The sequence below is a fragment of the Oceaniradius stylonematis genome, from assembly GCF_003149475.2.
Lineage (GTDB): Bacteria > Pseudomonadota > Alphaproteobacteria > Rhizobiales > Rhizobiaceae > Roseitalea > Roseitalea stylonematis.
On record NZ_QFWV02000002.1, the window covers coordinates 222 to 52,853 of the forward strand.

Below are 52,632 nucleotides of genomic sequence, written 5' to 3' on the forward strand. Positions count from 1 at the left end.
CGCCGGCCAACGACCTTCGGGGCGCGGCAGCGACATGCCGCGCTCTTTGATTTGAATGAGGAACCCGTCCCATGAACGGCCAGAACATTCGCATCCGCCTCAAGGCGTTTGACCACCGCGTGCTCGATGCGTCGACCCGCGAGATCGTGTCGACCGCCAAGCGCACTGGTGCCGGCGTCCGCGGACCCGTGCCGCTGCCGACCCGGATCGAGAAATTCACCGTCAACCGGTCGCCGCACATCGACAAGAAGAGCCGCGAGCAGTTCGAGATGCGCACGCACAAGCGTCTGCTCGACATTGTCGATCCGACGCCGCAGACGGTCGATGCGCTGATGAAGCTCGATCTGGCTGCCGGTGTCGACGTCGAGATCAAGCTGTAAGGCGCGGCAGGCGAACGTAAGAAGGAATGAACCCATGCGTTCAGGAGTGATTGCACAGAAGCTGGGCATGACGCGCGTCTACACGGACGAGGGCGTCAACCTGCCGGTGACGGTGCTGCGGCTGGAGAACTGCCAGGTGGTGGCCCAGCGCACGAACGATCAGCACGGCTATGATGCCGTGCAGCTTGGCGTCGGTTTCGCCAAGCCGAAAAACGTGTCCAAGGCGATGCGCGGCCATTTCGCCAAGGCCTCCGTCGAGCCCAAGCGCAAGCTGGCCGAATTCCGCGTCAGCGCCGACAACATGCTCGATGTGGGTGCCGAACTGGTCGCCAGCCATTTCGTGCCGGGCCAGAAGGTCGACGTGACGGGCACCAGCCAGGGCAAGGGCTTTGCCGGTGTCATGAAGCGCCACAATTTCGGTGGCGGCCGCGCCACGCACGGCAACTCGATCTCGCACCGTTCGCACGGCTCGACCGGCCAGTGCCAGGACCCCGGCAAGGTGTTCAAGGGCAAGAAGATGGCCGGCCACATGGGCGCGACCCGCGTGACCACGCAGAACCTCGAAATCGTCTCCACCGACGATGAGCGCGGCCTGATCCTGGTCAAGGGCGCGATCCCCGGCTCCAAGGGCGCATGGATCCTCGTCCGCGACGCCGTCAAGCAGCCCGTTCCGTCCGAAGCGCCGATGCCGGCCGCCCTGCGCGCCGCAGCCGCCGCTGCCGAAGCCCCCGCACAAGAGGGAGCCGAATAATGGAACTCGCAGTCACCACGCTGGCCGGCAAATCCGCCGGCAAGATCACGCTCAAGGACGATGTGTTCGGCCTCGAGCCGCGCGCCGACATCCTGCAGCGCATGGTGCAGTACCAGCTCGCCAAGAAGCGCGCCGGCACACACCAGACCAAGGGCCGCTCGGACATTGCCCGCACCGGCGCCAAGATGTACCGCCAGAAGGGCACCGGCCGCGCCCGGCACCATGCCGCGTCCGCGCCGCAGTTCCGCGGCGGCGGCAAGGCGCATGGTCCGGTCAGCCGCGATCACGCCATCGGCCTGCCCAAGAAGGTCCGTGCGCTGGCTCTGCGCCACGCACTGTCGACCAAGGCCAGGGATGGCGGTCTGATCATCGTCGACGAACTGGCGGCCAAGGACGGCAAGACCAAGGTTCTGGCCAAGCAGCTGGCCGATCTGGGCCTGTCCAACGCTCTGGTCATCGGCGGCGCTGAACTGGAAGACGGCTTCAGGAAGGCCGCAGCCAACATCGCCAATGTCGATGTGCTGCCGGTCGTGGGCATCAACGTCTATGACATTTTGCGCCGCAACACGCTGGTCCTCTCCAAGGATGCCGTTGCGGCCCTCGAGGAGCGTTTCCAATGACCGATCTCCGCCATTACGACGTGATCGTCTCGCCGGTGATCACGGAAAAATCGACGCTCGTCTCCGACAACAACCAGGTTGTCTTCAACGTGGCGCGCGATGCCTCCAAGCCCGAGATAAAGGCCGCCATCGAGGCGCTTTTCTCGGTCAAGGTCAAGGCCGTCAACACGCTGGTCCGCAAGGGCAAGCAAAAGCGGTTCCGCGGCATCAAGGGGCGTCAGTCCGATGTGAAAAAGGCGATTGTGACGCTGGCCGAAGGCCAGTCGATCGACGTCGCAACGGGCCTTTAAGCCGGTCCGGGAGTAGAAGTCATGGCACTGAAGAAGTTCAAACCCTCGACGCCCGGCCAGCGCCAGCTGGTCATTGTCGACCGGTCGGGCCTGCACAAGGGCGCGCCCGTCAAGGCGCTGACCGAGGGGCTGACAAAGTCCGGCGGACGCAACAATGCCGGCCGCATGACCTCGCGCCACATCGGCGGCGGGCACAAGCGGACCTACCGCAAGATCGATTTCAAGCGGCGCAAGCACGATGTTTCGGCGACGGTCGAGCGGATCGAGTATGATCCCAACCGCACCGCCTTCATCGCGCTGATCAAATATGACGATGGCGAACTGAGCTATATCCTCGCGCCGCAGCGCCTGCAGGCGGGCGACAAGGTGATCGCCGGCGCCAAGGCCGATGTGAAGCCGGGCAATGCGATGCCGCTGGGCGCGATGCCGGTCGGCACGATCGTCCACAATGTCGAACTCAAGCCGGGCAAGGGCGCCCAGGTGGCCCGCTCCGCCGGCGCCTATGCGCAGCTTGTCGGCCGCGACCAGGGCATGGCGATCCTGCGCCTCAATTCGGGCGAACAGCGCCTGGTGCAGCAGTCCTGCTTTGCCACCGTCGGTGCCGTGTCGAACCCCGACCACGGCAACATCAATCTGGGCAAGGCCGGCCGCAAGCGCTGGCTTGGCCGTCGCCCGCATGTGCGCGGCGTCGTCATGAACCCGGTCGACCACCCCCATGGCGGCGGTGAAGGCCGCACCTCGGGCGGCCGCCACCCGGTCACCCCGTGGGGCAAGCCGACCAAGGGCAAGCGGACGCGCTCGAACAAGCAGACCGACAAATTCATCATGCGCTCGCGTCACCAGCGCAAGAAGTAAGAAACAGGGATACGCCTCATGGCTCGTTCAGTTTGGAAAGGCCCGTTCGTTGACGGCTATCTGCTCAAGAAGGCGGAAAAAGCCCGTGAAGGCGGCCGCAATGACGTCATCAAGATCTGGAGCCGCCGCTCGACGATCATGCCGCAATTCGTCGGCCTGACCTTCGGCGTCTATAACGGCCAGAAGCACATTCCGGTCTCCGTGTCCGAGGACATGGTCGGCCACAAGTTCGGCGAATTCGCACCCACGCGCACCTATTTCGGTCACGGCGCGGACAAGAAGGCGAGAAGGAAGTAACCATGGGCAAGCCCAAGGCAGAACGGCGGCTCGCGGACAACGAGGCCCGCGCGGTGGCGCGGATGGTCCGCGTCAGCCCGCAGAAACTCAATCTGGTCGCCCAGATGATCCGCGGCAAGAAGGTCGAATCGGCGCTGGCCGATCTCGAATTCTCGCGCAAGCGCATCGCCGGCACGGTCAAGAAGACGCTGGAGTCGGCGATCGCCAACGCCGAGAACAATCATGATCTCGATGTCGACGCGCTGATCGTGTCGGAAGCCTATGTCGGCAAGTCGATCGTCATGAAGCGCTTCCATGCCCGTGGCCGCGGCCGCGCCAGCCGCATCACCAAACCGTTCTCGCATCTGACGATCGTCGTGCGCGAAGTCGAAGAGGAGGCCGCGTAATGGGCCAGAAGATCAATCCGGTCGGCTTCCGTCTGGGCATCAACCGCACCTGGGATTCGCGCTGGTATGCCAACACCGGCGAATATGGCCAGCTGCTGCACGAGGACCTGAAGATCCGCGAATATCTGGAAAAGGAGCTCAAGCAGGCTGCCGTTTCCAAGATCGTGATCGAGCGTCCGCACAAGAAGTGCCGCGTGACCATCCATTCGGCGCGTCCGGGCATCATCATCGGCAAGAAGGGCGCCGACATCGAAAAGCTGCGCCGCAAGCTCAGCCAGTTCACCGATGCCGAGACCGTTCTGAACATCGTCGAGGTGCGCAAGCCCGAGATCGATGCGACGCTGGTCGCCCAGTCGATCGCCCAGCAGCTCGAGCGCCGCGTGGCGTTCCGCCGCGCCATGAAGCGCGCCGTTCAGTCGGCCATGCGCCTTGGCGCCCAGGGCATCCGCATCAACTCGGCCGGTCGCCTTGGCGGCGCCGAGATCGCCCGCACCGAATGGTACCGTGAAGGCCGGGTGCCGCTGCACACGCTGCGCGCCGACGTCGATTACGGCACCGCCGAAGCCGAGACCGCCTATGGCATCATCGGCATCAAGGTCTGGATCTTCAAGGGCGAGATCCTCGAGCACGATCCGATGGCGTCCGAACGCCGCGCGACCGACCAGGACAACCAGGGTGGCGGTGGCCGCCGCCGCGACAACGCCTGATCGCCGGCAGGAGTGAAGTAGATGTTGCAACCCAAACGGACCAAGTTCCGCAAGCAGTTCAAGGGTAAGATCCGCGGCGTCGCCAAGGGCGGCACCGATCTGAACTTCGGTGCCTACGGCCTGAAGGCGCTTGAGCCCAACCGCGTCAACGCCCGCGAGATCGAGGCGGCCCGCCGCGCGATCACCCGTCACATGAAGCGTGCCGGCCGCGTGTGGATCCGCATCTTCCCCGACGTGCCGGTCACCTCCAAGCCGACCGAAGTGCGCATGGGCAAGGGCAAGGGTTCGGTCGATTACTGGGCCGCGCGCGTCAAGCCGGGCCGGGTGATGTTTGAAATCGATGGTGTGCCCGAAGACGTCGCGCGTGAAGCGCTGCGCCTTGGCGCTGCCAAACTGTCGGTCAAGACGCGCTTCATCCAGCGCATTGGCGAGTAGGAGTTGAGCGAGATGAAAGCCGTAGATGTCCGGGCGATGACCGCCGACGAACTGGCCGACAAGCTGGCCGAACTGAAGAAGGAACAGTTCTCGCTGCGCTTTCAGGCCGCGACGGGACAGCTCGAGAATTCGGCGCGCGTGCGCCAGGTGCGCCGCGACATTGCGCGCGTCAAGACCGTCGCCGCCGAGAAAGCAAACGCCGCCAAGGCGCAGGGATAACGATCATGCCGAAACGAATTTTGCAGGGTGTCGTGGTCAGCGACAAGAACGACAAGACCGTCGTCGTGCGCGTCGAACGCCGCTTCGCGCACCCGCTGATGAAGAAAACCGTGCGTCGCACCAAGCGCTACCAGGCGCATGACGAGAGCAACCAGGTCAAGGTCGGCGACACGGTGCGCATCCAGGAATGCGCGCCGATTTCCAGGAACAAGCGCTGGGCGGTGGTTGCCGACCAGGCGGCGGACTGAACGACGAGCGAAACAATCAGGGCCGGCGTGAAGCGCTGGCACGATAAGAACAAGGGCATCGCGTCATGATTCAGATGCAAACAAATCTCGATGTCGCCGACAATTCCGGCGCGCGCCGGGTTCAGTGCATCAAGGTGCTGGGCGGATCGAAGCGCAAATATGCGTCCGTCGGTGACATCATCGTCGTCTCCGTCAAGGAGGCGATCCCGCGCGGCCGCGTCAAGAAGGGCGACGTCATGAAGGCGGTCGTCGTGCGCACCGCCAAGGACATTCGCCGTCCCGACGGCAGCGTCATCCGGTTCGACGGCAATGCCGCCGTTCTGGTCAACAACAACAAAGAGCCGGTCGGCACCCGTATCTTCGGCCCTGTCCCGCGTGAACTGCGCGGCAAGCAGCACATGAAGATCATCTCGCTGGCCCCCGAAGTGCTGTAAGGAGCGGGTCTTATGCAGAAGATCAAGAAGGGCGACGAAGTCGTCGTGCTCACCGGCAAGGACAAGGGCCGCAAGGGCAATGTCGTCCGCGTCATGCCCAAGAACGGCAAGGCGCTGGTGTCGGGCATCAACATGGTCAAGCGCCACCAGAAGCAGACCGCTGCCCAGGAGGCCGGCATCATCAACAAGGAGGCGCCGATCGACCTGTCCAACCTGGCGATCGCCGACCCCAAGGACGGCAAGCCCACCCGCGTGGGCTTCCGCGTCGAAGACGGCAAGAAAGTGCGCTTTGCCAAGCGTTCCGGAGATTTGATCGATGGCTGACACATCCTACGAGCCGCGGCTCAAGGCCCAGTATCGCGACGCCATTCGCGGCGAAATGCGCGAGCGTTTCGAGTACGCCAACCTGATGGAAATCCCCAAGGTCACCAAGATCGTGGTGAACATGGGCGTGGGCGATGCGACCACCGATTCAAAGCGCCCCGCCACGGCCGCCGAGGACCTGTCGCTGATCACCGGCCAGAAGGCCGTGGTGACCCGCGCCCGCAACTCGATTGCCGGCTTCAAGGTGCGTGAAGAGATGCCGCTGGGCGCCAAGGTGACGCTGCGCGGCAACATCATGTACGAATTCATGGACCGGCTGATCAACATCGCGCTGCCGCGCGNACATCGTCTTCCCGGAGATCAACTACGACAAGGTCGATCAGGTCCGGGGCATGGACATCATCGTTTGCACGAGTGCGAGCACGGATGATGAAGCGCGCGAACTGTTGCGTGCCTTCAACTTCCCGTTCCAGCAGCAGCACTAACGGCGAGCGTAGAAAGGAAAGCCTGATGGCAAAAGTAAGCGCAGTCGAAAAGAACAAGCACCGGCGCAAGCTGGTCGACCGCTACGCCGAAAAGCGCGCCGGTCTCAAGGCGATCGTCATGGATCGTTCGCTGCCGATCGAGGAGCGCTTCCGCGCGACCCTCAAGCTGAGCGAGCTGCCGCGCAATTCGGCCAAGGTACGCATCCGCAACCGGTGCGAAGTGTCGGGCCGTCCGCGCGGTTACTACCGCAAACTGAAGATGTCGCGCATCGCACTGCGCGAGCTGGGCTCGCTGGGCAAGGTGCCCGGTGTCGTCAAGTCGAGCTGGTAAGGAGAGGCTGTCATGTCGGTTTCCGATCCCGTCGGCGATATGCTGACCCGCATCCGCAACGGTTTGCATCGCCACAAGAATTCGATCTCCACCCCGGCCTCCAAGCTGCGCGCGCGCGTCCTCGATGTGCTGCAGTCCGAAGGCTATATCCGCGGCTATTCCCAGGTCGAGTACGGCTCGGGCAAGTCCGAGTTCGAGATCGAGCTGAAATATCATGAAGGCGACCCGGTGATCCGCAAGATCGAGCGCGTCTCCAAGCCGGGCCGCCGGGTCTATGTCGGCGCCAAGTCGATCGAACACGTCGCCAACGGCCTTGGAATCGCGATCCTGTCGACGCCGCAGGGCGTGATGGCCGATCACGAGGCCCGCGAGAAGAATGTCGGCGGGGAGTATCTGTGCCGCGTCTTCTGACGCGCGCCGGACCAACCCAGTCGACGGAACGAACACGGACGGATTGAACAATGTCTCGTATCGGAAAAAAGCCCGTTGCCATTCCCGAAGGCGTCACCGCCTCGGTGGACGGCAACACCGTCACCGCCAAGGGCCCCAAGGGCGAATTGTCCTATGCGGTCAATGATGAGGTGCTGGTGGCGATGGAAGAGGGCGCGATCAACATCACCCCGCGCGACGATTCCAAGGATGCGCGCTCCAAATGGGGCATGTCGCGCACGATGATCGAAAACATCATGACCGGCGTCAAAACCGGGTTCGAGCGCAAGCTCGAGATCAATGGTGTGGGGTATCGCGCCGCCATGCAGGGCTCCAAGCTGCAGCTCGCTCTGGGCTTCAGCCACGACGTGATCTATGAGCTGCCGCAAGGCGTGTCGGCGGCAACGCCCAAGCCGACCGAAATCGTGCTCAACGGCATCGACAAGCAGCAGCTCGGCCAGGTCGCCGCGGAGATCCGCAAGTTCCGTCCGCCGGAGCCTTACAAGGGCAAGGGCGTCAAATATGCGGAAGAGACGATCGTCCGCAAAGAAGGCAAGAAGAAGTAAGGAACGGGAACGATGGCAGCTTCCAAACAGGCGCTGGTCAAGCGTGCGCAGCGCGTCCGCCGCCAGCTCAAGAAGGTCTCGGACGGCCGGCCGCGCCTGTCCGTCTACCGGTCTTCGAAGAACATCTATGCGCAGGTCATCGATGACAGCGCCGGCAAGACGCTTGCCGCCGCATCGACGCTCGACGCCGATCTGAAGAAGGCGCTGAAGACGGGCGCCGACACCGATGCCGCCGCCGCCGTCGGCAAGCTCGTCGCCGAGCGCGCCACCAAGGCCGGCGTCAAGGACGTTGTCTTCGACCGCGGCGCCTATATCTTCCATGGCCGCGTGAAGGCCCTGGCCGACGCTGCCCGCGAGGGCGGCCTGAACTTTTAAGCCGGAGCAGGGCCGGCGGAAGCGTGCAGCGCTTGTCGTTCGGATTTGCGACCACACCATCAACCACTGCCTGGAACCGGAAAAGAACAAAGGACAAGGACATGGCACAACAACCTCAGGATCGCGGTGGCCGCGGGCGTGACCGCCGGCGTGATCGCGAAGAAGCCGACAGCGAATTCGTCGACAAGCTGGTTCACATCAACCGCGTCGCCAAGGTCGTCAAGGGCGGCCGGCGCTTCGGTTTTGCCGCGCTCGTCGTCGTCGGCGACCAGAAGGGCCGCGTCGGCTTTGGACACGGCAAGGCACGCGAAGTGCCCGAGGCGATCCGCAAGGCCACCGAAAGCGCCAAGCGCGACATGATCTTCGTGCCGCTGCGCTCGGGCCGCACGCTGCACCATGACGTCGAAGGCCGTCACGGCGCGGGCAAGGTCCTGCTGCGCGCGGCACCGGCCGGTACGGGCATCATCGCAGGCGGCCCGATGCGCGCTGTCTTCGAGACCGTCGGCATGCAGGACGTGGTTGCCAAGTCGCTCGGGTCGTCCAACCCCTACAACATGGTCCGGGCGACGTTCGATGCGCTCAAGCATCAGATGCATCCCAAGGACATCGCCGCCCAGCGCGGTATCAAGCACTCGACGCTCCAGGCGCGCCGCCGCGAGCTGATCGGCGCCGAAGAGTAAGGCATGAGCCGCTCGCCGGAAGGCGAGGGGCCCTGGCAAGGACAATGATCATGGCTGAGAGCAAGAAGGGCGCAACGATCACCGTCGAGCAGATCGGCAGCCCCATTCGCCGCCCCGCCGAGCAGCGCCAGACGCTGATCGGGCTGGGCCTGAACAAGATGCACCGCCGCCGCACGCTGGAAGACACTCCCGCCGTGCGCGGCATGATCCGCAAAGTGCACCATCTGGTGCGCGTCGTGGACGAAAGCTGATCGGGGAGCTGACCGATGAAACTCAACGAACTGCGTGACAATGAGGGCGCGCGCAAGTCGCGCTCGCGCGTCGGCCGCGGCATCGGCTCGGGCAAGGGCAAGACCGGCGGCCGTGGCGTCAAGGGCCAGAAATCCCGTTCGGGCGTGTCTATCAACGGCTATGAAGGCGGCCAGATGCCGATCTACCGGCGTCTGCCCAAGCGCGGCTTCAACAACCCGTTCCCGACCGACTACAACATCGTGTCGATCGCCCGGCTCGAACAGGCTGTCGAGGCCAAGAAGCTCGATGCCAAGAAGCCGGTGACGGCCGAGGCACTGGTCGAGGCAGGCGTGCTGCGCCGCGCCAAGGACGGCGTCCGGGTTCTGGCCGATGGCGAAGCCAAGACCAAGTTCGCGCTGGAAGTGGCCGGCGCGTCCAAGGCTGCCGTCGCCAAGATCGAAAAGGCCGGCGGATCGGTGACGATCCTCGCGCCCAAGGCCGAAGCCGACGCCGAATAATTCGGCTGACGACAACACACCTTCTTGAGGCCGCCGCGATCCGTGCGGCCTCAAAATTGACTTGCGCCCCCAAGGGCCAGCGCCTATCTGCGACCAGACCCGCGAGCGCGGTGCCCGACCTTCGGCGAACGCGTCCCAAGACGGAGACTGTCCATGGCATCTGCTGCTGAACAGCTGGCTGCAAACCTCAACTTCGGCGCATTTGCCAAGGCCACCGAGCTCAAGAAGCGCATCTGGTTTACCCTCGGTGTTCTGCTGGTCTACCGGCTGGGCACCTACATCCCCATTCCGGGCCTCAACATGGAAGCCTATGCCCAGGCCTTCGCCAACCAGGCGGGCGGCATTCTGGGCATGTTCAACATGTTCACCGGCGGCGCCGTCGAGCGCATGGCCGTGTTCGCGCTCGGCATCATGCCCTACATCTCGGCCTCGATCGCCGTCCAGCTGATGACCTCGGTTGTCCCGACGCTCGAACAGCTCAAGAAGGAGGGCGAGCAGGGCCGCAAGGTCATCAACCAGTATACGCGCTATCTGACGGTCCTTTTGGCGACACTGCAATCCTACGGTATCGCCGTGGGCCTTGAGAGCGGCGCCAACATCGTCGCCGATCCGGGCTGGTTCTTCCGCATTTCGACCGTCATCACGCTGGTCGGCGGCACCATGTTCCTTCTGTGGCTCGGCGAGCAGATCACCGCGCGCGGCATCGGCAACGGCGTCTCGCTGATCATTTTCGCCGGCATCGTCGCGGGGCTGCCGGGCGCCGTCGCGGGCACGCTGGAACTGGGCCGCACCGGCGCCATGTCGACGGTCTTCATCATCACGATCATCCTTCTCGCCATCGCCGTGATCGCCCTGATTGTCTTTGTCGAACGCGCGCAAAGGCGGCTTTTGATCCAGTATCCCAAGCGCCAGGTCGGCAACCGCATGTTCCAGGGCGACACGTCGCACCTGCCGCTGAAGCTCAACACGGCCGGCGTCATCCCGCCGATCTTCGCCTCGTCGCTGCTGCTGCTGCCGGCGACGCTGGCCGGCTTCTCGGACACGCGCGACCTGCCCGAATGGGGCACCGCCATCCTCGCCGCGCTCGGCCACGGCCAGCCGCTCTACATGCTGTTTTACGCGGGGATGATCGCCTTCTTCGCCTTCTTCTACACCGCGATCGTCTTCAATCCGCAGGACACCGCCGACAATCTGAAGAACCATTCGGGCTTCATTCCGGGCATCCGCCCGGGCCAGCGCACGGCCGAATATATCGACTTCGTGCTTACCCGGATCACCGTGGTCGGCGCGATCTATCTCGTTCTGGTGTGCCTGTTACCCGAATTTCTAATAGCGGGCACGGGCGTGCCGTTCTATCTCGGCGGCACGTCGCTGCTGATCGTCGTCAGCGTGACGCTCGATACGGTCGCGCAGGTGCAAGGACATCTCATCGCGCACCAGTATGAAGGCTTGATCAAGAAATCCAAGCTGCGCGGGGGAAAGAAGCGTCGATGAGACTGATATTGTTGGGCCCGCCGGGAGCGGGCAAGGGGACCCAGGCACAAAGGCTCGTCGAGCGCCACGGCATTCCGCAACTGTCGACCGGCGACATGCTGCGTGCCGCCGTCGCCGCGGGCACAGAGGTCGGCCTGCGCGCCAAGGCGATCATGGAAGCGGGCGAACTGGTCTCCGACGACATCGTCAATGCGATCGTCTCCGACCGGATCGATGAGCCCGATTGCGCCGACGGTTTCATCCTCGACGGCTATCCGCGCACGCTCGCCCAGGCCGATGCGGTCGAGGCGATGATGGAGGCAAAGGGCATGGCGCTCGATGCCGTCATCGAACTGACCGTGGATGACAAGGCGCTCGTCGGCCGCATCGTCAAGCGCGCCGAGGAGGCTGCCGCCGCGGGCCAGCCGGTGCGCAAGGACGACAACCCCGAAGTGTTCGACGAGCGTCTGCGCGAGTATTACAAGAAGACCGCGCCGCTGCTCGGCTACTATTACGCCAAGGGCAAGCTGCGCCCGGTCGACGGCATGGACTCGATCGAGGGCGTGACCGAACAGATCGCCAAGGTGCTCGACAGCCTTTGAGCGGCACACGCCGGCATCCGCATAGGGCCGGCAAAAACATCGCTTCGGGGAGTTGACATTCCACTGCGATTCCCCGATATGCACGCTGATCTAGCCAGCGTATTGACAAAGGTCGGCTGCGGCATCCCGCTCCGGTCTTTTTGTTTTGAGACTGGCTCGAACCGAACACCCCGGAACCCCGGACAGGACTGAAAGACCCGGCTGCCCGGGCAACAAAGGAGAAGCCGCGTGGCTCGTATCGCTGGCGTCAACATCCCGACAGGCAAGCGCGTTGTGATCGCGCTGCAGTACATCCACGGGATCGGCTCGAAATTCGCGCAGGAAATCGTCGAGAAGAACAACATCGACCCCTCGCGCCGCGTCAATGAACTGACCGACGCCGAGGTTCTGGCGGTTCGCGAAACCATCGACCGCGACTATCGCGTCGAGGGTGACCTGCGCCGCGAGACCTCGATGAACATCAAGCGTCTGATGGACCTGGGCTGCTATCGCGGCCTGCGCCATCGCCGCAACCTGCCGGTGCGCGGTCAGCGCACGCACACCAATGCCCGCACCCGCAAGGGTCCGGCCAAGGCGATCGCCGGCAAGAAGAAGTAATTGGGCCGGCCCGCGTGGCCGGTTCCGCAGGTGGAGCCGCTGGCATTACGGCGGTGCAGAGATCGAAGGACTGAAGATGGCAAAAGAAGCCACCCGCGTTCGCCGTCGCGAGCGCAAGAACATCATGTCGGGCATCGCCCACGTGAATTCGACATTCAACAACACCATGATCACCATCACCGACGCGCAGGGCAACGCGATTGCCTGGTCGTCGGCCGGCATGCAGGGCTTCAAGGGCTCGCGCAAATCGACCCCGTTCGCGGCCCAGGTCGCCGCCGAGGATTGCGCCCGCAAGGCCCAGGAACATGGCATGAAGTCGCTTGAAGTCGAAGTGTGTGGCCCCGGTTCGGGCCGTGAATCGGCGCTGCGTGCCTTGCAGGCTGCCGGCTTCACCATCACCTCGATCAGGGATGTCACCCCCATTCCGCACAATGGCTGCCGGCCGCGCAAACGCCGCCGCGTGTAACGCATCCATTGTCCGTCCGGCTGGCGCCAATCCTCCGCTGGCCGTGGAAGAAGCTGTTGCCACGAATGGATGGTGGCAGGCTAGCTGAAGGAAGACGCCGTGATACAGAAGAATTGGCAGGAACTGATCAAGCCGAACAAGGTCGAGTTCAAGGGCTCGGGCAACAAGATTTCGCTCGTGGTCGAGCCGCTCGAGCGCGGCTTTGGCCTGACGCTCGGCAACGCGCTGCGCCGCGTGCTGCTGTCGTCGCTGCGCGGTGCCGCCGTGACCGCCGTGCAGATCGACGGTGTCCTGCATGAGTTCTCGTCGATTGCCGGTGTACGCGAAGACGTCACCGACATCATCCTGAACATCAAGGAAATCGCCATCCGTATGGAAGGCGACGGCCCCAAGCGCATGGTCGTGCGCAAGCAGGGTCCGGGCACCGTGATCGCCGGCGATATCCAGACGGTCGGCGATGTCGAGGTGCTGAACCCCGACCACGTGCTGTGCACGCTGGACGAGGGCGCCGAAATCCGCATGGAATTCACCGTCGATGCCGGCAAGGGCTATGTACCCGCAGACCGCAACCGCGCCGAAGACGCGCCGATCGGCCTGATCCCGGTCGACAGCCTCTATTCGCCGGTGCGCAAGGTTTCCTACAAGGTCGAGAACACCCGCGAGGGCCAGGTTCTGGACTATGACAAGCTGACCATGAACGTCGAGACGGACGGCACGCTGTCGGGCGAGGACGCGGTGGCTTATGCCGCGCGCATCCTGCAGGACCAGCTCGGCGTCTTCGTCAATTTCGAGGAGCCCGAGCGCGAGGCCGCCGAGGAACAGGTGCAGGAGCTGGCGTTCAACCCGGCACTGCTCAAGAAGGTCGACGAACTGGAACTGTCGGTGCGTTCGGCCAACTGCCTGAAGAACGACAACATCGTCTATATCGGCGACCTGATCCAGAAGACCGAAGGCGAAATGCTGCGCACGCCGAACTTCGGCCGCAAGTCGCTCAACGAGATCAAGGAAGTGCTCGCATCCATGGGCCTGCATCTGGGCATGGAAGTGGCCGCATGGCCGCCCGAGAACATCGAAGATCTCGCCAAACGCTACGAAGACCATTACTAACCAACGCGCCGGCACCCCAAGGCCGGAAACCCGAGGAGAAGGCTGATGCGCCACCGCAAAGCAGGCCGCAAGCTGAACCGTACATCGAGCCATCGCAAGGCGATGTTCGCAAACATGGCCGCTTCGCTCATCGAGCATGAGCAGATCGTCACGACCCTGCCCAAGGCCAAGGAACTGCGTCCGATCGTCGAAAAGCTCGTCACGCTGGGCAAGCGCGGCGATCTGCATGCGCGCCGCCAGGTCGCCTCGCAGATCCAGGACGAGACGCAGACGCGCAAGCTGTTCGCCGACATCGCGCCGCGTTACGCCGACCGCAATGGCGGCTATCTGCGGATCATGAAGGCCGGCTTCCGCCATGGCGATTCCGCGCCGATGGCCGTGATCGAGTTCGTCGACCGTGACGTCGACGCCAAGGGCGCCGCCGACCGCGCGCGCATCGAGGCCGAGGAAGCCGCCGAAGCCGAAGCGGCCGCATAAGACCGCCTTTACACCCATAAGAAGATGGCGCGGCCCGCACGCCGGGAGCGCCACATCAGTCGACTGGGCTCGGGAGCTCGCCATTATGGCGCGGCTCCCTTTCTTTTTTGGGCGAAAGTGCGTGGCAGGGTGGCGGCACACCCGGCCGGCCCGGCTTGCGGCTCCCCATTTCAGCCGCCTTTGTGGTAGCACTTGGTCCGGTGATTCAATGACCCGGCGACCAGTCAAGGCACCATGATGAACAGACCGATTGCAATCCTTCTTGCGGCATGTGCCGGGCTGACAATGCTGGCCGCTGCCGCACTTGCCCAGGACAGCGGCAGCGCGTTGCGCGATCTGCTGCGCGGGCTCGGCGGCGAGGCGCAGGCGCCCGCCGTCGAAGGTCAGACGGCCCGCCGCGTGCCGCTGGGCGAAGCCGAGATGCAGCTTTCGTTTGCGCCGCTGGTCCAGCAAACCGCGCCGTCTGTGGTCAACGTCTATGCGGCGCGCCGCGTTCAGCAGCGTTCGCCCTTTGCGGGCGATCCGTTCTTCGAGCAGTTCTTCGGCAACCAGTTCTCCGGTCCGCCGCGCGTCCAGTCATCGCTCGGTTCGGGCGTGATCGTCGACGAGGGCGGGCTTGTCGTCACCAACAACCATGTCATTTCCGGTGCGGACGAGGTGCGTGTCGCGCTGGCCGACGGGCGCGAGTTCGACTCAGAGGTCGTGCTGCGCGACGAGCGCGCCGATCTGGCCGTCTTGCGTCTGCAAACCGATGAGCGCTTCACCGCGCTGCCGTTCGGCAACTCCGATCAGCTTCTGACCGGCGATCTCGTCCTGGCGATCGGCAACCCGTTCGGTGTCGGCCAGACGATCACCTCGGGCATCGTGTCCGCGCTTGCCCGCACGCGTGTCGGCGTCGCCGATTTTGGCTTCTTCATCCAGACCGACGCGGCGATCAATCCGGGCAATTCCGGCGGCGCGCTGATCGACATGCAGGGCCGTCTCGTCGGTATCAACACGGCGATCTTCTCGCGCTCGGGCGGCTCGAACGGCATCGGCTTTGCCATCCCCTCCAACATGGTCGCCGCCGTTGTCGCACAGGCGCGCGGCGGGGCGGACGCCTTCGAGCGGCCCTATCTGGGCGCCGATTTCCAGCCCGTCACGCCCCAGATCGCCGAGAGCCTTGGCCTCGACAGGCCGCTGGGCGCGCTGATCGTCGATGTCGATCCGGACGGGCCGGCGGGCGCGGCGGGCCTGCGCGCCGGCGATGTGGTGCTCGCCATCGATGGAGCGGCCATCGAACATCCCGACGCGCTTGGCTACCGGCTGGCGACCATCGGTCCCGGCGGCACGACGGCGCTGACCGTGCTGTCGCGCGGCCGCGAACGTGCCGTCGACATCGTTCTCGCTCGTCCGCCCGAAACCCGCCCGGCCCAGGAAACGCTGATCAAGGGCGCGTCGCCCTTTGCCGGCGCGGTCGTCGCAAACCTGTCTCCGCGCTTGCGCCAGCGTCTCAACCTGCCCGGACGCGGTGACGGCGTGGTGGTGACGCAGATCGAGCGCGGCGCGCCGGCCCTGCGCGCAGGACTCCGGCCCGGCGACATCATCGTCGCCGTCAACGGTCTGCCGATCGAGACCGTCGACGATGTGATCCGCCTGGCCGACAGCGGCGGGCGCTCATGGCGTTTCACGCTGAACCGGCAGGGCCGCACGATCAACCAGTTCCTGCGTTTCTGATGGCGTCGCTCTTCGACAGCGTCGCCGAGGAGGCCGCCAACAGGCCGCTGGCCGACCGGTTGCGCCCCAAGACACTGGGCGAGATCGTCGGACAGGACCATCTGACCGGCGCCGACGGCGTCGTCACGCGCATGCTGGCTTCCGGCTCGCTCGGTAGCCTGATCCTGTGGGGGCCGCCCGGCACCGGCAAGACCACGCTCGCCCGCCTGATCGCCGCCGAGGCCGGTCAGCACTTCGAGCAGCTCTCGGCTATCTTCTCGGGCGTCGCCGATCTGAAAAAGGTGTTCGAGGCGGCGCGCGTGCGCCGGCGCGACGGCCTGCCGACGCTTCTCTTTGTCGACGAGATCCACCGCTTCAACCGCGCCCAGCAGGACAGCTTTCTGCCGGTGATGGAAGACGGCACGATCACGCTGATCGGCGCGACGACGGAAAACCCGTCCTTCGAACTCAACGCGGCGCTCCTGTCGCGGGCGCGCGTCCTGACGCTCAAGCGGCTGGAAGACGACGCGCTCGCCGCGCTGCTCGACCGGGCCGAAGGCGAAACCGGCCGGACATTGCCCATCGACGATGAGGCGCGGGCGCTGCTCGTCGGCATGGCCGACGGTGACGGTCGGGCCGTTCTGACGCTGGCCGAGGAAGTCTGGCGCGTGGCGCGCGAGGGCGATCTGTTCGACGGCGACGGGCTGCGCGCCGTGCTGCAGCGGCGCGCGCCGATCTATGACAAGGGCCAGGACGGCCACTACAATCTGATCTCCGCCCTGCACAAATCGGTGCGCGGCTCCGATCCGGACGCCGCGCTCTACTATCTTGCCCGCATGCTCGATGCTGGCGAAAACCCGCTCTATCTGGGCCGAAGGCTGGTTCGCATGGCGTCCGAGGATATCGGTTTGGCCGATCCGCAGGCACTCACCGTCGCGCTCGCCGCCAAGGACGCCTATGACTATCTCGGCTCGCCCGAGGGCGAACTGGCGCTGGCCGAAGCCTGCGTCTATCTCGCCACCGCACCCAAGTCCAACGCGCTCTATACGGCGATGAAAGGCGCGATGCGCGCCGCCAAGGAGCACGGCTCGCTGCTGCCGCCCAAACACATCCTCAATGCGCCGACCAAGCTGATGGGTGCCGAGGGCTATGGCGCGGGATACCAATACGATCACGACCAGCCCGACGCCTTTTCCGGACAGGACTATTTCCCGCCCGAGATGGGCCGCAGGCGCTTCTACGAGCCGGTCGAACGCGGCTTCGAGCGCGAGATCGGAAAGAGGCTCGACTACTGGGCCAAGCTGCGGGCGGAACGCTCCGGCGGAACCGGCGATGGCTGATCGGCGGACGGTCACCGTGGGCCGGCACGCCGTGGTGCTGATCGATTCGGTGACGCAGGTGATTGCCGACGATGCCGGCGCCATCGTCGTGACCGGCTCCCATGGCGGAGCGTCGGCAGCGGGTTATGCGCTGTCGGTCGATGCCGCGCTCTACGTCTTCAACGATGCGGGCATAGGCCGCGATGAAGCGGGCGTTGCGGGTCTGGCCATGCTGGATGAGGCGGGGATCGCCGCCTGCGCGGTCGGTCACATGTCGGCTCGAATAGGGGAGGCTGCCGATACGCTTGAACGCGGCACGATTTCCCGCGCCAACGGGTTGGCGGCCGCGGCGGGCTTTTTGCCCGGCACCGCGCTGCGGCAGGCCATTGCCGGGTTTGCCGCTTGACGAAGGTCAATCCACGGACGGCGCGGAACGTCTATTCTGCCGGTCAGGAAAAGAACGCCATAACGGGAGACAGTCATGCGCATTCTCGTCATCTATGCGACCGTTGAAGGGCAGACACGGGAAATCGCCGAGCATATCGGGCGCTATCTGAAGGACAATCAGCACGAGGCGGTCATGGTCGACACCACCCATCCGCCCGACTCGCTGTCCATCGACGAGATCGACGGCATCATATGCGCCGGTCCGGTGCATATCGGTGCTTTTCCGGCACCGTTGCGCCGTTATGTCGAACGCCACAAGCGCGAACTGATGGCGCGGCCGGGCGTGTTCGTTTCCGTGTCGCTGACGGCGGCTGGCGACGATGCCGGCGAGTGGGAAGAGCTCAATGAAATCACCGCCCATTTCAGCGAGGAAACCGGCTGGTGGCCGGTCTCGGTGCACCATGCCGCCGGCGCGCTGAAATACACCGAGTATGATTTCTTCCGCAAATGGATGCTCAAGCGCATCGCCGACAAGAAGGATGCGCCGACCGACACGACCCATGACTATGAGTTCACCGATTGGGGCGCGCTCGACCTGTTCGTCGACGGGTTCGTCAAGGACATTCCGGACGTCGCCGGCAAGATCTGATTTGCGCTTTGCCCGGCCCGCATGATCGCGTAGACGACGGGCCATGATCGTCAATCTCGTCTATGTCGCGCTGGGCGGCGGCCTCGGCGCCGCGCTGCGCTACCTGACCTTTCTGGGTGCGGGCCGCTGGCTTGGCGGCGGCTATCCGTGGGCGACGCTGACCGTCAATGTGGTCGGCTCGCTTCTGATGGGTCTGCTGGTCGGCTGGCTGATGCGCCGCGGCGGCACGGGCGAGCATCTGCGCCTGTTTCTCGGCGTCGGCCTCCTTGGCGGCTTCACCACCTTTTCCGCCTTCTCGCTCGATTTCGCGCTTTTGTGGCAGCGCGGCGACACCGGCACCGCGCTCGGCTACGCGCTGATCTCCATGGCCGCCTCGATTGCCGCCCTGTTCGCCGGCCTTGCCCTGATGCGCGCGGGTGCCTGAGCCGATGGCAGCGGTTTCGCAAAAGACGGTCGACAGCGACGAGGCGGGCATGCGGCTCGACCGCTGGTTCAAGAGCCATTTTCCGGGCCTTGGCTTCGGCGCGCTCCAAAAGCTTTTGCGCACCGGCCAGGTGCGCATCGACGGTAAGCGCGCCAAGGCGGATACGCGGCTCGAAGCCGGTCAGGCGATCCGCCTGCCGCCGCAGGTGACCGGCACCGGTGACGGGCCGGTGACGGCGGGCACGATCAAGAACACCGGCGATGCCGACGCCCTCCGGCGCATGATCCTTTACGAAGACGACAAGGTGTTCGTCTTCAACAAGCCGGCGGGCCTTGCGGTGCAGGGCGGCTCGGGCGTCGCCCGCCATGTCGACGGCATGCTCGACGCGCTGCGCAGCAAGAAGGGCGAAAAGCCGCGTCTGGTGCACCGGCTCGACCGCGACACATCCGGTGTTCTGGTGGTGGCGCGCACGCGCGGCGCCGCACAGAAGCTGACCGCCGCGTTCCGCAAGCGCGACACCGAGAAGATCTACTGGGCGCTGGTCAAGGGAGCGCCGAAAAAGCCCGAAGGCAAGATCTCCACCTGGCTTGCAAAAGAGCAAACGCCCGACGGCGACCGCATGCGCGTCGTCAAGCATGGCGAGGCCGACGCCGACCACGCCGTCTCGCGCTATCGGGTGATCGAAACGGCGGGCCAACGGCTGAGCTGGATGGAGTTCGAGCCGGAAACCGGCCGTACCCACCAGTTGCGCGTCCATGCCCTGCACATGGGTTGTCCGATCATCGGCGATCCGAAATATTTCGAAGACGATCCCAACTGGGATTTTCCCGGCGGCATCCAGAAGAAGCTGCATCTGCACGCCCGCCGCCTGCGCATTCCCCATCCCGATCGCGGCATGATCAATGTCACCGCGCCGCTACCGCCGCACATGGTGCAAAGCTGGAACCTGCTCGGTCTCGACGAGGCCGACGGCGACCGCGAGGACTGATCGCCGCCGAAAGGCGGCCCGCCGCCTTGACCTTGCCCCGTGTTCGCGCGATGGACCGACGCGGTTCATTTCAGGACGAATTCCCATGCTCGACATTCGCTGGATCAGGGACAATCCCGAAGCGCTCGATGCGGCGCTGAAAAAGCGCGGCGCGGAGCCCGAATCCGCGTCGCTGATCAAGCTGGACGAGGAGCGCCGGGCGCATATCGCGCGCGTCCAGGAGGCGCAGACCCGCCGCAACGCGGCATCGAAGGAAATCGGCGCGGCGATGGGCGCCGGCGAGACCGAAAAGGCCGAACTGCTGAAGGCCGAGGTCGGCGAGCTCAAGGCATTTCTCGCCGCCGCCGAGGATGTCGAGCGCGAACTGGATGCCAGGCTGCGCGACGCGCTGGCGCGCATCCCCAACGTGCCGCTCGACGACGTGCCGGTCGGGCCCGACGAAGACGCCAATGTCGAGCTGCGCCAGACCGGCGAGAAACGCCAGTTCAACTTCCAGCCCAAGGAGCATTTCGAGCTGGGCGAGGCGCTCGGCCAGATGGATTTCGAGACGGCGGCCAAGATGTCCGGTGCGCGCTTCACGCTGGTGTCCGGCGGGCTGGCGCGGCTCGAGCGGGCGCTCGGCCAGTTCATGCTTGACCTGCACACGACCGAGCATGGTTACACCGAGGTGAACCCGCCGCTTCTGGTCCGCGACGATGCCATGTTTGGGACGGGGCAGTTGCCGAAGTTTTCGGAGGATTTGTTCGCGACCGCAAGGTCCGGCGAACCACGTTACGCCGACGATGAACTCGCCGGCCTGGCGTTTTCCAACGTGATGAATGCCTATGGCGTGGACGATTTTCCTCAGATTGAGGTGTTCCGCGAAATGGAGCGCTTGCGCGCGGAACGACAACCATCTTCCCGACTGTGGATGGTTCCCACCGCCGAAGTGCCGCTGACCAACATCGTCCGCGAGGCGATCATCGATCACGATTATCTGCCGCGGCGCTACACGGCGCTGACACCCTGCTTCCGCTCGGAAGCGGGGTCTGCCGGCCGCGACACGCGCGGCTATCTGCGCCAGCACCAGTTCTACAAGGTCGAACTGGTCTCGGTGACCGATGCGGAGAGCTCGCTCGACGAACTGGAACGCATGACCAAGTGTGCCGAAACCGTGCTCGAGCGGCTCGGTCTTCATTTCCGGACCATGGTCCTGTCGACCGGCGATATGGGCTTTGGCGCCCGCAAGACCCATGACATCGAGGTCTGGCTGCCGGGGCAGGGCGCCTATCGCGAGATCTCGTCCTGCTCGGTCTGCGGCGACTTCCAGGCGCGCCGTATGAATGCCCGCTATCGCGTTGAAGGGGAAAAGCAGACGCGCTTCGTCCATACGCTCAACGGCTCGGGCGTCGCCATGGGCCGGGCGCTGATCGCGGTGATGGAAACCTACCAGCAGGAAGACGGTTCGATCGCCGTGCCCGACGCGCTCAAGCCCTATATGGGCGCCATCGATGTGATCACCGCCTGAACCCGGGACCAAGGACAACCAATGCGCATTCTTTTGACCAATGATGACGGCATCCATGCCGAGGGACTGGCCTCGCTCGAACGGATCGCCCGGTCGCTGTCCGACGACATCTGGGTGGTCGCGCCGGAGACAGACCAGTCGGGACTGGCGCATTCGCTGACGCTGAACGATCCGCTGCGCCTGCGCGAGATCGACGAGCGCCGCTTTGCGCTGCGCGGCACGCCGACCGACTGCGTGATCATGGCGGTGACGCATGTGATGCCCGAAAAGCCCGATCTGGTGCTGTCGGGCGTCAATTCGGGCCAGAACATCGCCGACGACATCACCTATTCGGGCACCGTCGCCGGCGCGATGGAAGGCACGCTTCTGGGCGTGCGCTCGATCGCGCTCAGCCAGGCCTACAATTTCAGCGACAATCGCCGCTTCGTGCCTTGGTCCGTCGCGGAGACCCATGCGCCGCCACTGCTTGAGAAGCTGATCGCCATGGACATGCCGGAGGGCACGTTCCTGAACGTCAATTTCCCCAATTGTGCTGCCGACGAGGTCAAGGGCGTGGCCGTCGCCGAGCAGGGCAAGCTGCTGCATGGCCTGTTCATGGAAGAGCGGCGCGACGGGCGCGGCTTTCCCTATTTCTGGATGCGGTTCGGCCGCTCGCCGGTCGAGGCCAAGGGCAACACGGACATCGCCGTCCTGCGCGAGGGCCGGATCGCGGTGACGCCGCTGAAGCTCGATTTCACCGCGCATGAGCTCAAACGGTCGCTGGAAGACGCGATCGCATGACGCCGGCGCTCGCCATCCCGACCAGCCTGGCCGCCATCGACCGCGAGGGCTTTGCCGCCTTCGTGCTGCGCATGCGGGCGGCGGGAATCGGCGACAAGGCGCTTCTGGAAGCGATCGAGGCGACGCCGCGCCGCGCCTTTGTCGACCCGCAATATCACGATGCCGCCTGGAGCAGCCGCACCATCCCGATCGATTGCGGCGAGACGATCGAGGGCCTCGACCAGCAGGCGCTGATCCTGTCGGCGCTGGGGCTCGAACCGCAGAACCGCGTGCTCGAAATCGGCACGGGCTCCGGCTACACCGCCGCCGTCATGGGCGCGATGGTCAAGCGGGTTTACACCATCGAGCGCTTTGCGCGCCTGCATCAGGCCGCCCAGGCCCGTTTCCGCGCCCTCAAGCGCGACAATGTGATCGCCAGCCAGGCCGACGGCGCGGCCGGCAGCACCGAAGGCCCGTTCGATCGCATCGTCGTCTGGCCGGCCATGGAAGCCCTGCCGCGCGGCTTTTCCGATCTGGTCGTGCCGGGCGGCATCATCGTCTGCCCGGTGGGCGAGGGCGACGGCCGTCAGGTGCTGGTCCGGCTGACCAAGGTGGGCAACCGTTTCGAGCGCGAGGATATCGGCACGGTCCGGGTTCAGCCGATGGCCTCCGGCCTTCCCAGGGCGCTCTGATCCGGTGCAGATTCGGTCGCCGACACGGCGATCTTTCCAACGCTTAACTGACGGGTAACACTAACGCGCTTTAATCGCCCCGAGTGCGAAAGAGGGGCAGGGCGAGTAATGCGTATGTTTGATGCCCGCCGGCGTTCGGCGTCATTGTTGCAAACGGTTTCGGTTCTGGTGCTGGGCGGGCTCGTGTCCGGCTGCGCCGGCGACGTGATGCGTTTCACAGACGATTTCTACACAAATTCCGTGCCGGTGCGCCCGCCGGCAGCCGTCCAGACCCCATTTCCCGAAAACGCGCCGCGCATCGTGGCGGTCGCGCCGCAGGCACCCGCCGCGCCCGCGCGCCAGGCGTTCGGCAACGGCGTCGACACGATGGCCACCGGCTCCATCGGGCAGGCTGCAAGCAGCGTGCCCGCCGCCGTCGGCCGTGCGCCGATCGCCGCGCCTTCGGTCGCCAGCCAGCCGATGCCGCCGGCCCCGTCCAATGCGGTGACCGATGTCATCAACAACAGCGCCGCCAGTCTTCCGCAGCAGGCGCGGCAGGCCGCAGCCTCGGCCGCCACGAGCGCGGCGGGTCGTGCCGCCGGCTGGACCGGCACGGGCGGTACTTATGTGACGCTCGCCCGGGGCGAAACGCTGTTCAACCTCTCCAAGCGCTACGGTGTGCCGGTCGATGCGCTCAAGAGCGTCAACAATCTCAGCGATGCGCGCGGCGTGCAGGCCGGACAGCGCATCCTGATCCCGACCTATGTTTATGGCCGCACCGTGCCGGTGTCCGCGCCCGATGCCAATTCCGGCGTGCGCTCGGCGCGCGCCAGCGTCGGCGGCCGCTCCGATGTCAGCCTCGACCGGGCACCGGTTCCGGCCGCGCGCCCGCAGGCATCCGTGCGTCCCGCCATGCCGACCCAAACGGCCGCCGCTCCGGCGGCAACGCCCTCCGCGTCGCTTCAGGGCGGCCGCTACACGGTCCAGTCCGGCGATACGCTGTCGGCAATCTCCCACCGCACCGGGGCCTCCGTTGCCGCGATCAAGCGCACCAACGGGCTGTCGTCCGACATGGTCCGCGTCGGCCAGCGCCTGACGATACCCGGCCTTTCGGGCGATGTCTCCGCAACGGCCACAGCGGCATTGCCGCCCAATGTGGACCCGATGGTCACCAGTTCGGTCACGCCGGCACAGCGCCCGGCATCATCAAGCTCCGGCAGCGTGCAGGCGATCGACGAGAGCAGCACCGCGCGGGCGCCCGATGCGACAGGCGTTGCCAACATGCGCTGGCCCGCGCGAGGCCGGGTCATTTCCGGTTTCGGCAGCAATTCGGGCGGCCGCCCCAACGACGGCATCGACATTTCCGTGCCCAAGGGCACGCCGGTCAAGGCCGCCGAGAATGGCGTCGTCATCTATGCCGGCGACGGGCTCAAGGAGTTCGGTGAGACGGTGCTGGTGCGCCATTCGGACGGCTATGTCACTGTGTACGGGCATCTCGATTCCATGTCGGTGTCGCGCGGCGACAATGTCAGCCGCGGCCAGACGCTCGGCGCTTCGGGCATGAGCGGCAACGCGCGCCAGCCGCAGCTGCATTTCGAGGTGCGCAAGGATTCGCGCCCCGTCGATCCGACCCGTTACCTGAACTGACGGTGGGGCTGCGCGTCAGCCGCCCTTTTCCCAGCCTTCACTGAGACGGCGGTTGAGTTCGCCCATGTCGGCGAGCACGATCGCCCCGCGCGTGCGTTCGATCACGCCCTCCCGTTCGAGTTTCGCGATCTCGCGGCTGACCACCTCGCGCCGACAGCCGATCCGTTCGGCCAGATCCTGCTGCACCGGCGGCGGCGTGATCGTGCGCTGGCCGTCATGGCCCTTGCGCGGTTTCGACAGGCGGATCAGCTCCGAATAGAGCCGGTATTTGGCGGCAAGGAACGAATGCTCGGCCAGCCGCGTATTGAGCCCGCGAATGCGGTCCGACATGGCGCTCATCAAGGCAAGCGCCACATCGGGCTCCTCGCGCAGGATCGTGCGGAACACCGATTGCGGGACGCGGATAAGCCGCGTGCGCACCATCGCCGTGATGTTGGCGGACCGGCGCGTGCCGTCGATGGCCGCCAGCTCGCCGAAAAACGCGCCTTCGCCGAGTTCCCCAAGGATCACCTCGCGGCCCGTCGCAATGCGCAGGATGACGCGTACGCGGCCGCTGGCGATCAGGAACACGTCATGGGTATCGTCGTCGAAATCGAGCACCAGCTCGTTCTCGTCGAAATCGCTGATCGAGCACTGGCCGGCAAAGCGGCTGTCGGCGTCTGCATCGAGCGCCGAAAACAGCGCAAAGGCGGAAAGCTGCTGCATGCGTCTGGCGGGTCCGGGTCGGGTCTTCGGCTGGCCGCGACCATGCCGCATCCCGCCATGGTCTGACAAGCCAGGGCGCCGGCGCGCGGCAGGGACGGGTCAGCGCCGCGCCAACGCCACGGCGATCTCGGCGCCGAGCCGCGCATTGCTTTCGACAAGCGCGATGTTGGTCAAAAGGCTGCGGCCGCCAGTGATTTCGACGATGCGCGCGAGCAGCCACGGCGTGACCTGCTTGCCGGAGATGCCCTGTTCGGCGGCTTCGGCCTGCGCCTGAGCGATAAAAACCGCCATCTCCGCATGCGGGATTTCCGCGTCAGCCGGCACGGGATTGGCGACGAGGATGCCGCCATGGCGATAATCGGCCAGTTCGGTGCGCATCGCGACGAACCGGGCGATCGCATCGGCATCGTCGAGTCTGAGCGGCGCGTCGAGACCCGACCCGCGCGACCAGAAGGCCGGCATCTCGTCCTGGCCAACGGCGATGACGGGCACGCCGCGCGTCTCAAGCGCCTCCAGCGTCTTTGGGATGTCGAGGATCGCCTTGGCGCCGGCCGAAACGACGGTGACCGGCGTGCGCGCCAACTCGTCCAGATCGGCGGAGATGTCGAAGCTCGTCTCGGCGCCCTGGTGCACGCCGCCAATGCCGCCGGTGGCAAAGACCGCAATCCCCGCGCCATGGGCCGCCATCATGGTTGCGGCGACGGTGGTGCCGCCGGTCAGCCCCTCGGCACAGGCAAAGGCGAGGTCCGCGCGCGACAGTTTGAGCGTTCCGCTCGCCTTTGCCAATGTTTCAGCGTCGGTCGCGGACAGGCCGATGCGGATTGTCCCGTCGATGACGGCGATGGTGGCCGGTGTCGCGCCATGATCGCGAACAGCGGTTTCGACGCGCTCGAGCATCGCCAGATTGTCCGGCCAGGGCATGCCGTGCGTGATGATGGTCGATTCCAGCGCGACGACCGGCGCACCGGTGTCAAGCGCGGTGCGGACGGCGGGGTCGAAACGGATCGGCGGCTTGGTCATGGGGTCTCGCTCGACGTGTCTGTTTCTAGGGCAATCGGTTCGCGGGCGGGCAGGGCATCTGCACGGCCTTTCAGGCCGCAGGCGGCGATATCAGCCCGGAATGGCCCCGTCACGCCGATCGTCGCGGCCGCGGCTGCCACCCCGACCCGCACGGCACTCGGGAGCGCCATTCCGGGCCAATGGGCGAGCGTCGCGCCGGCCAGTGCGTCGCCCGCGCCTGTGACGTCGACCGGATTGGCCGCTTCGCCGACCGGCTGACGCCACGCGGCATCGCCGTCCAGCACGGTCACGGGCCCGCCGCCGTCGCTGATCACGGCGCGCCGGAACCCCAGCGCCGACAGGCGGGCGAGGGTGGCGGGCGTGACCGGTTCGCCGAGCGGCGCACTGATAAGTGCGTTCATCTCGCGGCGGTTCATGAATGCGAGCGCAAAGCGGGCCGCGTGCGGCGCGATGCGCGGTGCCTTGGCCGGCGACACCGCAAGCGCGACGATCGGCGCATCGGTGGCATCGCACAGCGCGCCGATGGCATCTGACGGCAGATTGGCATCGACAAGGAGCATGCCCGCCTGCGCGATCAACGCTCTGGGCTCGGCGCGGCGCAAATGGCGCGCCAGTCCTGTCTCATAAAGGTCCATGTCGGCCAGCGCCGCCATCACCTCGCCATCCGCATCCATGATTGCCGTGTAGCTGGGCGTCGCCCGGTCGAGGAACACCGCGCTGAAATCCTCGACCCCCGCTTCCGACAGGGCCTGGGAGACCAAGCGCCCGCCTGTATCGCCGCCGCGAGCCGAGATCAGGCCGATCCGCACGCCGCCGACAGCGCTGGCCACTCGCAGCGTGTTGGCCATGCAGCCGCCCACCCATTCGGCCATGGTGCCGGGGTTGGAGGCGCCATCATGCGCCGGTCCCGACAGATGGCCGATCCGATCGACATGGGCGCCGCCGACGCCCAGGATCGCAAGACGCGCCGCCATCACCGCGCGATTCCGGCAAACGCCGGTCCCGCGCCGCCCGGCCGGGCCGAAGTCGGGATACATCCGCAGGGCACAAAAAAAGACATAATAAGAACAAAAATCATTTCCGTTTCGGTTTCAATACGTTATCGCGCTTGCAGGGTGGGAACAAAAATGGTACAAACTTGCAGGACGGTTTCCTTTGCGCCTGCCAGCGCTTTAACATAAGGGTGGACACATGGCTCAGAACAATTTGCGGTTGGTTGAGGGCAAATCGGTGGACAAGTCAAAGGCTCTGGATGCGGCGCTCGCGCAGATCGAACGATCCTTCGGCAAGGGCTCGATCATGCGGCTGGGCGTCAACGAGCAGGTCGTCGAGATCGAGACCGTGTCGACCGGCTCGCTGGGCCTTGATATCGCGCTCGGCGTGGGCGGGCTGCCCAAGGGCCGCATCATCGAGATTTACGGACCCGAAAGCTCGGGCAAGACCACCATGGCGCTGCACACGGTCGCCGAGGCGCAGAAGGAGGGCGGCATCTGCGCCTTCATCGATGCCGAACACGCGCTCGACCCGATCTATGCGCGCAAGCTGGGCGTCAATCTCGAAGACCTTCTGATCTCGCAGCCCGACACCGGCGAGCAGGCGCTGGAAATCGCCGACACTCTGGTGCGGTCGGGGGCGTGCGATGTCTTGGTGATCGATTCGGTGGCCGCGCTGACGCCGCGCGCCGAAATCGAGGGCGAGATGGGCGATTCGCTGCCGGGCCTTCAGGCGCGGCTGATGAGCCAGGCGCTGCGCAAGCTGACCGCCTCGATCTCGCGCTCGAACACGATGGTCATCTTCATCAACCAGATCCGCATGAAGATCGGCGTGATGTTCGGCTCGCCCGAGACGACGACCGGCGGCAACGCGCTGAAATTCTATGCCTCGGTCCGGCTCGACATTCGCCGCATCGGCGCGGTCAAGGATCGCGACGAGGTCGTCGGCAACCAGACCCGCGTCAAGGTGGTCAAGAACAAGCTGGCGCCGCCTTTCAAGGAGGTGCTGTTCGACATCATGTATGGCGAGGGCGTCTCCAAGACCGGCGAGCTGATCGATCTGGGCGTCAAGGCGGGCATCGTCGAAAAGTCCGGCTCCTGGTTCTCCTATGACAGCCAGCGGCTGGGGCAGGGGCGCGAGAACGCCAAGCAGTTCCTGCGCGACAATGTCGATGTCGCCGCGCGGATCGAGATGGCCCTGCGCCAGAATGCCGGCCTGATCGCCGAGCAGCTTCTGCACGACGATGAAAGCGCGTCCGCGGCCGATGCCGGCGACGTCGATTTCGACGGCGATGCAGCCGCCGAGGGCTGAGATCCGCAACAGGTCGGGCACCCCCATGGGAGTGCCGGCTCCGGCCGGCATCCGGCGGGATCGTCTCCGATTGTATCCAAGGGTCGTCGACCCCATTTGAAGGTGGCCGGCACGGGCATGGTTCCGTTCGGCCACCCTTTTCATGCGGCCTTTCTATTTGCCGCCCTGACTCCGGTTCAGCCCCGATCTGCGTCGGTGCTGCGTGCTGGACAGCGGGCCGGCTTTTGCCGTAATCACGAGCCTCTGACCGGCGCCGCGCGGCGCGGCGTTCAAGGGTGGCCGCACTCTTGTGCCCGCCGCCGGCGTTTCCGCAACCGGAAGTCTGTTCACGGGTGTTTTCATGAGTGGCGTCAATTCGATACGCACCGCTTTTCTCGACTATTTCGCCGCCAATGGCCACCGCATCGTGCCGTCGAGCCCGCTGGTGCCGCTGAACGATCCGACGCTGATGTTCACCAATGCGGGCATGGTTCAGTTCAAGAACGTATTCACCGGGCTTGAAAAGCGCGATTATGCGCGGGCCGTCACCTCGCAGAAATGCGTCCGTGCCGGCGGCAAGCACAACGATCTGGACAATGTCGGCTACACCGCGCGCCACCACACCTTTTTCGAGATGCTCGGCAATTTCTCGTTCGGCGACTATTTCAAGGACGAGGCGATTACGCTCGCCTGGAAGCTGATCACCGGCGAGTTCGGCCTCGATCCCGAGCGGCTTCTGGTCACCGTCTATCACACCGACGATCAGGCGTTCGATCTGTGGCGCAAGATCTCCGGCCTGCACGAGGACCGGATCATCCGCATCCCGACGCACGACAATTTCTGGCAGATGGGCGATACCGGCCCGTGCGGCCCGTGTTCGGAGATTTTCTACGATCATGGCGACCATATCTGGGGCGGCCCGCCCGGCTCGCCCGAGGAGGATGGCGACCGCTTCATCGAGATCTGGAATCTCGTCTTCATGCAGTTCGAGCAGACGACGGCCGATCAGCGTGTCGACCTGCCGCGTCCGTCGATCGACACCGGCATGGGGCTCGAGCGCATCGCCGCCGTCTTGCAGGGCGTGCACGACAATTACGACATCGACCTCTTCAAGGCGCTGATTTCCGCGTCCGAGCAGTTGACGCACACCAGGGCCGAGGGCGACCGGCAGGCCAGCCACCGCGTCATCGCCGACCATCTGCGCGCGACATCGTTCCTGATTGCCGACGGCGTGCTGCCCTCCAATGAGGGGCGCGGCTATGTGCTGCGCAGGATCATGCGGCGCGCCATGCGCCATGCCCATCTTCTGGGCGCCGAGGAGCCGCTGATGCACCGGCTGGTGCCGGCGCTGATCGGCGAGATGGGCGAAGCCTATCCGGAACTCGGTCGCGCTCGCGCGCTGATCACCGAAACGCTGCGGCTCGAGGAAACCCGCTTCCGCAAGACGCTGGAGCGCGGCCTGGGGCTATTGAACGAAGCGACCGACCAGCTTGGCGATGGCGATGAGCTGGCCGGCGAGACGGCCTTCAAGCTGTACGACACCTATGGCTTCCCGCTCGATCTGACGCAGGATGCGCTGCGCCAGCGCGGCATTTCGGTCGACACGGACGGTTTCAACGCGGCCATGGAGCGCCAGAAGGCCGAGGCCCGCGCCAATTGGTCCGGCTCGGGCGATGCCGCCGACGAAGCGGTTTGGTTCGGCCTGCGCGACGAACTGGGCGCCACCGAGTTCCTTGGCTACGAGACCGAAAAGGCCGAGGGCATCATCACCGCGCTCGTCCATGACGGCGCGCGCACCGAGATGGCCGATCCGGGCCAATCCGTCGTCGTGATCACCAATCAGACGCCGTTCTACGGCGAATCGGGCGGTCAGCAGGGCGACCGCGGCGTTATGCGCGGCGAGGGCTTTGTCATCGACATTGCCGATACCCAGAAGAAGGCCGACGGCCTGTTCATCCATCATGGCAAGGTGCTTGAGGGCGCCGTTGCGGTGGGCGTGGTCGTCGAAATGGAGGTCGACCATGGCCGCCGCGGCGCCATCCGCGCCAACCATTCGGCAACCCATCTGGTGCACGAGGCGCTGCGCGAGGTGCTCGGCACCCATGTCACGCAGAAGGGCTCGCTCGTCGCGCCTGACCGGCTGCGGTTCGATTTTGCCCATCCCAAGCCGGTCAGCGCCGAGGAACTGGCCGAAGTCGCCGACATCGCCAACGAGATCATCTTGCAGAACGCGCCGGTCACCACCCGGCTGATGGCCGTCGACGAGGCGATCGAAGAGGGCGCGATGGCGCTGTTCGGCGAGAAATATGGCGATGAGGTGCGCGTCGTCTCGATGGGCACGGCGCAGCGCGGCGACAAGGCCGGCAAACCCTATTCGGTGGAGCTGTGCGGCGGCACCCATGTCGGCGCCACCGGCGAGATCGGTCTCGTCCGTATCGTCGCCGAGAGCGCGGTGTCGGCCGGCGTTCGCCGCATCGAGGCGCTGACGGGCGAGGGCGCGCGCCGCTATCTGGAAGCCCAGGACGAGCGCATGCGCTCGGTCGCCGGGCTTTTGAAGACAACGCCCGACGAGGCGGTCGGCCGCATCGGCCAACTGGTCGACGAGCGGCGCAAGCTCGAACGCGAACTGGCAGAGGCGCGAAAGGCGCTGGCGCTGGCCGGCCCTGCCGCGGAAAACGGCGATGCCGGCAGCGACACGCGCCAGATCGCCGGCGTCACCTTCATGGGCCGCACCGTTGCCGGTGTGTCACCGCGCGATCTCAAGCCGATGGCTGACGATGCAAAGGCGCGGATCGGCTCCGGTGTCGTGGCGCTCGCTGCAAGTTCCGAAGACGGCAAGGGCTCGGTCGTCGTCGCGGTGACCGACGATCTGGTGGCGCGGTTCAACGCGGTCGATCTGGTGCGCGTGGCATCGGCCGCTCTTGGTGGCAAGGGTGGTGGTGGCCGGCCGGACATGGCCCAGGCCGGCGGTCCCGATGGCGCCAGCGCACAAGCGGCGATCGACGCGGTCGCCGGCGCGCTCGAACAGGTGCCGGAAAAAGCCTGACCGGTCACACCGGAATGCCCACAACAAGAAAGGGCGCCTTGCGGCGCCCTTTTGCGTAGGTCCGGCGGAGGGTCAGCCCATCGCCTTCTGCAAATTCTCGTCGATCTTGTCGAGAAAGCCCGTGGTCGTCAGCCATTTCTGGTCCGGGCCGATCAGAAGCGCCAGATCCTTGGTCATGAAGCCGCTTTCGACCGTGTCGACGCAGACTTTTTCGAGCGTCAGCGAGAAGTCGCGCAGCGCATCGTTGCCGTCGAGCTTGGCCCGGTGCGCCAGCCCGCGCGTCCAGGCGAAGATCGAGGCAATCGAGTTTGTCGAGGTGTCCTCGCCCGCCTGGTGCTGGCGGTAGTGGCGCGTCACCGTGCCGTGCGCGGCTTCGGCTTCCACGGTCTTGCCGTCCGGCGTCATCAGAACCGACGTCATCAGGCCGAGCGAGCCGAAGCCCTGCGCCACCGTGTCCGACTGCACGTCACCATCATAGTTCTTGCAGGCCCAGACATAGCCGCCCGACCATTTCAAGTTCGCGGCCACCATGTCGTCGATCAGCCGGTGCTCGTACCAGATGCCCGCTTCCTTGAAGGCGGCCTCGAACTCGCTCTCGTAGATCTCCTGGAAGATGTCCTTGAACCGGCCGTCATAGACTTTCATGATCGTGTTCTTGGTCGACAGGTAGACCGGAACCTTGCGCTGCAGCCCGTAATTGAGCGAGGCGCGGGCGAAATCGACGATCGAGGCGTCCAGATTGTACATGCCCATGGCGATGCCGGCGCCGGGCGCATCGAAAATCTCGTAATCCTGCTCCTTGCCGTCCTCGCCGACGAACTTCATGTAGAGCTTGCCCTTGCCGGGGAAGCGGAAGTCGGTCGCGCGATACTGGTCGCCGAACGCATGACGGCCGACGATCACCGGCTTGGTCCAGCCCGGCACCAGCCGCGGCACGTTCTTGCAGATGATCGGCTCGCGGAAGATCACGCCGCCCAGAATGTTGCGGATCGTGCCGTTCGGCGAACGCCACATCTTCTTGAGGCCGAACTCCTCGACGCGCTGCTCGTCCGGCGTGATGGTCGCGCATTTCACGCCGACGCCATATTCCTTGATGGCGTTGGCCGCATCGACGGTGATCTGGTCGTCCGTCTCATCGCGCGCCTCGATGCCAAGGTCGTAATATTTCAGGTCGATGTCGAGATAGGGATGGATCAGCTTGTCCTTGATGAACTGCCAGATGATGCGGGTCATCTCGTCGCCGTCCAGTTCGACAACCGGATTTTCGACCTTGATTTTCGCCATGATTGACCTCGGAAACAGGGTTGGAAAGGGGCGCGTGACGGATGGCCCGGTGGGTTTCCGCCGCTATAGCAAAGGGGTCTGACCCGCGCAAACGCTCCAATAGTCTGTCGGGCGGAAACACTTGGCTGTCAGCGGCTTGCCCTATATGGCTGCGCACAGGCGACAACGGCACGAAAAAGCAGGCAATGGCAGGCACCAACCGCAATTTCGACGGGATCGAGGAAGGCCCGGCCGTCATCCTCGTCGAGCCGCAGCTTGGCGAGAATATCGGCATGGTCGCCCGCGCCATGGCCAATTTCGGGCTGATCGATCTGCGGCTGGTGGCGCCGCGCGACGGCTGGCCGAACCAAAAGGCCAAGGCGACCGCAAGCGGCGCCGGCTACGTGCTCGAGCGCGTGCGCGTCTTCGAAACGCTCGCCGAAGCGCTGTCCGACCTGACCTATGTGGTGGCGACCACGGCGCGCCAGCGCGACGGCTTCAAGCGCGTGCTCGGCCCGGTCGAAGCCTCGGCCAACATGCGCGCCCGGACCGACGCCGGGCAGTCGGTCGGCATACTGTTCGGCCGGGAGCGGTTCGGCCTCGACAATGCGGAAATCAGCCTTGCCGACGACATCGTCACCTTTCCGGTCAATCCCGCTTACGCTTCGCTGAACATCGCCCAGGCGGTGCTGCTGATGGCCTATGAGTTCCTCAAGACGCGCGACGGCCAAGCCGAAACGCTGCCCTTTGCCGGGCCGGATTTTGCGCCGGCGCCGCGCGCCGAACTGGTCGGCATGTTCGACCAGCTTGAGACCGCGCTCGATGTGCGCGGCTATTTCCGCCCGCCCGAACGGAAGCCGGCGCAGGTCGACAATCTGCGCGCGGTCCTGTCGCGTCCCGGTTTCTCCACCGAGGAGATCCGGCTCCTGCGCGGGGTGATCTCCTCGCTCGACCGGTTCTCGCCGGCGCGGCCGCGCGGCGAGGGGTCGCCGCAGGACGATCCGCGCCGCCGGCCGGCGCCGCCTTCCGGCAAAAAGGCCGCCGGCGATGGCTGAGCTGCGCGATCCGTCGGTCCTGTTCTTCGACAGCGGCATTGGCGGCCTGTCGGTGGTCAAGGAAGCGCGCATCATCCTGCCCGGCCTGCGCCACATCTACGTCGCCGACGATGCCGCTTTTCCCTATGGCGCATGGGACGAGGCCGAACTCCTCGATCGCATGACGGGCCTGTTCGAAACGCTCATCGAGGCTTTCCGGCCCGGCCTGATCGTCATTGCCTGCAACACGGCGTCGACGCTGGCGATCGGGCATTTGCGGCGGGCGTTTCCGGACCAGGTCTTCGTCGGCACGGTGCCGGCCATCAAACCCGCCGCCGAACGCACGCGGTCGGGTCTGGTTTCCGTGCTGGCAACGCCCGGAACCGTGCGGCGGCAATATACGCGCGACCTGATCCGCCAATATGCCGGCCAGTGCCATGTCCGGCTGGTCGGCAGCGAGCATCTGGCCGAACTCGCCGAGGACTATATGCGCACCGGCTTTGTCGACGAGGAGGCGGTGCGCCGTGAGATCGCGCCATGTTTTGTCGAGGAAAATGGCCGGCGCACCGACATCGTCGTGCTCGCCTGCACCCATTACCCGTTTCTCGCCAACCGGATGCGCAAGACCGCGCCCTGGCCGGTCGACTGGATCGACACGTCCGAGGCGATCGCCCGCCGGACGCTGACGCTGGTCGAGCAGATGCAGTTCGGCCCGCGCGACTTCTCGCTGCCGGACATTGCCGTCTTCACCTCGGACGACCCGCGCACCGAGGTGATGCGGCTCGCTTCCGGGTTCGGACTTTCGACGGAGCCGTTTCCGGGCTGAAAACGGGCGGCCAGCGGCTCATCCGGTCGCCGGATCGACCAGTGCGGGCCACGCCACCGCGTTCTTGCGGGCGAACAGTCCGACATGGCCGAGCTTCCGCAGACCGAAATCATGGGGCGACAGGGTTGAATGTCGCGTCTCTACACCGGGATAATAGCGCGGCAGCCGCGAGACGCTTTTCGGCGGAATCATCCAGTCGTCCGAGAACGAGAACATGTTCAGTTGCAGGCCTTCGGGGACGGGTCCCGGATTGCCGAAAGCCTTGCCCCAATCGATCTCGTAAAACCCGCGTGACGTACACCAGCGCCGCCATTGCCAAAACGCCGGAGCCGGCAAGTCTGCCCCCAAGCCGCTCGACCGGCCCGGAAGATATCCGAATGTGCCTGTCAGTGCGGGTCCGCCGGCGAACCAGAACCAGAAAACGCTGGGCCATGATGAAACCGGATGGGACAGGTAATGCGCCGGCCCGGAGGCAACGGTCAGCAATCGGGACACACGGTGCGCATTGTCGTGCCACCGCAGAAACAGACCGCCCAGCGAGTGCCCGATGACCCAGACCGGCAGGTTGGGAAACCGCTCGCAAAGATGGTTCAAGGCGCCGTTCTGGTCGTGAATGCCCCAGTCCGACAGACGCGCTTGAAGTCTCTGGACCGGTTCGGCCCCTCGGCTCAGGCCGGTTTCCCGATAGTCATAGGTCAGAACCGCCGCATTCAACTGGGCCGATAGCCAGCGTGCAAAAGGCTCATAATAGTCTTGGGTGACACCGGTTGCCGCGTGTACGACGACCGCCAGATCCGGTTTGTCCGTCGACAGATAAAGTTTGCCGGTCAGGATTCGCCTGCCGGCGACGATGTCGACGAATTGGAAGCCCGCATGATCTTGTGCAACAGGGGGTCGGTTTCCGCTCATGACATCCTCACTATGGCAATTGCCATAGAATGGGAAACTAGACCAACCGACATACAATGTCTATAAGGTCGTCATGCCACGATCATCGGATGCCAAGGAACGCTTTATCAGGACCGCGGCCAGCCTTTTCCGCCAAGGCGGCTACCACGGTGTCGGTCTGAACGAGATCATCGCGGAGGCGAATGCGCCGAAGGGTTCCTTCTATCACCATTTCCCGGGGGGCAAGGACGAGCTGGCCTGCCACGCCATGGCCTATGCTGCCGGTTTCATGAGCCGGAAGATGGCAGGGGCATTCGAGGAGGCGGACAGTTTCGACGCCGGAGCGCAGGCCTTGATTGCAAGACTGGCGGACTGGTTCGAGCAATCGGGTTGGCAGCTAGGATGTCCGATCACGACAATCGCTCTGGAAACGGCTCCGTCGAACACGCGCTTGACCAATGCGGCTCGCGGGTCTTTCGATCTTTGGACGGACGAGATCGCGGAACATGCCATCCGCCTGGGCGCGGCCGGCGATCCGCGGACCGAGGCCGAGCGGTTGCTGACAATGATCGAGGGCGCCTGGATCATGGCGCGGGTACGGCAATCGCGCGCGCCGTTCGAACAGATCGCATCGCTCTACGATCGGACTCCGACCGGCGAACGTACCGCACGCTGATTGACAAGATACGGCTTTGGCGCTATCGACCGCCATCCCGCTCTCGAGCGGGTTTTTTACGTGTCCCGTGGACCCAACCGCAAAGCGTGCGTGGACGGTCCTGTCAGTCGGCGAAAAAGTCCGGCAGAGGAGGGCGCGTTTCCTTGATCCGGTTTGTTAAAAACCGGGCGCAACACGTTGAAAGGAAATGCGATGAGCAAGCGCAGTTCAGTCAAACACAAACTCGATCGCCGTATGGGCGAGAACATTTGGGGCCGCCCCAAATCGCCGGTCAACAGCCGCGAATACGGCCCCGGCCAGCATGGCCAGCGCCGCAAGGGCAAGCTGTCGGACTTCGGTGTCCAGCTTCGCGCAAAGCAGAAGCTCAAGGGCTATTACGGCGACATCTCGGAAAAGCAGTTCCGCAAGACCTATGACGAGGCTGCACGCCGCAAGGGCGACACGCCCGAGACGCTGATCGGCCTTTTGGAAAGCCGGCTCGATGCGCTGGTCTACCGCGCCAAGTTCGTGCCGACCATCTTCGCCGCGCGCCAGTTCGTCAATCATGGCCACGTCAAGGTCAACGGCCAGCGCGTCAACATCCCGTCCTACCGCTGCCAGGCGGGCGACGTGATCGAAGTGCGTGAGAAGTCCAAGCAGATGGCGCTGGTTCTCGAAGCCACGCAGCTCGCCGAGCGAGACGTGCCCGACTATGTAGATGCCGATCACAACAAGATGACAGCCACGTTCACCCGCGTTCCGGCTCTGGCCGACGTGCCCTATCCGGTGATTATGGAACCGAACCTGGTCGTCGAATTCTATTCGCGCTGACGTTCGGACGGCATTGCGTCTTTCAAAGGCCGTCCGGACCGCGGGCGGCCTTTTGTTTTGGTCTTTTCCGGCCGTCACTGGCGCTCGCGGCCCGGAACACTATACGGTTCGGCCATGGCGGGCGGTTCAAGCGTCCGCGGCGCAGTCGGAGCAGCACCAGTGAACGAAACCGCGCCGGTTGACGAAGGCCTTGCCCGGGCGGCTCACCCGCTGTTTGCGGACACGCCGTCTTCGGTCGGCTTCAACCGTCTCAGAAAGCGGCTGCTGCGTCAGGTGCGGCAGGCGCTGAGCGATTTTTCCATGGTCGGGGCGGGCGGGCGCTGGCTGGTGGCGATCTCCGGCGGCAAGGACTCCTATGGCCTGCTCGCCTGTCTGATCGACTTGCAATGGCGCGGCCTTCTGCCGGTCGAGCTTCTGGCCTGCAATCTCGACCAGGGCCAGCCGGACTTTCCCAAGCAGGTCCTGCCCGAGTGGCTAGAACGGAACGGCATCGCCCACCGCATCGAATATCGCGACACCTATTCGATCGTCACAGACAAGGTGCCGGAAAACCGGACCTATTGCGCTTTGTGCTCGCGGCTCAGGCGCGGCCATCTCTACCGGGTTGCGCGCGAAGAGGGCTGTTCGGCGCTGGTGCTCGGCCATCACCGCGAAGACATGCTCGAAACCTTCTTCATGAACCTGTTCCACGGCGGGCGCCTCGCCGCCATGGCGCCGAGGCTGCTCAACGATGAGGGCGATATCGAGGTGCTGCGCCCGCTGGTCTGGTGCGCGGAGGCCGATCTGCAAAAGTTCGCCGAGGCGATGAAGTTCCCGATCATTCCCTGCGATCTGTGCGGGTCCCAGGACGGGCTGCAGCGCAACGCGATGAAAAAGATGCTTGCCGAGATGGAAGCGGCGATGCCCGGCCGCAAGGACATGATGATCCGGGCGCTCGCCAATGTCCGGCCCAGCCATCTGCTCGATCCGGCCCTGTTCGATTTCGCCGCGCTGTCTGACGCTCAGTCCGCCGGATCGTGATGGACGGCGAACAGTTCGCCCTTCTCGGTGATCAGGACAATCGCCAGACCCAAGAGCCCGAACAGGAAATAGGCGGTAGCCAGCGGCACGATCGTGCCGTTGAACGCCTGGCCGGTCAGCGTGCCGAGCAGCGCGCCGCCGGTGAACGAGATCGTGCCCAGCACCGATGAGGCCGAACCGGCCACATGGCCCAGCGGCTCCATTGCGAGTGCATTGAAATTGCCGGCGACGAAGCCGAACGACATCATGATCAGGCTGATCAGGCCGATCGTCACCAGAAACGGCGGCACCGTCAAAAGACCGGCGATCAGCAGGACGCCGCCGAGCACGGTGAAGCTGACCAGCGCTGCGTGCGAGATGCGGCGCATGCCGAGCCGCCGCACCAGCGACGCATTGCCCAGGCTCGCGACCGCCATGGCCGACGCGCTGGTGGCGAACACCGCCGCAAACCAGTCCTGCATGCCGTAGATCACCTCGATGATCTGCTGGATCGAGACGATAAAGGCGAACAGGCCGCCGAAGAAAAGGGTGACGGCCAGCGTGTAGCCAAGCGCGATCCGGTTGGTCAGGATCTCGCGGAAAGCGTGGAAGATGCTGCCGGGGTCGAGCGGCCGCCGTGCGGCAACCGGCAATGTCTCACGCATCCGGACCCAGCTCCACAGCCCCAGCGCGGCACCCGATGCGCCGAGCACCGCAAACAGCCAGTGCCAGTCGGTGACGGCGACGATGGCCTGTCCCATGGCCGGCGCGACGATCGGGATCAGCATGAAGATGGTGAAGACGTAGGACATGATCCGCGCCATGTCGCGGCCGGCAAAGCAGTCGCGCACGATCGCCAGTGTCGTGATGCGCACCGCCGCGGCGCCGACGCCCTGTGCAGCCCGGCACGACAGAAGCGCGGCCCAGCTTTCGGTGACGGCGGCGCCGAACGAGGCCAGAACGAAGAAGACAAGGCCGCCAAGCAGCACGGGCCGCCGGCCGAACCGGTCTGACAGGGGCCCGAAGACGATCTGTGCCGGCCCGAAGGCGAGCACGAACGCGATCAGAACGAACTGCCGGTCGTTCTGGTCGGCAAGCGCGAAATCGGCGCCGATCACCGGCAGCGCCGGCAGCATCGAATCGATCGAAAAGGCGACGATCGAGGTGAGCGCAGCGATCAGGACGATGAATTCGCGTCCTCCGATGCCGGCCTTTGCCGGCTGCTCAGGGCGTGCGGGCTGTGCGGGTGCGCTCATGATGCCGGCTCGTCGCGCAGCGGATCGATGGCGCGCCAGCCGAAATCGAGGAAGGGCACCGAGAGGCTGCCAAGCCGCACCATGCGATCGGCAAGTTCGGGGGTCGGCACGATCCCATTGTCGATTTCGTCGATGAAGGTGAAATGCTTGAGCCGCAGCCAGGCAATGACATCGTCGTCGTCAATGTCATCGAAGCCGCGTGGCGTGCGCTTGAGCGATTCGGACATGTCGAGCGTGAAGCCATGTTTCTCCATAGCCTTGACGAGCCGCCGCATCGCATCGCTCTCGCGCACGATCAGATCGCGAAAGGCGCGCAATTGCGGCCCGTCCAGACCATAAAAGCCCGAAGCGATGAAGCTGCGCTCGTTGGAGATGTGGACATAGACGAACCCATTGTCCTTCTTGGTGCCGGTCCGCGTCATCAGCGCGCTGGCATGGGTGTTGTAGGGGTCCTTGTTCCTGGAAAAGCGCACGTCGCGATAGACACGATAGAGCGAGGTCTTGCGGCTGCCGCGCAGGGGCACGCCCTCGGCTTGGAACCGGCCGGACACGGCTTCGACCAGATCGCCGAGCGGACCCTTCACCTCGCTTTCATACAGCGCCTTGTTTTCGGCGAACCAGTCGCGGTCCTGATGAAAGCCGAGCGCCTTGAGAAAGGGCAGGGCCTTGTCGCCAAAGCCGTTGAACGCGGTCATGGAATGCAGGTCCTGAACGAAAAAACGCGCCGGTCGTCGGCGCGCCTTCCGTCATATCGTCTGGCGGGCGAATTGGAAAGCGCCCGCCACCTGTTCCTGACACTACTCGGCGGCTTCGGCGCGGTCCGTATAGCCGGACAGGTTGCCGTTGATGACATAGTCGAGAATGGCANTCCTGATGCATGACGATCAGCGGTTTGCCGAGCGCGCTGGCATAACCGGCGTCGAAGGCGGCGTTCCATTGCTTGTATTTCTCGCCGAAGCGCACCACCACGATGTCGGCCTTTTCCATCAGCGTGCGCGTGCGGATGGCGTTCATCTGCGCGCCCTTGTGATCGTGCCAGAACTTGTCGGCCTCGGCGCCCAAAATGGCGACGCCGCAATCGTCCGACGCTTCGTGATGCGTCACCGGCGCGCTGAAGGTGACGGGAAGTCCCGCGGCGGCAACGCCGCTCTCGATCTGTTCGCGCCAGTCGGTGTGGATTTCTCCGGAAAGATAGACGGTCCAGCTCATCGTTTCTCCTCCATGGTCGTTGCCCTGGCATATGGCCACGGCGCCCTGCCTGTCCATGGCATAACAGTTTTTCAGACGATCGGTTCAACCCAGCGGCCATGATAATCGCCGCGCGCGACCAGCCTGCTGATGCCGTCATCGGCTGCACCCGACCAGTGCGTGACGCGCACGCCGCCGCCGGGCTTGTCGCCGTCCGCCTCGAACCGCACCCAGGAGAGCGGCGCGTCGGGCGTTGCCTGCCGTCCGGCGTTGCGAATTGCCGCTTCCGCGCGGGCGCGTTCGGCACCGGGCATATATTGCCACATGATGGCGTGCAGCACGATCGTATGCCTGCCTTCCGGGAGAGGCGCCAACCGCGCTTCGAGCCAGTCGGCGGCGCCCGCTTCATCAATCGTTGGCGGATGCTCCAGCGCCATGGCGATGGCGGCCGTCAGGCGCTGCAAGCGGTGCGGCTGGTCGGGCCAGACATAGGATTGTAGGCGCTTGCGGTCGTCTTCGGCGGTGATCGGCACGGGCGCGATGTCGCAGCCACCGCGCTCGACAATCGGCGGCAGGTCGCCGGCGGGGAAATGCGCGTCGCCCCGCCATTCGCACCTCAAAGTCACCGGCGAAGCCGGATCGCCCCAGAAATGGCGGCCATAGTCGTATCGGAACTTCTCGAAATTCTGCAAAAGGCCGGCCGAAGCGCCCAGTTCCATCACCCGGATCGGCAGAGCCATGGGGGCTGCGACGGCCAAAAGCGCCGGCAGCAAATGCGCGGCGCGCGCCACTTCGTTGGTTTGCGGCGCCGAGCCCAGATAGTCGGCGATGAAACCGTCATTGCTGCCAACGGCCCCGATCATAGCAGCATGCAGCGCGTCGGTGTCGAGCGCGTGGGGCGGATAGGCGGCCGCAAGCGCCGGTTCGGCGCCGTCGAGCACCAGCCGATGCAGCGCGCCGGTGAAACGCAGTGGCACGACATCGCCCCTGGACGTTTCAAGGCCGGGCCATGTGGCGATCCGGCGGCGGGTTTCGCTGTCCGGCAGCCCGTGTTCTGCGACCAGCGCGCAGACCGTCGCCGTCAGCGGCGATCCCAGATCGCGGCACGCCGCGGCCTGATGGGCGAACGCGTCGGCGACATGGGCAGGGAGCTTGTGCAGGGTCATCACGCCGGTGTGCCATGCCGAAACCGCGCCGGCAATCAAAGGCTTGTCACTGGGACAATTGCCGCCGCCGGCAAGGCGTCAGCCGGGCAGCATGAACAGGTCGGTGTCCGACGGCTTGGCGCCGGCCGCCGTCAGCATGGCGTGGATCTGCCCGCGATGGTGCGTCTGATGGTTGAAGAAGTGCATCACCAGCGCCGGTCTGGGCCGCGTGACCTCGCGGCCGGCCGCGCCGGACCACCATGTCAGATCGGTGGCGAACCATTCATCGTCCAGCCCGTCGGCCCAATCGGCGATCACATCGTCGAAGCGCCGCCGCTCCGCGCCGAAGGCGCCCCAGTCGGCGACCATGGATGTCGACTCGGCGATGCCGCCTCCCGGCCTGGGCGTGCCGGCGAACCGGTGCATCCATATGCTGTCGCCCCACAAAAGGTGCGAGAAGGTTTCGTGGATCGAGCCGAAGAACGCGCCGCGATCGGCGCGGCGCTCCTCGTCGGTCAGCGTGCCGGCAGCGGCCAGCAGATTGGCGTTCTGCCAGCGGTTGTAGCGCGCCATGGTGGCCGCATAGGCGGGGGTGATCACGGCAGGGGGCGGTCAGCTCGCCTGCTTGACTGCGACGCCCTTGCCTTCGAAATGGCTCTGCAGTTCTCCCGCCTGGAACATCTCGCGGACGATGTCGCAGCCGCCCACGAATTCGCCCTTGACGTAGAGCTGCGGGATCGTCGGCCAGTTCGAATAGGTCTTGATGCCCTCGCGCAGATCGTCGTCGGCGAGCACGTTCACGCCCTTGTAGTCGACGCCCAGATAGTCGAGGATCTGCACCACCTGACCCGAAAAGCCGCATTGGGGAAAGCCCGGCGTGCCTTTCATGAAGAGCACGACTTCGTTGGTCTTGACCTCGTTGTCGATGAACTCACCGATCCCTGCCATCGTCTCGTCCTTTCTCATCCGGGTTCAAGGCCCGGCGGTTGGAAAACAGGCTGGCCAGCCTGTCGCGAATGCGTTCATTAGTAAGAAGCAGCGCGCTCAAGCACAAGACCATGAGCGCGCCGAGCACGGCGGCTTAACCCGGCGCCGACGTTTGCAAGGCGAGCGCGTGCAGGACGCCGCCCATATTGCCCTGCAGCGCCTCATAGACCATCTGGTGCTGCTGCACGCGGCTCTTGCCGCGAAAGCTCTCCGAGACCACCTCGGCCGCATAATGATCGCCATCGCCGGCCAGATCGCGGATCGTGACCTGCGCATCGGGGATGGCGTCCTTGATCATGCGTTCGATGTCGGCGGCGTTCATCGGCATTACGGCATCTCCTGTTCGGCGGCCGCGCGGGCCGGGCCGGCCATGTAGCCGGGCAGCCAGCCCTCATGCGCGCGCTCCATCTGTGCCAAAGATATGGAAGCGGAGATCGCGCCGGTCAACAAAAACCGGTCGCCCGCCACCGTGCCGATGCGCCGGAATGGCACGCCTGCGCCCTCGGCGTTGAGCGAAAGGAAATTGGCGTCGGGCGCGCCGACCGTGACCACGTAGCGGCCCTGATCCTCGCCGAACAGCAGCGCGTGGGCGGCCTGGGTCTCGCCGACCTCGATTGTCATGCCCCGCTTCGCCGTCATGCACATTTCGGCCAGCGCGATCGCAAGACCGCCGTCGGAAACGTCGTGACAGGCGGTCACCTGGCCGTTCTGGATCGCCGAACGGACGAAATCGCCATTGCGCTTTTCCTGGTAGAGATCGACGGGCGGCGGCGGGCCGTCCGCGCGGCCATGGACAACGCGGCCATAGGCGGACTGGCCCAGATGCGTGCCGTCGCCGCCAAGGACGAACACCGCATCGCCCTCATTCATCGTGCCGATGCGCGCCATGTGCGCCCAGTCGTGAATCAGTCCGACGCCGGCGATGGTCGGCGTCGGCAGGATCGCCTCGCCATGGGTCTCGTTGTAAAGCGACACGTTGCCGGAAACGATGGGAAAGCCGAGCGCCGAGCAGGCTTCGCCGATCCCCTCGATGGCCTTGACGAACTGGCCCATGATCTCGGGACGCTCGGGATTGCCGAAATTGAGATTGTCGGTCGCCGCCAGCGGCTCGGCCCCCGTTGCGGTGATGTTGCGCCAGCACTCGGCGACGGCCTGCTTTCCGCCCTCATAGGGGTCGGCCTCGACATAGCGCGGCGTGACGTCTGACGAAAAGGCGAGCGCCTTGGTCGCATGGCCATCGACGCGCACGACGCCCGCATCGCCGCCGGGAATGGCAAGCGTGTTGGCGCCGATCAGCGTGTCATACTGCTCCCAGACCCAGCGGCGCGACGACAGGTTCGGCGAGCCGAGCATGGCGAGGAGCGCGTCCGCATAATCGTCCGGAGCGGGCACGGAGGCCGGGTCCCAGTCGTGATAGATGCCCGGTTCCACCCAGGGCCGGTCATATTCCGGCGCCTCGTCGCCCAGTTCCTTGATCGGCAGATTGGCGACCTCTTCGCCCTGGTGAAGCACGCGGAAGCGCAGGTCGTCGGTCGTCTTGCCGACGATCGCGAAATCGAGCCCCCATTTTTCGAAGATCGCCTCGGCCTCGGCTTCCCTGGCCGGATCGAGCACCATCAGCATGCGCTCCTGGCTTTCCGACAGCATCATCTCATAGGCGCTCATGCGCTCTTCGCGCACCGGCACGCGGTCGAGATCGAGTTCGACGCCAAGATCGCCCTTGGCGCCCATTTCGACGGCCGAGCAGGTAAGCCCCGCCGCGCCCATGTCCTGAATGGCGATCACCGCGCCGGTCGCCATCAACTCGAGGCACGCTTCAAGCAGGCATTTTTCCGTGAACGGATCGCCGACCTGAACGGTGGGTCGCTTTTCCTCGATCGTGTCGTCGAACTCCGCCGAGGCCATCGTCGCGCCGCCGACGCCGTCGCGGCCGGTCTTGGCGCCCAGATAGACGATCGGCAGGCCGACCCCTTCGGCCTTGGACAGGAAGATCTTGTCGGTGTCGGCGATCCCTGCCGCAAAGGCGTTGACCAGGCAATTGCCGTTGTAGCGCGCATCGAACTCCACCTCGCCGCCGACGGTCGGCACGCCGAAAGCATTGCCATAGCCGCCGACACCCGAGACGACGCCCGCGACCAGATGCCGTGTCTTGGGATGGTCCGGTTCGCCGAACCGCAGCGCGTTCATCGCCGCAACGGGCCGCGCGCCCATGGTGAAGACGTCGCGCAATATGCCGCCGACGCCCGTCGCCGCGCCCTGATAGGGCTCGATGTAGGAGGGGTGGTTGTGGCTCTCCATCTTGAAGACGACGCACTGGCCGTCGCCGATATCGACGACGCCGGCGTTCTCGCCGGGGCCGTGGATCACCTGCGGCCCTTCGGTCGGCAGGGTGCGCAGCCATTTCTTGGAGCTCTTGTACGAACAGTGCTCGTTCCACATGGCCGAGAAGATGCCCAGCTCCGTGAAGCTCGGCTCCCGGCCGATCAGCTCGAGAATGCGGTCATATTCGTCGGGTTTGAGCCCATGCGCCTCGATCAGTTCGGGCGTGATGGCGATCGTGTTGGAAATGGTCATGCAACAGTCGGTTCTGGTGGCTGTTGGCGCCCGCATAGCCCATGCAGAACGGCAAATACAGGGGGCGCGGGAACCCGATCACAGCTATCGCCGGCGCATCGGCAGGTTCAGTTGTAGCTGTGATGGGCGCCGGGGCCGGCATCGAGTATGCGGCGCAGCCTGCGCGCACCCGTCTCCAGCTGGTGGATGTCCTTGATGGTGGCCGAAAAGGCGATGCGCACCCCGTGGAACCGGTGGTCGCCGCGTCCGGCCTTGAACTCGTCTTCGTCGTCGATGCGGACCTTTTCCTCGTATGCGGCGGCCTTGAATGTGCCCGAAAGCCAGGGTTCGGGCAGTTTCAGCCAGGCAAAGGGCGTATGGTCGCGCAGATTGATGTCGCATCCGTCGAAGATGGTCCGCATCAATGCGACCCGCCGGCCGATTTCGGCACGCACGCGGTTGCGCACGGCCATCGCCTTGCCCGAATCGACCATGCGGGCGGCCAGTTCGCACAGAAGGTAGCTGGCGCCGCCGGTCAGCATCTTCTGGGCCGACCAGACGCGGGCCGTCAGGTGCGGCGGCGTGGCCACCCAGCCGGCGCGCAGGCCCGCCGCCACGGCCTTCGACAGGCCGGTGATATGGAAAGTGATGTCCGGCGCCATCGCCGCGATCGGCGTGTGCGGGTCGCCGGCGATCGTCGCGTAGAGATTGTCCTCGATCAGCCAGACATTGTGGCGCCGGGCAATGTCGATGATCGCCTTTCGGCGTTCGGGCGGCAGCGCGCGGGTGAGCGGATTGTGCACGCCGGGCATCAGGAACAGCACCTTGGGATGCTGCTGGGCGCAGACCGTTTCGAACGCTTCCGGCAGGATGCCGTTCTCGTCGATGGCGACGCTGACCGAACCGCGCCCGATCAGATGTGCGGCGCGCGGCATGCCCGCATAGGTCAGCGCTTCGCAGGCGNACGGTATCCGGGTCGGGGCCCCAGCCGCTGCCGACCTTCATCCAGTCGGCGCCGGCCGTCTGCCAATGCGGTTCTATCTTTCGGACATAGTCGGCCATCTCGCAGGGCAGGTCATTTGCCGCCTCGGCAAGAAGCGCGCGCACTTCGTTTGCGCCGGCGGTGCTGAAGGCGGCCGATGAATCGAGCCGGATCACATCGGCGCGGTTTTCCTCGTACCCGCCGGGAACACGCAGCGGCAGGGGGAGCGGCGTGTGGCTGCCATTGTGCTCTGTATCGGCCACGAAGGTGCCGCGGCCCACTTCGCCCGTCACAAGTCCGCGCTCGCGCACCAGCGCGTAGGCGCGGCTGACAGTGCCGACGGTGACGCCGATGTCGAATGCGAGATTGCGCTGCGGCGGCAGCTTGGCGCCGGCGGGCAGGGTGCCCGATTCAATGTCCTGCTGGATGCGATTGGCAAGCCGCACATAAAGCGGCCCCTGCATGCTGGACAGGTTGGGAATCCAAGTTGTCATGGTGACAATTCTGTATATTGATCCCCTCTATATGTCAATGTATCCATCGACCCATGGCGTCCAGCCAAGAGGATTCGAAATTATGGGTACAATTGATACAATCCCGCTCCGGGCCAAGCCGATCACCATTGCCGGCATCGTCTACAAGTCCGCCAATTCGGTGCCGTTCCGCGTATGGGCCCGGGTTCTGGTGGCGATGATCGTGGCGAAACTGGACAGGCGCCGCACGCGTATCCAATTGAGCAAGCTCACAGAATCCGAACTTCGGGATATCGGCATAACGCCGGCGGAGGCGGATCGCGAAATACGCCGCTCGCTGCCGTTTTACGAGCGTCACCGGATCGAGCCCGATCCGCTTGCCTTCATCGATGCGCGCCGCCGCCGCTCGTAAGGCGGTCAGGCGCAGCCCTGCCGCCCGGCGCTCCATGCCAGTACGTCGGCATTGATGCGCGCCGAAAGGCGATCGCCGGTCAGCGGCCCGAAGGTGACAATCCGCACCGGATCGCCCGATGCGGAGATCACCAATTCGGGCAAGCCCTGCGCATTGCCTTGGCGCACCACCAGAATGCGCGGATCGCCGCTGCGCGTGTCGAGTTCGGGCACCAGCGCATAGCCGCGAAAGGCGCGGTCGCCCGAGCGGATCCAGCACGCCAGTCCGCGTTCATTGACCCTTTGGAGGGCTTGGACGGGCCCCGGCGCGTCGACCTCGGCCGTCAGCGAGCCGCCCGGCGCTTCGAAGCTCTGACACGCCGTCAGCAACATCAGGGTTGCGCCGAGTGCAGCAATCGCAACGCTTTTTTGCCTGTTTTGGGATTTGGCGCTTAACCATTCGCGCATAGGCTGTTCCGATCGGGATCAAGGCGACGGACGAATCGCCACGCCAAAAACAAGGAGATGCAGACCGCAACAGTCATCAAGATCGGGGGACATGCCAATGTCAATCATATCCGCACGCGCGGCGGCGATCGCCGTGTTTGTGGCGCTGGGCACAGCGCCGGCCATGGCCGGCGAAGAGGTGCTGATGCGTCAGGCCGCGCCGTTCGATGCCTGTCCGCAGATGGTCGAAGCCATGCTGGACGGGCTGGGCGCCGACCGAAACCATGTGCGCCAGGTTGCGGACACAGGCGCGCATTACTCGGTCAAGTTGGTCTCGTCGGCCGCCAACCTCGTGTTCCTGTGCAATGCGGTGACCGAGGACATCACGATCATGCGCACGACGCCCGGCGAACTGGTGACAGCGGCCCGATAGACCGTCAGGCGGCGACCAGATCGAGCGCGCCTTCGAACAGCGGCCGCCCGTCGGTGCCGCCATGGGCGTCCTCGATCAGGTTTTCGGGATGCGGCATCATGCCCAGCACATTGCCTTCGGCATTGACGATGCCGGCAATGTCGTCGGCCGAGCCGTTCGGATTGGTGCCATCCGCATAGCGGAAGACCACCCGGTTCTCGCCTTTGAGGCGCGCCAGCGTCTCGGCGTCGGCGAAATAGTTGCCGTCATGATGGGCGACCGGGCAGTCGATCATTTGGCCTTGCCGGTAGCGGCGCGTGAACACCGTGTCCGCATTGGTCACTTCCAGCTTGACGCTTCTGCAGACGAAATTGAGCGAAGCGTTGCGCATCAGCACGCCGGGCAGCAGGCCGGCCTCGAGCAGCATCTGGAACCCGTTGCAGACGCCGAGCACCCGGACGCCGCGCCCGGCGGCATCGGCCACCGCGCGCATCACCGGCATGCGCGCGCCGATCGCGCCGCAGCGCAGGTAATCGCCGAACGAGAAGCCGCCCGGCACGATGACGAGATCGACGCCGGCGGGAATTTCGGTTTCGGTCTGCCAAACGGTCAGCGGCTCCTGGCCGGAGATCGTCCGGATCGCCGAGATCATGTCGCGGTCGCGGTTCAGCCCGGGCAGGAGGACAATGGCGGTTTTCATTTCAGACGATCTCCACGGCATAGTCCTCGATCACCGTGTTGGCGAGCAGCTTTTCGCACATGGCGGCAAGATCGGTCTCGGCGCGCCTGCGGTCGTCATGGCCGAGCTCTATGTCGAACACCTTGCCCTGGCGGACGCCATCGACGCCGTCAAAGCCGAGCGTGGCGAGCGCGCCTTCGATCGCCTTGCCCTGGGGGTCGAGAACGCCGGTTTTCAGCGTGACGGTGACACGTGCGGTGATCATGAGCGGTGAGGCGTCCTTGTCAGAGAGTGATCGCGTTGACGAAGTGCCGCGCGGCGGCGCGGGCGTCGGTCTTGCTGCCGGCAAATGCATAGACCATGTGAAACCGCCCATCCTTCGGAACGATGATGGCATGACCAGGATCGGCGGGGGTTCCGTCGTTCTGCGTGCCGGCGATTGCAAAGGTCAGGCCCTCGGTCGCGCCGACCATCGTCCGTGTGACCGCACCGTCGATGCTCAGCGCGACATCCTCGCCGGCGGCGGCGCGGGCCGAGCCGTTTCTCAGCGCCCGTTCGAACGCCCGCCGGGTTTCATCATCATTGCGTTCGACGGCCGCCCGGCCGTCGGGCCCGAGCGAAATCGCGTCATGGCCGGCGCGCTGGACCAGGGCGCAGACCGGCGGCGCGCACACATAGGTGCCACCGGGGAGTGGCCGCCAGCCCGAGACCGTGTCCGTGGCCACCGGCGTATCGGCGGCGCTGCATCCGGACAGGGCAACAGAGGCCAGCCAGAAAAAGCCCATCGAACGCAAGGCCGGTGCGTGCATCGCCGGATCCTAGTGCAGCTTGTCCTTGGAGGCGACGAGCACCGGGCCTGACGGGCGGGGACGCTCGTTCTCGTTCATGATGCCCAGGCGCCGCGCCACTTCCGTATAGGCTTCCACCAGCCCGCCCATGTCGCGTCGGAACCGGTCCTTGTCGAGCTTCTCATTGGTGCCGATGTCCCACAGCCGGCACGNTGAAGTCGACAAGCTGGATGCCGATGCCCAGAAACAGGCCCGACAGGAAGTCGTTGACGCGGATGGCCAGCGCCATCATGTCGTCGATCTCCTGCGGATTGGCCCAGCCGAACGCGGTGACATGTTCCTCCGAGACCAGCGGATCTCCGAGCGGATCGGACTTGTAATAGAATTCGATGATCGAGCGGGGCAGCACCGTGCCTTCCTCGATGCCGAGCCGCTCGGCCAGCGAGCCGGCGGCGATGTTGCGCACGACGATCTCGACCGGAATGATCTCGACTTCGCGGATCAACTGCTCGCGCATGTTGATGCGCTTGACAAAGTGGGTCGGCACGCCCATCCGGTTGAGCGCCGAGAAGATGTGCTCGGAGATGCGGTTGTTGAGGACGCCCTTGCCCTCGATCACGTCGTGCTTTTGCGCGTTGAAGGCGGTCGCATCATCCTTGAAGTGCTGTACCAGCGTGCCCGGTTCGGGGCCTTCATAGAGGATTTTTGCCTTGCCCTCATAGATGCGGCGGCGCTGTTTCATGCATTGGCCTTTTGCTGCTCCGCAAGCGGGCGCGCGGGCGCCTGGCGGGTCGGACGAAACGTTCGCCCGGTTTATCCGAAACGGTGCGCCAAAACAAATGGCCATTGGCGGCTTCAACCGGAAATCGCACGGCCCCGGATATGCGGCGATCGGCTGGTTGATCTTTGACAAACCATTTGGTTTAGACCGGCGCTAGGCTTACATGTGAGCCACCACCATCAAGCCCGGCCCTGACGGCCCCGGAGGAGCGACAATGAGCATCAAGGACCGCAAGGACGCATTTGAAAACAAGTTTGCCCATGACGCCGAGCTGCGCTTCAAGGCCGAGGCGCGCCGCAACAAGCTTCTGGGCCTTTGGGCGGCGGAACTGCTGGGCAAGACGGGTGACGACGCGGAAGCCTATGCCAAGGAGGTCATCGCCGCCGACTTCGAGGAGCCGGGCGACGAGGACGTGTTCCGCAAGGTGCGCGGCGATTTCGATGCGGCCGGCGTCGAACAGTCCGATCACCAGATCCGCCGCACCATGGACGAACTGATGGTCCGCGCCGCCGAGGAAATCGAAAAGAGCTGACCGGCGCCGCGCGCGGGGAGGGCAGATGACCGCCTATGGCTATGAACTGGCCGGTGCATTGCGCGCCGGCCAAACGGTGCTGACCGCCTGGTCGGCCCTGCCGGAGACCGGTTTTGTCGGCCTTGTGGCCGGCGCGGGCTTCGATGCCGTCACCCTCGACATGCAGCATGGCGGTCACACCGAGCAGTCGGTCTGGCATGGCATCGAAGCGATCACCGCGCAACGCGTGCCCGCAATCGTTCGTGTGCCGGTCGGCCGGTTCGAGATGGCCTCGCGGGCGCTCGACTTCGGCGCCGATGCGGTGATCGCGCCGATGATCAATTCGGTCGACGATGCGCGCGCCTTTGCCGCCTTCATGAAATACCCGCCGCTCGGCGAACGGTCATGGGGGCCGACCCGTGCCATCGGCGTGCGCGGCATCGAGGGCGGCAATGCCTATCTGGGGCGCGCCAACGCCGAAACGCTCGCCTTTGCGATGATCGAAACGCGTGCTGCGCTCGATTCGCTCGATGCGATCCTCGCCGTCGAGGGCATCGACGCGGTGTTCGTCGGCCCGGCGGACTTTTCCATCGCATGGACCGGCGGCGAGCGGCTGGAGCCGACGCTCGACGACATGATGGACGCGGTCGCCGGCATCGCCACGCGCGCCAAAAAGGCCGGCAAGCTGGCCGGCATCTTCGCCGCCGATCCGGCCATGGTGCCGCGCTATGCGCAGATGGGGTACGGGCTGATCGCCGCGGGCTTCGATGCGGCCATCGTCAGGAAGGGCGCCGACGCCGTGTTGTCGGCGGCGCGCGGCGATCGCTGACTAAAGCCGCTTCATGAATTCGGCGAACACCATCAGCCCTTCCGGCCAGGGGCCGTGGCCCGATTCGGCGTTGATATGGCCCGATTGGCCCGCATCGACCAGAAACGCGCCCCAGTCGGCGGCGATCTCCTCGGCTTTTTCATAGCTCGAATAATGGTCGTTGCGGCTCGCAACCACAAAGGCCGGAAACGGCAGAGGGTCGCGCGGATAAGGGCCGAACGTCATCAGGTGCCGGGGCCGGATCGCCGGGTTGGTCACGTCCGGCGGCGCGACGAAAAACCCACCTCGCACCTTGCCGGAGAGCGCGGCGTCCTCGTCGTCCTGGATCGCATGAACGGCGCAGGCAACACCCAGCGAATGGGCGACCAGCACAACGGGAGCAGAGGCTTCCGCTATCGCATTGCGCACTTCACGCACCCAATCCTCGCGCACCGGCTTGGTCCACTCGGCCTGTTCGACGCGGCGCGCCGTCTTCATCCTGGCCTGCCAGCGGCTCTGCCAGTGCCCCGGCCCCGAATTTCGGTAGCCGGGGACGAGCACGATGTCGGCGTCACGGATCTTCATGGTCCGCGAGGTGGCCCCGCGAACCGGCGATGTCAACTCCGGACAAGGCGGCCGGCGTCCGGCGCCGGCCATCATCCGGTTCGGCTATTGCACCGGAGCCGGTGCGGTGTTGGGCACCGGCGTTTCGACCGGTGCGGGCGCCATGTCCGGCGCACCGGTGCCGTTCTCTGCCCCGCCGCCCGAAAACAGATAGAACGTGGCGATCAGCACGAAGAGCGCGAGAATCGCCAGCCCGGCCCACAGGCCGCCGCCCGAGGACGCACCCAGCTCGGCTCGCGTGCGATGATTGGAATAATAGTCGCGTTCGTCGGTCATGATGTCCTCCATGATTGGCTTGAACATCGCCACGATGCGCGCCCATCATGCCCGAACCGCGTCATCGCCGGACAAGCGGCGTTGCATCGCGTCATGAAAGCCGCCACAGTCGTGATCGTGCGGAAAGCCACCGCAAAATCAGGGGTTTGCGATGAGAAATGCCGCTTCAATTCCGGTGACAACCTGTCATCTGACGCTTGTCGCTGGCATCGGTCTGGCGCCATTTCCCGCGGCCGCCGGCGATTGGCCCGTCGACAGGATCGTCTCGGTTGCGACCGGCGATCTGGACGGGGACGGCGCCCGGGACGCGGCGCTTCTGGTCGCGCCCGACCCCGACGGCACCGACGACCACGCGCTGATCATCCTGCGCGGCACCGGCTTTGACGAAGGCGCCATGGAGCCTTGGCTGTCCTTTCCCGATGCGGCCTGGGGCGGCGCGGGCATGATGGTGGG

General features: G+C 65.2%; 66 protein-coding genes and 6 pseudogenes (1 of these 72 cut by a window edge). 51 read left to right on the plus strand and 21 right to left on the minus strand.

Translation table 11 applies throughout. The features are described 5' to 3' along the window. Positions 1-71: 71 nt before the first annotated feature. The 38 genes and pseudogenes from rpsJ to DEM25_RS01515 all read left to right on the plus strand — a co-directional run bounded on the left by rpsJ (position 72) and on the right by DEM25_RS01515 (position 24,329). Positions 72-380 carry a 30S ribosomal protein S10 gene (gene rpsJ / locus DEM25_RS01335; RefSeq protein ID WP_026481640.1) on the plus strand — a complete coding sequence of 103 codons (309 nt, stop codon included), beginning with the start codon at positions 72-74 and terminating at the stop codon, positions 378-380. A 34-nt stretch (positions 381-414) separates the two neighbouring features. Beyond that, positions 415-1,131, plus strand: coding sequence for a 50S ribosomal protein L3 (gene rplC / locus DEM25_RS01340; protein ID WP_109768023.1), 717 nt, complete (start codon positions 415-417; stop codon positions 1,129-1,131). Then, entirely contained in the window at positions 1,131-1,751 is a 621-nt protein-coding gene (rplD, locus tag DEM25_RS01345) for a 50S ribosomal protein L4 (RefSeq protein WP_109768022.1), read from the plus strand. Before rplC ends, rplD begins: the two co-directional genes overlap by 1 nt. Next, the gene (locus DEM25_RS01350; RefSeq protein WP_109768021.1) at positions 1,748-2,041 is read left to right on the plus strand and encodes a 50S ribosomal protein L23; all 294 of its coding nucleotides are present in this window, start codon (positions 1,748-1,750) and stop codon (positions 2,039-2,041) included. Before rplD ends, DEM25_RS01350 begins: the two co-directional genes overlap by 4 nt. A gap of 21 nt (positions 2,042-2,062) precedes the next feature. Beyond that, on the plus strand, positions 2,063-2,896 hold the full coding sequence (gene rplB, locus DEM25_RS01355) for a 50S ribosomal protein L2 (RefSeq protein ID WP_109768020.1): 834 nt from the start codon (positions 2,063-2,065) through the stop codon (positions 2,894-2,896). An 18-nt stretch (positions 2,897-2,914) separates the two neighbouring features. Further along, on the plus strand, positions 2,915-3,193 hold the full coding sequence (gene rpsS, locus DEM25_RS01360) for a 30S ribosomal protein S19 (protein WP_109768019.1): 279 nt from the start codon (positions 2,915-2,917) through the stop codon (positions 3,191-3,193). A 2-nt stretch (positions 3,194-3,195) separates the two neighbouring features. Further along, positions 3,196-3,579, plus strand: coding sequence for a 50S ribosomal protein L22 (gene rplV, locus DEM25_RS01365; protein ID WP_109768018.1), 384 nt, complete (start codon positions 3,196-3,198; stop codon positions 3,577-3,579). Next, positions 3,579-4,286: a 30S ribosomal protein S3 gene (rpsC, locus tag DEM25_RS01370; protein ID WP_109768017.1), complete on the plus strand. Its 708-nt coding sequence runs from the start codon at positions 3,579-3,581 to the stop codon at positions 4,284-4,286. The genes rplV and rpsC overlap by 1 nt, the downstream gene beginning before the upstream one ends. A 21-nt stretch (positions 4,287-4,307) precedes the next feature. Then, entirely contained in the window at positions 4,308-4,721 is a 414-nt protein-coding gene (rplP, locus tag DEM25_RS01375) for a 50S ribosomal protein L16 (protein WP_109768016.1), read from the plus strand. 12 nt (positions 4,722-4,733) lie between these two features. Continuing rightward, complete coding sequence (gene rpmC, locus DEM25_RS01380; protein WP_109768048.1) at positions 4,734-4,940, plus strand: 50S ribosomal protein L29; 207 nt, start codon at positions 4,734-4,736, stop codon at positions 4,938-4,940. A gap of 5 nt (positions 4,941-4,945) precedes the next feature. Further along, positions 4,946-5,188, plus strand: coding sequence for a 30S ribosomal protein S17 (rpsQ, locus tag DEM25_RS01385; RefSeq protein WP_109768015.1), 243 nt, complete (start codon positions 4,946-4,948; stop codon positions 5,186-5,188). 65 nt (positions 5,189-5,253) lie between these two features. Further along, entirely contained in the window at positions 5,254-5,622 is a 369-nt protein-coding gene (gene rplN / locus DEM25_RS01390; RefSeq protein ID WP_109768014.1) for a 50S ribosomal protein L14, read from the plus strand. Positions 5,623-5,634: 12 nt separating this feature from the next. Further along, positions 5,635-5,946: a 50S ribosomal protein L24 gene (gene rplX, locus DEM25_RS01395; protein ID WP_109768013.1), complete on the plus strand. Its 312-nt coding sequence runs from the start codon at positions 5,635-5,637 to the stop codon at positions 5,944-5,946. Continuing rightward, a pseudogene (gene rpl5, locus DEM25_RS01400) lies at positions 5,939-6,431 on the plus strand (large ribosomal subunit protein uL5). The gene rplX and the pseudogene rpl5 overlap by 8 nt, the downstream one beginning before the upstream one ends. Before the next feature lie 25 nt (positions 6,432-6,456). Next, positions 6,457-6,762, plus strand: a complete 306-nt coding sequence (gene rpsN, locus DEM25_RS01405) for a 30S ribosomal protein S14 (RefSeq protein ID WP_109768011.1) — start codon at positions 6,457-6,459, stop codon at positions 6,760-6,762. A gap of 12 nt (positions 6,763-6,774) precedes the next feature. Continuing rightward, a complete protein-coding gene (gene rpsH, locus DEM25_RS01410; protein WP_109768010.1) occupies positions 6,775-7,173 on the plus strand; it encodes a 30S ribosomal protein S8 in 399 nt (132 codons plus the stop codon). A 50-nt stretch (positions 7,174-7,223) separates the two neighbouring features. Then, positions 7,224-7,757, plus strand: a complete 534-nt coding sequence (gene rplF / locus DEM25_RS01415; RefSeq protein ID WP_109768009.1) for a 50S ribosomal protein L6 — start codon at positions 7,224-7,226, stop codon at positions 7,755-7,757. A 12-nt stretch (positions 7,758-7,769) separates the two neighbouring features. Then, positions 7,770-8,132 (plus strand): 50S ribosomal protein L18, encoded by a 363-nt coding sequence (rplR, locus tag DEM25_RS01420; RefSeq protein ID WP_109768008.1) that lies wholly within the window; start codon positions 7,770-7,772, stop codon positions 8,130-8,132. 101 nt (positions 8,133-8,233) lie between these two features. After that, complete coding sequence (rpsE, locus tag DEM25_RS01425) at positions 8,234-8,812, plus strand: 30S ribosomal protein S5 (RefSeq protein WP_109768007.1); 579 nt, start codon at positions 8,234-8,236, stop codon at positions 8,810-8,812. A 50-nt stretch (positions 8,813-8,862) separates the two neighbouring features. Next, positions 8,863-9,063 (plus strand): 50S ribosomal protein L30, encoded by a 201-nt coding sequence (gene rpmD / locus DEM25_RS01430; RefSeq protein ID WP_109768047.1) that lies wholly within the window; start codon positions 8,863-8,865, stop codon positions 9,061-9,063. Between the two features lie 15 nt (positions 9,064-9,078). Then, positions 9,079-9,561: a 50S ribosomal protein L15 gene (rplO, locus tag DEM25_RS01435; protein ID WP_109768006.1), complete on the plus strand. Its 483-nt coding sequence runs from the start codon at positions 9,079-9,081 to the stop codon at positions 9,559-9,561. A gap of 153 nt (positions 9,562-9,714) precedes the next feature. Then, positions 9,715-11,055, plus strand: a complete 1,341-nt coding sequence (gene secY, locus DEM25_RS01440; RefSeq protein ID WP_109768005.1) for a preprotein translocase subunit SecY — start codon at positions 9,715-9,717, stop codon at positions 11,053-11,055. Further along, positions 11,052-11,636, plus strand: coding sequence for an adenylate kinase (locus DEM25_RS01445; protein ID WP_109768004.1), 585 nt, complete (start codon positions 11,052-11,054; stop codon positions 11,634-11,636). Before secY ends, DEM25_RS01445 begins: the two co-directional genes overlap by 4 nt. A gap of 228 nt (positions 11,637-11,864) precedes the next feature. Next, positions 11,865-12,233 carry a 30S ribosomal protein S13 gene (rpsM, locus tag DEM25_RS01450; protein ID WP_109768003.1) on the plus strand — a complete coding sequence of 123 codons (369 nt, stop codon included), beginning with the start codon at positions 11,865-11,867 and terminating at the stop codon, positions 12,231-12,233. Between the two features lie 76 nt (positions 12,234-12,309). Continuing rightward, on the plus strand, positions 12,310-12,699 hold the full coding sequence (gene rpsK, locus DEM25_RS01455; protein ID WP_109768002.1) for a 30S ribosomal protein S11: 390 nt from the start codon (positions 12,310-12,312) through the stop codon (positions 12,697-12,699). A 99-nt stretch (positions 12,700-12,798) separates the two neighbouring features. Beyond that, the gene (locus DEM25_RS01460; protein WP_109768001.1) at positions 12,799-13,806 is read left to right on the plus strand and encodes a DNA-directed RNA polymerase subunit alpha; all 1,008 of its coding nucleotides are present in this window, start codon (positions 12,799-12,801) and stop codon (positions 13,804-13,806) included. Between the two features lie 45 nt (positions 13,807-13,851). Next, positions 13,852-14,283, plus strand: a complete 432-nt coding sequence (rplQ, locus tag DEM25_RS01465; RefSeq protein WP_109768000.1) for a 50S ribosomal protein L17 — start codon at positions 13,852-13,854, stop codon at positions 14,281-14,283. 234 nt (positions 14,284-14,517) lie between these two features. Beyond that, on the plus strand, positions 14,518-15,999 hold the full coding sequence (locus DEM25_RS01470) for a DegQ family serine endoprotease (RefSeq protein WP_109767999.1): 1,482 nt from the start codon (positions 14,518-14,520) through the stop codon (positions 15,997-15,999). After that, entirely contained in the window at positions 15,999-17,318 is a 1,320-nt protein-coding gene (locus tag DEM25_RS01475) for a replication-associated recombination protein A (protein WP_109767998.1), read from the plus strand. The genes DEM25_RS01470 and DEM25_RS01475 overlap by 1 nt, the downstream gene beginning before the upstream one ends. Further along, positions 17,311-17,703: a hypothetical protein gene (locus DEM25_RS01480; RefSeq protein ID WP_109767997.1), complete on the plus strand. Its 393-nt coding sequence runs from the start codon at positions 17,311-17,313 to the stop codon at positions 17,701-17,703. Before DEM25_RS01475 ends, DEM25_RS01480 begins: the two co-directional genes overlap by 8 nt. A 75-nt stretch (positions 17,704-17,778) precedes the next feature. Then, positions 17,779-18,333 carry a flavodoxin domain-containing protein gene (locus DEM25_RS01485; protein ID WP_109767996.1) on the plus strand — a complete coding sequence of 185 codons (555 nt, stop codon included), beginning with the start codon at positions 17,779-17,781 and terminating at the stop codon, positions 18,331-18,333. A 46-nt stretch (positions 18,334-18,379) separates the two neighbouring features. After that, positions 18,380-18,757, plus strand: a complete 378-nt coding sequence (crcB, locus tag DEM25_RS01490) for a fluoride efflux transporter CrcB (protein ID WP_109768046.1) — start codon at positions 18,380-18,382, stop codon at positions 18,755-18,757. Positions 18,758-18,761: 4 nt separating this feature from the next. Then, entirely contained in the window at positions 18,762-19,745 is a 984-nt protein-coding gene (locus DEM25_RS01495) for an RluA family pseudouridine synthase (protein ID WP_109768045.1), read from the plus strand. Positions 19,746-19,830: 85 nt separating this feature from the next. Next, positions 19,831-20,496, plus strand: a pseudogene (locus DEM25_RS18320) (serine--tRNA ligase); the annotation flags it as partial. 156 nt (positions 20,497-20,652) lie between these two features. Then, positions 20,653-21,252 (plus strand): annotated as a pseudogene (locus DEM25_RS18325) (aminoacyl--tRNA ligase-related protein); the annotation flags it as partial. A gap of 21 nt (positions 21,253-21,273) precedes the next feature. Continuing rightward, positions 21,274-22,032 carry a 5'/3'-nucleotidase SurE gene (gene surE / locus DEM25_RS01505; RefSeq protein ID WP_109767994.1) on the plus strand — a complete coding sequence of 253 codons (759 nt, stop codon included), beginning with the start codon at positions 21,274-21,276 and terminating at the stop codon, positions 22,030-22,032. Next, positions 22,029-22,703 carry a protein-L-isoaspartate(D-aspartate) O-methyltransferase gene (locus DEM25_RS01510; RefSeq protein WP_109767993.1) on the plus strand — a complete coding sequence of 225 codons (675 nt, stop codon included), beginning with the start codon at positions 22,029-22,031 and terminating at the stop codon, positions 22,701-22,703. Before surE ends, DEM25_RS01510 begins: the two co-directional genes overlap by 4 nt. A gap of 147 nt (positions 22,704-22,850) precedes the next feature. Then, the gene (locus DEM25_RS01515; RefSeq protein ID WP_196780236.1) at positions 22,851-24,329 is read left to right on the plus strand and encodes a peptidoglycan DD-metalloendopeptidase family protein; all 1,479 of its coding nucleotides are present in this window, start codon (positions 22,851-22,853) and stop codon (positions 24,327-24,329) included. Positions 24,330-24,344: 15 nt separating this feature from the next. Here the strand turns inward: DEM25_RS01515 and DEM25_RS01520 are convergent, their stop codons facing one another. The 3 genes from DEM25_RS01520 to DEM25_RS01530 all read right to left on the minus strand — a co-directional run bounded on the left by DEM25_RS01520 (position 24,345) and on the right by DEM25_RS01530 (position 27,028). Further along, positions 24,345-25,034, minus strand: coding sequence for a Crp/Fnr family transcriptional regulator (locus tag DEM25_RS01520; protein WP_158585133.1), 690 nt, complete (start codon positions 25,032-25,034; stop codon positions 24,345-24,347). A 99-nt stretch (positions 25,035-25,133) separates the two neighbouring features. After that, a complete protein-coding gene (locus DEM25_RS01525; protein ID WP_109767990.1) occupies positions 25,134-26,054 on the minus strand; it encodes a pseudouridine-5'-phosphate glycosidase in 921 nt (306 codons plus the stop codon). After that, positions 26,051-27,028 (minus strand): PfkB family carbohydrate kinase, encoded by a 978-nt coding sequence (locus DEM25_RS01530; protein WP_158585134.1) that lies wholly within the window; start codon positions 27,026-27,028, stop codon positions 26,051-26,053. Before DEM25_RS01530 ends, DEM25_RS01525 begins: the two co-directional genes overlap by 4 nt. Between DEM25_RS01530 and DEM25_RS17860 the strand changes: the two genes are divergently transcribed. The 3 genes from DEM25_RS17860 to alaS all read left to right on the plus strand — a co-directional run bounded on the left by DEM25_RS17860 (position 26,969) and on the right by alaS (position 31,383). Further along, positions 26,969-27,235: a hypothetical protein gene (locus DEM25_RS17860; RefSeq protein ID WP_196780261.1), complete on the plus strand. Its 267-nt coding sequence runs from the start codon at positions 26,969-26,971 to the stop codon at positions 27,233-27,235. The genes DEM25_RS01530 and DEM25_RS17860 overlap by 60 nt on opposite strands. A gap of 10 nt (positions 27,236-27,245) precedes the next feature. Further along, on the plus strand, positions 27,246-28,358 hold the full coding sequence (gene recA / locus DEM25_RS01535) for a recombinase RecA (protein WP_109767988.1): 1,113 nt from the start codon (positions 27,246-27,248) through the stop codon (positions 28,356-28,358). A gap of 340 nt (positions 28,359-28,698) precedes the next feature. Next, positions 28,699-31,383, plus strand: coding sequence for an alanine--tRNA ligase (alaS, locus tag DEM25_RS01540; RefSeq protein WP_109768044.1), 2,685 nt, complete (start codon positions 28,699-28,701; stop codon positions 31,381-31,383). Between the two features lie 72 nt (positions 31,384-31,455). Here the strand turns inward: alaS and DEM25_RS01545 are convergent, their stop codons facing one another. Continuing rightward, positions 31,456-32,667 carry an NADP-dependent isocitrate dehydrogenase gene (locus DEM25_RS01545; RefSeq protein ID WP_109767987.1) on the minus strand — a complete coding sequence of 404 codons (1,212 nt, stop codon included), beginning with the start codon at positions 32,665-32,667 and terminating at the stop codon, positions 31,456-31,458. Between the two features lie 185 nt (positions 32,668-32,852). On the opposite strand from DEM25_RS01545, the gene DEM25_RS01550 reads away from it, so the two are divergent. Next, complete coding sequence (locus DEM25_RS01550; protein ID WP_109767986.1) at positions 32,853-33,701, plus strand: RNA methyltransferase; 849 nt, start codon at positions 32,853-32,855, stop codon at positions 33,699-33,701. Continuing rightward, positions 33,694-34,506 carry a glutamate racemase gene (gene murI / locus DEM25_RS01555; protein ID WP_109767985.1) on the plus strand — a complete coding sequence of 271 codons (813 nt, stop codon included), beginning with the start codon at positions 33,694-33,696 and terminating at the stop codon, positions 34,504-34,506. Before DEM25_RS01550 ends, murI begins: the two co-directional genes overlap by 8 nt. Before the next feature lie 18 nt (positions 34,507-34,524). Here the strand turns inward: murI and DEM25_RS01560 are convergent, their stop codons facing one another. Further along, positions 34,525-35,415 (minus strand): alpha/beta hydrolase family protein, encoded by an 891-nt coding sequence (locus DEM25_RS01560; protein ID WP_109767984.1) that lies wholly within the window; start codon positions 35,413-35,415, stop codon positions 34,525-34,527. Positions 35,416-35,488: 73 nt separating this feature from the next. Here DEM25_RS01560 and DEM25_RS01565 point away from each other — a divergent pair, with 73 nt between their 5' ends. From DEM25_RS01565 to ttcA, 3 genes are all read left to right on the plus strand, one after another. Next, entirely contained in the window at positions 35,489-36,070 is a 582-nt protein-coding gene (locus DEM25_RS01565; protein WP_109767983.1) for a TetR/AcrR family transcriptional regulator, read from the plus strand. A 192-nt stretch (positions 36,071-36,262) separates the two neighbouring features. Beyond that, on the plus strand, positions 36,263-36,880 hold the full coding sequence (rpsD, locus tag DEM25_RS01570; RefSeq protein ID WP_109767982.1) for a 30S ribosomal protein S4: 618 nt from the start codon (positions 36,263-36,265) through the stop codon (positions 36,878-36,880). Positions 36,881-36,994: 114 nt separating this feature from the next. Continuing rightward, positions 36,995-37,900, plus strand: coding sequence for a tRNA 2-thiocytidine(32) synthetase TtcA (ttcA, locus tag DEM25_RS01575; protein WP_109768043.1), 906 nt, complete (start codon positions 36,995-36,997; stop codon positions 37,898-37,900). Here the strand turns inward: ttcA and DEM25_RS01580 are convergent. The 9 genes and pseudogenes from DEM25_RS01580 to DEM25_RS01620 form a co-directional block, all read right to left on the minus strand. Further along, entirely contained in the window at positions 37,882-39,135 is a 1,254-nt protein-coding gene (locus DEM25_RS01580) for a multidrug effflux MFS transporter (RefSeq protein ID WP_245412719.1), read from the minus strand. The genes ttcA and DEM25_RS01580 overlap by 19 nt on opposite strands. After that, positions 39,132-39,830 carry a TIGR02453 family protein gene (locus tag DEM25_RS01585; protein WP_109767981.1) on the minus strand — a complete coding sequence of 233 codons (699 nt, stop codon included), beginning with the start codon at positions 39,828-39,830 and terminating at the stop codon, positions 39,132-39,134. Before DEM25_RS01585 ends, DEM25_RS01580 begins: the two co-directional genes overlap by 4 nt. Before the next feature lie 178 nt (positions 39,831-40,008). Then, positions 40,009-40,344: pseudogene (locus tag DEM25_RS01590) on the minus strand (YtoQ family protein); the annotation flags it as partial. A 71-nt stretch (positions 40,345-40,415) separates the two neighbouring features. Beyond that, positions 40,416-41,489 carry a DUF2332 domain-containing protein gene (locus tag DEM25_RS01595; protein ID WP_147393253.1) on the minus strand — a complete coding sequence of 358 codons (1,074 nt, stop codon included), beginning with the start codon at positions 41,487-41,489 and terminating at the stop codon, positions 40,416-40,418. Positions 41,490-41,567: 78 nt separating this feature from the next. Beyond that, entirely contained in the window at positions 41,568-42,068 is a 501-nt protein-coding gene (locus DEM25_RS01600) for a DinB family protein (protein WP_196780238.1), read from the minus strand. Positions 42,069-42,080: 12 nt separating this feature from the next. Then, a complete protein-coding gene (grxD, locus tag DEM25_RS01605) occupies positions 42,081-42,416 on the minus strand; it encodes a Grx4 family monothiol glutaredoxin (RefSeq protein ID WP_109767979.1) in 336 nt (111 codons plus the stop codon). Positions 42,417-42,549: 133 nt separating this feature from the next. Next, positions 42,550-42,783, minus strand: coding sequence for a BolA family protein (locus DEM25_RS01610; RefSeq protein WP_109767978.1), 234 nt, complete (start codon positions 42,781-42,783; stop codon positions 42,550-42,552). After that, positions 42,783-45,029, minus strand: a complete 2,247-nt coding sequence (gene purL / locus DEM25_RS01615) for a phosphoribosylformylglycinamidine synthase subunit PurL (protein ID WP_109767977.1) — start codon at positions 45,027-45,029, stop codon at positions 42,783-42,785. Before purL ends, DEM25_RS01610 begins: the two co-directional genes overlap by 1 nt. A gap of 107 nt (positions 45,030-45,136) precedes the next feature. After that, a pseudogene (locus tag DEM25_RS01620) lies at positions 45,137-46,484 on the minus strand (aminotransferase-like domain-containing protein). Here DEM25_RS01620 and DEM25_RS18040 point away from each other — a divergent pair. Next, on the plus strand, positions 46,483-46,875 hold the full coding sequence (locus tag DEM25_RS18040) for a DUF1127 domain-containing protein (RefSeq protein WP_245412720.1): 393 nt from the start codon (positions 46,483-46,485) through the stop codon (positions 46,873-46,875). The pseudogene DEM25_RS01620 and the gene DEM25_RS18040 overlap by 2 nt on opposite strands. Positions 46,876-46,880: 5 nt before the next feature. On the opposite strand, the gene DEM25_RS01630 is transcribed toward DEM25_RS18040, so the two are convergent. After that, positions 46,881-47,246 carry a hypothetical protein gene (locus DEM25_RS01630; RefSeq protein WP_245412721.1) on the minus strand — a complete coding sequence of 122 codons (366 nt, stop codon included), beginning with the start codon at positions 47,244-47,246 and terminating at the stop codon, positions 46,881-46,883. A 172-nt stretch (positions 47,247-47,418) separates the two neighbouring features. Here DEM25_RS01630 and DEM25_RS01635 point away from each other — a divergent pair, with 172 nt between their 5' ends. Continuing rightward, entirely contained in the window at positions 47,419-47,733 is a 315-nt protein-coding gene (locus DEM25_RS01635; RefSeq protein WP_109767974.1) for a hypothetical protein, read from the plus strand. A gap of 4 nt (positions 47,734-47,737) precedes the next feature. Here the strand turns inward: DEM25_RS01635 and purQ are convergent, their stop codons facing one another. The 4 genes and pseudogenes from purQ to DEM25_RS01655 form a co-directional block, all read right to left on the minus strand. After that, positions 47,738-48,412, minus strand: coding sequence for a phosphoribosylformylglycinamidine synthase subunit PurQ (purQ, locus tag DEM25_RS01640; RefSeq protein ID WP_109767973.1), 675 nt, complete (start codon positions 48,410-48,412; stop codon positions 47,738-47,740). 1 nt (position 48,413) lies between these two features. Then, on the minus strand, positions 48,414-48,656 hold the full coding sequence (gene purS / locus DEM25_RS01645; RefSeq protein WP_109767972.1) for a phosphoribosylformylglycinamidine synthase subunit PurS: 243 nt from the start codon (positions 48,654-48,656) through the stop codon (positions 48,414-48,416). Between the two features lie 19 nt (positions 48,657-48,675). Further along, positions 48,676-49,200, minus strand: coding sequence for a hypothetical protein (locus tag DEM25_RS01650; protein ID WP_109767971.1), 525 nt, complete (start codon positions 49,198-49,200; stop codon positions 48,676-48,678). A 9-nt stretch (positions 49,201-49,209) separates the two neighbouring features. Beyond that, positions 49,210-49,921, minus strand: a pseudogene (locus DEM25_RS01655) (phosphoribosylaminoimidazolesuccinocarboxamide synthase). A 253-nt stretch (positions 49,922-50,174) separates the two neighbouring features. On the opposite strand from DEM25_RS01655, the gene DEM25_RS01660 reads away from it, so the two are divergent. Beyond that, entirely contained in the window at positions 50,175-50,492 is a 318-nt protein-coding gene (locus DEM25_RS01660) for a DUF1476 domain-containing protein (protein WP_109767968.1), read from the plus strand. Positions 50,493-50,517: 25 nt separating this feature from the next. Beyond that, positions 50,518-51,300 carry an HpcH/HpaI aldolase family protein gene (locus tag DEM25_RS01665; RefSeq protein WP_109767967.1) on the plus strand — a complete coding sequence of 261 codons (783 nt, stop codon included), beginning with the start codon at positions 50,518-50,520 and terminating at the stop codon, positions 51,298-51,300. Here DEM25_RS01665 and DEM25_RS01670 read toward each other — a convergent pair whose 3' ends face one another. Continuing rightward, the gene (locus DEM25_RS01670) at positions 51,301-51,864 is read right to left on the minus strand and encodes an RBBP9/YdeN family alpha/beta hydrolase (RefSeq protein WP_109768038.1); all 564 of its coding nucleotides are present in this window, start codon (positions 51,862-51,864) and stop codon (positions 51,301-51,303) included. Between the two features lie 84 nt (positions 51,865-51,948). Then, positions 51,949-52,179, minus strand: coding sequence for a hypothetical protein (locus tag DEM25_RS01675; protein WP_147393254.1), 231 nt, complete (start codon positions 52,177-52,179; stop codon positions 51,949-51,951). A gap of 151 nt (positions 52,180-52,330) precedes the next feature. On the opposite strand from DEM25_RS01675, the gene DEM25_RS01680 reads away from it, so the two are divergent. Beyond that, positions 52,331-52,632 carry the 5' end (the start) of a hypothetical protein gene (locus tag DEM25_RS01680; RefSeq protein WP_120222614.1) on the plus strand. Its footprint extends 319 nt past the window's final position, so only the first 302 of its 621 coding nucleotides appear in the window; the start codon lies at positions 52,331-52,333; its stop codon lies off the right edge, out of view.

Bases quoted from the DNA above. Each gene is read 5' to 3' on its own strand.
- DEM25_RS01675 (WP_147393254.1), bottom strand. From the start codon at position 52,179: ATGACCGACGAACGCGACTATTATTCCAATCATCGCACGCGAGCCGAG.
- DEM25_RS01650 (WP_109767971.1), bottom strand. From the start codon at position 49,200: ATGCACGCACCGGCCTTGCGTTCGATGGGCTTTTTCTGGCTGGCCTCT.
- murI (WP_109767985.1), top strand. From the start codon at position 33,694: ATGGCTGAGCTGCGCGATCCGTCGGTCCTGTTCTTCGACAGCGGCATT.
- DEM25_RS01470 (WP_109767999.1), top strand. From the start codon at position 14,518: ATGATGAACAGACCGATTGCAATCCTTCTTGCGGCATGTGCCGGGCTG.
- purQ (WP_109767973.1), bottom strand. From the start codon at position 48,412: ATGAAAACCGCCATTGTCCTCCTGCCCGGGCTGAACCGCGACCGCGAC.
- rpsQ (WP_109768015.1), top strand. From the start codon at position 4,946: ATGCCGAAACGAATTTTGCAGGGTGTCGTGGTCAGCGACAAGAACGAC.
- DEM25_RS01635 (WP_109767974.1), top strand. From the start codon at position 47,419: ATGTCAATCATATCCGCACGCGCGGCGGCGATCGCCGTGTTTGTGGCG.
- ttcA (WP_109768043.1), top strand. From the start codon at position 36,995: ATGGCGGGCGGTTCAAGCGTCCGCGGCGCAGTCGGAGCAGCACCAGTG.
- rplB (WP_109768020.1), top strand. From the start codon at position 2,063: ATGGCACTGAAGAAGTTCAAACCCTCGACGCCCGGCCAGCGCCAGCTG.
- rpsH (WP_109768010.1), top strand. From the start codon at position 6,775: ATGTCGGTTTCCGATCCCGTCGGCGATATGCTGACCCGCATCCGCAAC.
- grxD (WP_109767979.1), bottom strand. From the start codon at position 42,416: ATGGCAGGGATCGGTGAGTTCATCGACAACGAGGTCAAGACCAACGAA.
- DEM25_RS01595 (WP_147393253.1), bottom strand. From the start codon at position 41,489: ATGACCCTGCACAAGCTCCCTGCCCATGTCGCCGACGCGTTCGCCCAT.
- DEM25_RS01560 (WP_109767984.1), bottom strand. From the start codon at position 35,415: ATGAGCGGAAACCGACCCCCTGTTGCACAAGATCATGCGGGCTTCCAA.
- rplV (WP_109768018.1), top strand. From the start codon at position 3,196: ATGGGCAAGCCCAAGGCAGAACGGCGGCTCGCGGACAACGAGGCCCGC.
- purL (WP_109767977.1), bottom strand. From the start codon at position 45,029: ATGACCATTTCCAACACGATCGCCATCACGCCCGAACTGATCGAGGCG.
- recA (WP_109767988.1), top strand. From the start codon at position 27,246: ATGGCTCAGAACAATTTGCGGTTGGTTGAGGGCAAATCGGTGGACAAG.
- rplO (WP_109768006.1), top strand. From the start codon at position 9,079: ATGAAACTCAACGAACTGCGTGACAATGAGGGCGCGCGCAAGTCGCGC.
- DEM25_RS01610 (WP_109767978.1), bottom strand. From the start codon at position 42,783: ATGCCGATGAACGCCGCCGACATCGAACGCATGATCAAGGACGCCATC.
- DEM25_RS01350 (WP_109768021.1), top strand. From the start codon at position 1,748: ATGACCGATCTCCGCCATTACGACGTGATCGTCTCGCCGGTGATCACG.
- rpsS (WP_109768019.1), top strand. From the start codon at position 2,915: ATGGCTCGTTCAGTTTGGAAAGGCCCGTTCGTTGACGGCTATCTGCTC.
- DEM25_RS01495 (WP_109768045.1), top strand. From the start codon at position 18,762: ATGGCAGCGGTTTCGCAAAAGACGGTCGACAGCGACGAGGCGGGCATG.
- DEM25_RS01445 (WP_109768004.1), top strand. From the start codon at position 11,052: ATGAGACTGATATTGTTGGGCCCGCCGGGAGCGGGCAAGGGGACCCAG.
- DEM25_RS01520 (WP_158585133.1), bottom strand. From the start codon at position 25,034: ATGCAGCAGCTTTCCGCCTTTGCGCTGTTTTCGGCGCTCGATGCAGAC.
- DEM25_RS01550 (WP_109767986.1), top strand. From the start codon at position 32,853: ATGGCAGGCACCAACCGCAATTTCGACGGGATCGAGGAAGGCCCGGCC.
- surE (WP_109767994.1), top strand. From the start codon at position 21,274: ATGCGCATTCTTTTGACCAATGATGACGGCATCCATGCCGAGGGACTG.
- rpsE (WP_109768007.1), top strand. From the start codon at position 8,234: ATGGCACAACAACCTCAGGATCGCGGTGGCCGCGGGCGTGACCGCCGG.
- DEM25_RS01660 (WP_109767968.1), top strand. From the start codon at position 50,175: ATGAGCATCAAGGACCGCAAGGACGCATTTGAAAACAAGTTTGCCCAT.
- DEM25_RS01580 (WP_245412719.1), bottom strand. From the start codon at position 39,135: ATGAGCGCACCCGCACAGCCCGCACGCCCTGAGCAGCCGGCAAAGGCC.
- rplX (WP_109768013.1), top strand. From the start codon at position 5,635: ATGCAGAAGATCAAGAAGGGCGACGAAGTCGTCGTGCTCACCGGCAAG.
- rpsC (WP_109768017.1), top strand. From the start codon at position 3,579: ATGGGCCAGAAGATCAATCCGGTCGGCTTCCGTCTGGGCATCAACCGC.
- rplP (WP_109768016.1), top strand. From the start codon at position 4,308: ATGTTGCAACCCAAACGGACCAAGTTCCGCAAGCAGTTCAAGGGTAAG.
- DEM25_RS01485 (WP_109767996.1), top strand. From the start codon at position 17,779: ATGCGCATTCTCGTCATCTATGCGACCGTTGAAGGGCAGACACGGGAA.
- DEM25_RS01510 (WP_109767993.1), top strand. From the start codon at position 22,029: ATGACGCCGGCGCTCGCCATCCCGACCAGCCTGGCCGCCATCGACCGC.
- DEM25_RS01545 (WP_109767987.1), bottom strand. From the start codon at position 32,667: ATGGCGAAAATCAAGGTCGAAAATCCGGTTGTCGAACTGGACGGCGAC.
- rpsJ (WP_026481640.1), top strand. From the start codon at position 72: ATGAACGGCCAGAACATTCGCATCCGCCTCAAGGCGTTTGACCACCGC.
- DEM25_RS01630 (WP_245412721.1), bottom strand. From the start codon at position 47,246: ATGTTGCTGACGGCGTGTCAGAGCTTCGAAGCGCCGGGCGGCTCGCTG.
- purS (WP_109767972.1), bottom strand. From the start codon at position 48,656: ATGATCACCGCACGTGTCACCGTCACGCTGAAAACCGGCGTTCTCGAC.
- rplD (WP_109768022.1), top strand. From the start codon at position 1,131: ATGGAACTCGCAGTCACCACGCTGGCCGGCAAATCCGCCGGCAAGATC.
- DEM25_RS01480 (WP_109767997.1), top strand. From the start codon at position 17,311: ATGGCTGATCGGCGGACGGTCACCGTGGGCCGGCACGCCGTGGTGCTG.
- rplR (WP_109768008.1), top strand. From the start codon at position 7,770: ATGGCAGCTTCCAAACAGGCGCTGGTCAAGCGTGCGCAGCGCGTCCGC.
- DEM25_RS17860 (WP_196780261.1), top strand. From the start codon at position 26,969: ATGGCCGATCCGATCGACATGGGCGCCGCCGACGCCCAGGATCGCAAG.
- rpsD (WP_109767982.1), top strand. From the start codon at position 36,263: ATGAGCAAGCGCAGTTCAGTCAAACACAAACTCGATCGCCGTATGGGC.
- rpmD (WP_109768047.1), top strand. From the start codon at position 8,863: ATGGCTGAGAGCAAGAAGGGCGCAACGATCACCGTCGAGCAGATCGGC.
- alaS (WP_109768044.1), top strand. From the start codon at position 28,699: ATGAGTGGCGTCAATTCGATACGCACCGCTTTTCTCGACTATTTCGCC.
- secY (WP_109768005.1), top strand. From the start codon at position 9,715: ATGGCATCTGCTGCTGAACAGCTGGCTGCAAACCTCAACTTCGGCGCA.
- rplQ (WP_109768000.1), top strand. From the start codon at position 13,852: ATGCGCCACCGCAAAGCAGGCCGCAAGCTGAACCGTACATCGAGCCAT.
- rpsN (WP_109768011.1), top strand. From the start codon at position 6,457: ATGGCAAAAGTAAGCGCAGTCGAAAAGAACAAGCACCGGCGCAAGCTG.
- rpsK (WP_109768002.1), top strand. From the start codon at position 12,310: ATGGCAAAAGAAGCCACCCGCGTTCGCCGTCGCGAGCGCAAGAACATC.
- rpmC (WP_109768048.1), top strand. From the start codon at position 4,734: ATGAAAGCCGTAGATGTCCGGGCGATGACCGCCGACGAACTGGCCGAC.
- DEM25_RS18040 (WP_245412720.1), top strand. From the start codon at position 46,483: ATGGTGACAATTCTGTATATTGATCCCCTCTATATGTCAATGTATCCA.
- DEM25_RS01525 (WP_109767990.1), bottom strand. From the start codon at position 26,054: ATGACCAAGCCGCCGATCCGTTTCGACCCCGCCGTCCGCACCGCGCTT.
- DEM25_RS01475 (WP_109767998.1), top strand. From the start codon at position 15,999: ATGGCGTCGCTCTTCGACAGCGTCGCCGAGGAGGCCGCCAACAGGCCG.
- rplN (WP_109768014.1), top strand. From the start codon at position 5,254: ATGATTCAGATGCAAACAAATCTCGATGTCGCCGACAATTCCGGCGCG.
- DEM25_RS01665 (WP_109767967.1), top strand. From the start codon at position 50,518: ATGACCGCCTATGGCTATGAACTGGCCGGTGCATTGCGCGCCGGCCAA.
- DEM25_RS01565 (WP_109767983.1), top strand. From the start codon at position 35,489: ATGCCACGATCATCGGATGCCAAGGAACGCTTTATCAGGACCGCGGCC.
- DEM25_RS01530 (WP_158585134.1), bottom strand. From the start codon at position 27,028: ATGGCGGCGCGTCTTGCGATCCTGGGCGTCGGCGGCGCCCATGTCGAT.
- rplC (WP_109768023.1), top strand. From the start codon at position 415: ATGCGTTCAGGAGTGATTGCACAGAAGCTGGGCATGACGCGCGTCTAC.
- DEM25_RS01585 (WP_109767981.1), bottom strand. From the start codon at position 39,830: ATGACCGCGTTCAACGGCTTTGGCGACAAGGCCCTGCCCTTTCTCAAG.
- rplF (WP_109768009.1), top strand. From the start codon at position 7,224: ATGTCTCGTATCGGAAAAAAGCCCGTTGCCATTCCCGAAGGCGTCACC.
- DEM25_RS01670 (WP_109768038.1), bottom strand. From the start codon at position 51,864: ATGAAGATCCGTGACGCCGACATCGTGCTCGTCCCCGGCTACCGAAAT.